The 57,671-nt window shown below is 71.2% G+C and carries 49 protein-coding genes, 2 tRNA genes and 1 pseudogene (2 of these 52 only partly in view); 29 read left to right on the top strand and 23 right to left on the bottom strand.

All coding sequences use genetic code 11. The annotated features are described in order from the left end of the window. Positions 1-130, bottom strand: partial view of a DUF5318 domain-containing protein gene (locus AB0C02_RS03625; protein WP_357540688.1) — the start only. The gene continues 335 nt to the left of window position 1, outside the view; 130 of the gene's 465 nt are visible here — the first part of the coding sequence; it begins with the start codon at positions 128-130; the stop codon falls past the left edge of the window. A gap of 174 nt (positions 131-304) precedes the next feature. On the opposite strand from AB0C02_RS03625, the gene AB0C02_RS03620 reads away from it, so the two are divergent. Both AB0C02_RS03620 and AB0C02_RS03615 read left to right on the top strand, forming a co-directional pair. After that, positions 305-943, top strand: coding sequence for a PadR family transcriptional regulator (locus AB0C02_RS03620; RefSeq protein WP_357540686.1), 639 nt, complete (start codon positions 305-307; stop codon positions 941-943). A gap of 24 nt (positions 944-967) precedes the next feature. Continuing rightward, positions 968-2,047 carry an inositol-3-phosphate synthase gene (locus AB0C02_RS03615; protein ID WP_357540684.1) on the top strand — a complete coding sequence of 360 codons (1,080 nt, stop codon included), beginning with the start codon at positions 968-970 and terminating at the stop codon, positions 2,045-2,047. A 113-nt stretch (positions 2,048-2,160) separates the two neighbouring features. On the opposite strand, the gene AB0C02_RS03610 is transcribed toward AB0C02_RS03615, so the two are convergent. After that, positions 2,161-2,649: a methylated-DNA--[protein]-cysteine S-methyltransferase gene (locus tag AB0C02_RS03610; RefSeq protein WP_357540682.1), complete on the bottom strand. Its 489-nt coding sequence runs from the start codon at positions 2,647-2,649 to the stop codon at positions 2,161-2,163. Positions 2,650-2,743: 94 nt separating this feature from the next. Here AB0C02_RS03610 and AB0C02_RS03605 point away from each other — a divergent pair, with 94 nt between their 5' ends. Next, the gene (locus AB0C02_RS03605) at positions 2,744-3,268 is read left to right on the top strand and encodes a hypothetical protein (protein WP_357540680.1); all 525 of its coding nucleotides are present in this window, start codon (positions 2,744-2,746) and stop codon (positions 3,266-3,268) included. A 23-nt stretch (positions 3,269-3,291) separates the two neighbouring features. Continuing rightward, on the top strand, positions 3,292-4,800 hold the full coding sequence (locus tag AB0C02_RS03600; RefSeq protein ID WP_357540678.1) for an SPFH domain-containing protein: 1,509 nt from the start codon (positions 3,292-3,294) through the stop codon (positions 4,798-4,800). 73 nt (positions 4,801-4,873) lie between these two features. Here the strand turns inward: AB0C02_RS03600 and AB0C02_RS03595 are convergent, their stop codons facing one another. Together AB0C02_RS03595 and AB0C02_RS03590 are read right to left on the bottom strand one after the other, a co-directional pair. Continuing rightward, positions 4,874-6,922 (bottom strand): S8 family serine peptidase, encoded by a 2,049-nt coding sequence (locus tag AB0C02_RS03595; RefSeq protein WP_357540676.1) that lies wholly within the window; start codon positions 6,920-6,922, stop codon positions 4,874-4,876. A gap of 183 nt (positions 6,923-7,105) precedes the next feature. Continuing rightward, the gene (locus tag AB0C02_RS03590; RefSeq protein WP_357540674.1) at positions 7,106-8,566 is read right to left on the bottom strand and encodes a CCA tRNA nucleotidyltransferase; all 1,461 of its coding nucleotides are present in this window, start codon (positions 8,564-8,566) and stop codon (positions 7,106-7,108) included. A 128-nt stretch (positions 8,567-8,694) separates the two neighbouring features. Here AB0C02_RS03590 and murJ point away from each other — a divergent pair, with 128 nt between their 5' ends. The 7 genes from murJ (at position 8,695) to AB0C02_RS03555 (ending at position 17,026) form a co-directional block, all read left to right on the top strand. Then, positions 8,695-10,449, top strand: coding sequence for a murein biosynthesis integral membrane protein MurJ (murJ, locus tag AB0C02_RS03585; protein ID WP_357540672.1), 1,755 nt, complete (start codon positions 8,695-8,697; stop codon positions 10,447-10,449). Between the two features lie 349 nt (positions 10,450-10,798). Further along, the gene (locus AB0C02_RS03580; protein WP_357540670.1) at positions 10,799-12,415 is read left to right on the top strand and encodes a protein kinase family protein; all 1,617 of its coding nucleotides are present in this window, start codon (positions 10,799-10,801) and stop codon (positions 12,413-12,415) included. Positions 12,416-12,461: 46 nt separating this feature from the next. Continuing rightward, on the top strand, positions 12,462-13,190 hold the full coding sequence (gene sigM, locus AB0C02_RS03575) for an RNA polymerase sigma factor SigM (protein ID WP_357541025.1): 729 nt from the start codon (positions 12,462-12,464) through the stop codon (positions 13,188-13,190). Continuing rightward, on the top strand, positions 13,187-14,164 hold the full coding sequence (locus AB0C02_RS03570; RefSeq protein WP_357540668.1) for a hypothetical protein: 978 nt from the start codon (positions 13,187-13,189) through the stop codon (positions 14,162-14,164). The genes sigM and AB0C02_RS03570 overlap by 4 nt, the downstream gene beginning before the upstream one ends. A 194-nt stretch (positions 14,165-14,358) precedes the next feature. Next, positions 14,359-15,312 (top strand): thioredoxin-disulfide reductase, encoded by a 954-nt coding sequence (trxB, locus tag AB0C02_RS03565; RefSeq protein ID WP_357540666.1) that lies wholly within the window; start codon positions 14,359-14,361, stop codon positions 15,310-15,312. A 33-nt stretch (positions 15,313-15,345) separates the two neighbouring features. Continuing rightward, positions 15,346-15,669 (top strand): thioredoxin, encoded by a 324-nt coding sequence (gene trxA / locus AB0C02_RS03560; RefSeq protein WP_357540664.1) that lies wholly within the window; start codon positions 15,346-15,348, stop codon positions 15,667-15,669. A 199-nt stretch (positions 15,670-15,868) separates the two neighbouring features. Then, complete coding sequence (locus AB0C02_RS03555) at positions 15,869-17,026, top strand: N-acetylmuramoyl-L-alanine amidase (protein ID WP_357540662.1); 1,158 nt, start codon at positions 15,869-15,871, stop codon at positions 17,024-17,026. Positions 17,027-17,054: 28 nt separating this feature from the next. Here the strand turns inward: AB0C02_RS03555 and AB0C02_RS03550 are convergent, their stop codons facing one another. Then, the gene (locus tag AB0C02_RS03550; protein WP_357540660.1) at positions 17,055-17,723 is read right to left on the bottom strand and encodes a GNAT family N-acetyltransferase; all 669 of its coding nucleotides are present in this window, start codon (positions 17,721-17,723) and stop codon (positions 17,055-17,057) included. 286 nt (positions 17,724-18,009) lie between these two features. On the opposite strand from AB0C02_RS03550, the gene AB0C02_RS03545 reads away from it, so the two are divergent. Next, the gene (locus AB0C02_RS03545; RefSeq protein WP_357540658.1) at positions 18,010-19,323 is read left to right on the top strand and encodes a PLP-dependent aminotransferase family protein; all 1,314 of its coding nucleotides are present in this window, start codon (positions 18,010-18,012) and stop codon (positions 19,321-19,323) included. A gap of 8 nt (positions 19,324-19,331) precedes the next feature. After that, positions 19,332-20,330, top strand: coding sequence for a D-alanine--D-alanine ligase (locus AB0C02_RS03540; RefSeq protein WP_357540656.1), 999 nt, complete (start codon positions 19,332-19,334; stop codon positions 20,328-20,330). Positions 20,331-20,495: 165 nt separating this feature from the next. Here AB0C02_RS03540 and AB0C02_RS03535 read toward each other — a convergent pair. The 9 genes and pseudogenes from AB0C02_RS03535 to rpmH all read right to left on the bottom strand — a co-directional run. Next, positions 20,496-21,119 (bottom strand): annotated as a pseudogene (locus tag AB0C02_RS03535) (hypothetical protein); the annotation flags it as partial. A gap of 597 nt (positions 21,120-21,716) precedes the next feature. After that, the gene (locus AB0C02_RS03530) at positions 21,717-22,760 is read right to left on the bottom strand and encodes a ParB/RepB/Spo0J family partition protein (RefSeq protein ID WP_357540654.1); all 1,044 of its coding nucleotides are present in this window, start codon (positions 22,758-22,760) and stop codon (positions 21,717-21,719) included. 27 nt (positions 22,761-22,787) lie between these two features. Continuing rightward, positions 22,788-24,113 (bottom strand): AAA family ATPase, encoded by a 1,326-nt coding sequence (locus tag AB0C02_RS03525; RefSeq protein ID WP_357540652.1) that lies wholly within the window; start codon positions 24,111-24,113, stop codon positions 22,788-22,790. Positions 24,114-24,361: 248 nt separating this feature from the next. Then, a complete protein-coding gene (gene rsmG, locus AB0C02_RS03520) occupies positions 24,362-25,099 on the bottom strand; it encodes a 16S rRNA (guanine(527)-N(7))-methyltransferase RsmG (protein WP_357541023.1) in 738 nt (245 codons plus the stop codon). A 457-nt stretch (positions 25,100-25,556) separates the two neighbouring features. Continuing rightward, the gene (locus AB0C02_RS03515) at positions 25,557-26,144 is read right to left on the bottom strand and encodes a R3H domain-containing nucleic acid-binding protein (protein WP_357540650.1); all 588 of its coding nucleotides are present in this window, start codon (positions 26,142-26,144) and stop codon (positions 25,557-25,559) included. 219 nt (positions 26,145-26,363) lie between these two features. After that, entirely contained in the window at positions 26,364-27,329 is a 966-nt protein-coding gene (gene yidC, locus AB0C02_RS03510) for a membrane protein insertase YidC (RefSeq protein WP_357540648.1), read from the bottom strand. 4 nt (positions 27,330-27,333) lie between these two features. After that, positions 27,334-27,573 carry a membrane protein insertion efficiency factor YidD gene (gene yidD, locus AB0C02_RS03505; RefSeq protein WP_357540646.1) on the bottom strand — a complete coding sequence of 80 codons (240 nt, stop codon included), beginning with the start codon at positions 27,571-27,573 and terminating at the stop codon, positions 27,334-27,336. Between the two features lie 44 nt (positions 27,574-27,617). Next, positions 27,618-28,031, bottom strand: coding sequence for a ribonuclease P protein component (gene rnpA, locus AB0C02_RS03500; RefSeq protein ID WP_357540644.1), 414 nt, complete (start codon positions 28,029-28,031; stop codon positions 27,618-27,620). A gap of 35 nt (positions 28,032-28,066) precedes the next feature. Beyond that, positions 28,067-28,204 (bottom strand): 50S ribosomal protein L34, encoded by a 138-nt coding sequence (gene rpmH, locus AB0C02_RS03495; protein ID WP_007073824.1) that lies wholly within the window; start codon positions 28,202-28,204, stop codon positions 28,067-28,069. A gap of 575 nt (positions 28,205-28,779) precedes the next feature. Between rpmH and dnaA the strand changes: the two genes are divergently transcribed. The 5 genes from dnaA to AB0C02_RS03470 all read left to right on the top strand — a co-directional run bounded on the left by dnaA (position 28,780) and on the right by AB0C02_RS03470 (position 35,241). Continuing rightward, positions 28,780-30,576, top strand: a complete 1,797-nt coding sequence (gene dnaA, locus AB0C02_RS03490) for a chromosomal replication initiator protein DnaA (protein WP_357540642.1) — start codon at positions 28,780-28,782, stop codon at positions 30,574-30,576. Between the two features lie 758 nt (positions 30,577-31,334). Next, positions 31,335-32,468, top strand: coding sequence for a DNA polymerase III subunit beta (gene dnaN / locus AB0C02_RS03485; protein WP_357540640.1), 1,134 nt, complete (start codon positions 31,335-31,337; stop codon positions 32,466-32,468). Between the two features lie 38 nt (positions 32,469-32,506). Continuing rightward, positions 32,507-33,379, top strand: a complete 873-nt coding sequence (gene gnd / locus AB0C02_RS03480; RefSeq protein WP_357540638.1) for a phosphogluconate dehydrogenase (NAD(+)-dependent, decarboxylating) — start codon at positions 32,507-32,509, stop codon at positions 33,377-33,379. A gap of 16 nt (positions 33,380-33,395) precedes the next feature. After that, positions 33,396-34,529, top strand: a complete 1,134-nt coding sequence (gene recF / locus AB0C02_RS03475) for a DNA replication/repair protein RecF (protein ID WP_357540636.1) — start codon at positions 33,396-33,398, stop codon at positions 34,527-34,529. Further along, positions 34,519-35,241: a DciA family protein gene (locus tag AB0C02_RS03470; protein WP_357540634.1), complete on the top strand. Its 723-nt coding sequence runs from the start codon at positions 34,519-34,521 to the stop codon at positions 35,239-35,241. Before recF ends, AB0C02_RS03470 begins: the two co-directional genes overlap by 11 nt. Before the next feature lie 132 nt (positions 35,242-35,373). On the opposite strand, the gene AB0C02_RS03465 is transcribed toward AB0C02_RS03470, so the two are convergent. After that, entirely contained in the window at positions 35,374-35,928 is a 555-nt protein-coding gene (locus AB0C02_RS03465) for a hypothetical protein (RefSeq protein WP_357540632.1), read from the bottom strand. Between the two features lie 638 nt (positions 35,929-36,566). On the opposite strand from AB0C02_RS03465, the gene gyrB reads away from it, so the two are divergent. The 6 genes from gyrB to AB0C02_RS03435 all read left to right on the top strand — a co-directional run bounded on the left by gyrB (position 36,567) and on the right by AB0C02_RS03435 (position 42,634). After that, a complete protein-coding gene (gyrB, locus tag AB0C02_RS03460) occupies positions 36,567-38,513 on the top strand; it encodes a DNA topoisomerase (ATP-hydrolyzing) subunit B (protein ID WP_357540630.1) in 1,947 nt (648 codons plus the stop codon). Positions 38,514-38,643: 130 nt separating this feature from the next. Then, positions 38,644-41,175: a DNA gyrase subunit A gene (gyrA, locus tag AB0C02_RS03455; RefSeq protein ID WP_357540628.1), complete on the top strand. Its 2,532-nt coding sequence runs from the start codon at positions 38,644-38,646 to the stop codon at positions 41,173-41,175. Positions 41,176-41,178: 3 nt separating this feature from the next. After that, entirely contained in the window at positions 41,179-42,123 is a 945-nt protein-coding gene (locus tag AB0C02_RS03450) for a DUF3566 domain-containing protein (RefSeq protein ID WP_357540626.1), read from the top strand. 148 nt (positions 42,124-42,271) lie between these two features. Continuing rightward, positions 42,272-42,345, top strand: a tRNA-Ile gene (locus AB0C02_RS03445). A gap of 42 nt (positions 42,346-42,387) precedes the next feature. Next, entirely contained in the window at positions 42,388-42,516 is a 129-nt protein-coding gene (locus tag AB0C02_RS03440) for a DLW-39 family protein (RefSeq protein ID WP_357540624.1), read from the top strand. A gap of 45 nt (positions 42,517-42,561) precedes the next feature. Then, a tRNA-Ala gene (locus tag AB0C02_RS03435) sits at positions 42,562-42,634 on the top strand. A gap of 486 nt (positions 42,635-43,120) precedes the next feature. Here AB0C02_RS03435 and AB0C02_RS03430 read toward each other — a convergent pair. Both AB0C02_RS03430 and AB0C02_RS03425 read right to left on the bottom strand, forming a co-directional pair. Continuing rightward, positions 43,121-44,233, bottom strand: coding sequence for a hypothetical protein (locus AB0C02_RS03430; RefSeq protein ID WP_357540622.1), 1,113 nt, complete (start codon positions 44,231-44,233; stop codon positions 43,121-43,123). A gap of 386 nt (positions 44,234-44,619) precedes the next feature. Further along, positions 44,620-45,009 (bottom strand): hypothetical protein, encoded by a 390-nt coding sequence (locus AB0C02_RS03425; protein ID WP_357540620.1) that lies wholly within the window; start codon positions 45,007-45,009, stop codon positions 44,620-44,622. 631 nt (positions 45,010-45,640) lie between these two features. Between AB0C02_RS03425 and AB0C02_RS03420 the strand changes: the two genes are divergently transcribed. After that, entirely contained in the window at positions 45,641-46,585 is a 945-nt protein-coding gene (locus AB0C02_RS03420; RefSeq protein ID WP_357541021.1) for an L-threonylcarbamoyladenylate synthase, read from the top strand. 4 nt (positions 46,586-46,589) lie between these two features. On the opposite strand, the gene AB0C02_RS03415 is transcribed toward AB0C02_RS03420, so the two are convergent. Further along, positions 46,590-51,083, bottom strand: a complete 4,494-nt coding sequence (locus tag AB0C02_RS03415; protein WP_357541018.1) for a cation-translocating P-type ATPase — start codon at positions 51,081-51,083, stop codon at positions 46,590-46,592. Positions 51,084-51,307: 224 nt separating this feature from the next. Between AB0C02_RS03415 and AB0C02_RS03410 the strand changes: the two genes are divergently transcribed. The 4 genes from AB0C02_RS03410 (at position 51,308) to AB0C02_RS03395 (ending at position 53,934) form a co-directional block, all read left to right on the top strand. Further along, positions 51,308-51,568 carry a hypothetical protein gene (locus AB0C02_RS03410; RefSeq protein ID WP_357540618.1) on the top strand — a complete coding sequence of 87 codons (261 nt, stop codon included), beginning with the start codon at positions 51,308-51,310 and terminating at the stop codon, positions 51,566-51,568. 84 nt (positions 51,569-51,652) lie between these two features. Beyond that, the gene (locus tag AB0C02_RS03405; RefSeq protein ID WP_357540616.1) at positions 51,653-53,038 is read left to right on the top strand and encodes an MFS transporter; all 1,386 of its coding nucleotides are present in this window, start codon (positions 51,653-51,655) and stop codon (positions 53,036-53,038) included. 69 nt (positions 53,039-53,107) lie between these two features. After that, a complete protein-coding gene (locus AB0C02_RS03400; RefSeq protein WP_357540614.1) occupies positions 53,108-53,302 on the top strand; it encodes a hypothetical protein in 195 nt (64 codons plus the stop codon). Between the two features lie 83 nt (positions 53,303-53,385). Continuing rightward, positions 53,386-53,934, top strand: a complete 549-nt coding sequence (locus AB0C02_RS03395) for a YbaK/EbsC family protein (protein ID WP_357540612.1) — start codon at positions 53,386-53,388, stop codon at positions 53,932-53,934. A gap of 40 nt (positions 53,935-53,974) precedes the next feature. Here the strand turns inward: AB0C02_RS03395 and AB0C02_RS03390 are convergent, their stop codons facing one another. The 5 genes in view from AB0C02_RS03390 to AB0C02_RS03370 are tightly spaced (at most 54 nt apart) and all read right to left on the bottom strand, a layout consistent with a single transcriptional unit that may run on beyond the window. After that, a complete protein-coding gene (locus AB0C02_RS03390) occupies positions 53,975-54,607 on the bottom strand; it encodes a DsbA family oxidoreductase (RefSeq protein ID WP_357540610.1) in 633 nt (210 codons plus the stop codon). Positions 54,608-54,627: 20 nt separating this feature from the next. After that, positions 54,628-55,053, bottom strand: a complete 426-nt coding sequence (locus AB0C02_RS03385; protein ID WP_357540608.1) for a SufE family protein — start codon at positions 55,051-55,053, stop codon at positions 54,628-54,630. 22 nt (positions 55,054-55,075) lie between these two features. Then, positions 55,076-55,441: a CBS domain-containing protein gene (locus AB0C02_RS03380; RefSeq protein ID WP_357540606.1), complete on the bottom strand. Its 366-nt coding sequence runs from the start codon at positions 55,439-55,441 to the stop codon at positions 55,076-55,078. A gap of 54 nt (positions 55,442-55,495) precedes the next feature. Further along, the gene (locus AB0C02_RS03375) at positions 55,496-57,265 is read right to left on the bottom strand and encodes a proline--tRNA ligase (RefSeq protein ID WP_357540604.1); all 1,770 of its coding nucleotides are present in this window, start codon (positions 57,263-57,265) and stop codon (positions 55,496-55,498) included. Between the two features lie 46 nt (positions 57,266-57,311). Continuing rightward, on the bottom strand, positions 57,312-57,671 hold the 3' end of the coding sequence (locus AB0C02_RS03370) for a hypothetical protein (RefSeq protein ID WP_357540602.1). 612 nt of this gene lie beyond the right edge of the window; 360 of the gene's 972 nt are visible here — the last part of the coding sequence; its start codon lies off the right edge, out of view; its stop codon occupies positions 57,312-57,314.

The raw sequence follows: 57,671 nt of genomic DNA, 5'->3' as shown, positions 1-57,671 counted from the left end.
ACCGAGCCGCGTTCTTCAGGTACGGGGAGGCGTCGCAGACGTCGTACCGGCCGATCCGGGCGGCGAGCAGATCACGCAGCACCGCTCGCTTCCGGAGCGAGTAGTCGACGACCTGGCGCTGCGTACGCATGCGGCAAAGGGTACGCGGTCCGGCCGGATGAGGCGACCACCGTCACGATCCGTAATCGCAAAACCGCATGTCGAATAGTTTGCCCTAATCATGGGTCTCCGCTAACGTGCGATGTATCGGTCCGATACATCGCGGCGGTTACGCCTCCACGCCAGGGGTAAGAAGGGGTGGCCCGTGCTCGAGCTCGCCATCCTCGGCCTCCTGCAGGAGGCTCCGATGCACGGCTACGAGCTGCGCAAGGAGTTGGCCGCCAAGCTCGGCGCCATCCGGGCGGCGATCAGCTACGGCTCGCTTTACCCGACCCTGCGCCGGCTGCAGGCGGCGGGATGGATCACCGAAGCCGCCGAGGCACCCGCGACCGCCGAGGAGGTTCCCGCGCTGACCAGCCGCCGTGGTCGGGTGGTCTACACCATTACCGCGGAGGGCAAGGAACGGTTCGCCCAGCTGATAGCGCAGGCTGGACCCGAGACGTACGACGACACGGGCTTTGGCGTGCACTTCGCGTTCTTCGCCCGGACCGACCAGGCCACCCGGCTTCGGATCCTGGAAGGTCGCCGCCGCAGGATCGAGGAACGTCGCGAAGGCCTTCGCGACGTGCTCGGCCGGGCCGCCGAGCGACTCGACGCGTACACCCTGGAGCTGCAGCGCCACGGCCTAGATGCCTGTGAGCGCGAGGTCCGCTGGCTGGAGGAGCTCATCGCCAACGAGCGCTCCGGCCGAGCCCCGACGGTCCCGGAACCCGGGACGGCCGGCGGTCGACGAGAAAACGAAAGCCCGCCCCCGCCTGGAGAGTCCAGGACAGAGCGGCCGTGATGAAAGAAGAAGGAGGCAGACGCTATGGGCTCCGTCCGCGTCGCCATCGTCGGTGTGGGTAACTGCGCCTCGTCCCTCGTACAGGGTGTGGAGTACTACCGGAACGCCGACCCGACCGACCGCGTCCCGGGTCTCATGCACGTCACCTTCGGCGACTACCACGTCTCCGACGTGAAGTTCGTCGCGGCGTTCGACGTGGACGCCAAGAAGGTGGGCATGGACCTCGCCGAGGCGATCGTCGCCAGCGAGAACAACACCATCAAGCTCTGTGACGTGCCGCCGACCGGCGTGACCGTGCAGCGCGGCCCGACCTTCGACGGTCTCGGGCAGTACTACCGCGAGATCATCGAGGAGTCGGACGTCGAGCCGGTCGACGTGGCCCAGGCGCTGCGCGACGCCCAGGTCGACGTGGTCGTCTCCTACCTGCCGGTCGGCTCCGAGCAGGCCGACAAGTTCTACGCCCAGGCCGCGATCGACGCCGGCTGCGCGTTCGTGAACGCCCTGCCGGTCTTCATCGCCTCCGACCCGGAGTGGGCCAAGAAGTTCGAGGACGCCGGCCTGCCGATCGTCGGTGACGACATCAAGAGCCAGGTGGGCGCCACCATCGTGCACCGCGCCCTCGCCAAGCTCTTCGAGGACCGCGGGGTCGAGCTGCTGCGCACGTACCAGCTCAACTTCGGCGGCAACATGGACTTCATGAACATGCTGGAGCGCAACCGCCTGGTCTCGAAGAAGATCTCGAAGACCCAGTCGGTGACCTCCCAGATCCCGCACGAGATGGCCAAGAGCGACGTGCACATCGGCCCGTCGGACCACGTGCCGTGGCTCGACGACCGCAAGTGGGCGTACATCCGCCTGGAGGGCCGTTCCTTCGGTGACACCCCGCTCAACGCCGAGCTCAAGCTCGAGGTGTGGGACTCGCCGAACTCGGCCGGTGTCATCATCGACGCCGTCCGGGCCGCGAAGATCGCGCTGGACCGGAAGATCGGTGGCCCGATCCTCTCCGCCTCCTCGTACTTCATGAAGTCCCCGCCCGTGCAGTACGCCGACCACGACGCGCACGCCGCCGTCGAGGCGTTCATCGCCGGCGAGATCGAGCGCTGACGATCTGACCGTCGAGGGCCGGGTCCACACGGACCCGGCCTTCAACGTCATTGGGGGCCGAAATCCACCAAGATCTTCGCCTATCCGGCTAAGCGGGACACGCTTCTCGGCGCTCAGCAGCCGGGTGACCAGGCCCGTTCCAGGGCCACCCGGGCCTCCAACTCCAGCAGGGTCACCTTGCGCGGCAGGCCGCCGCCGAAGCCGACCAGCTTGCCGCCCGCGCCGACGATCCGGTGGCAGGGCACGATCACCGGGATCGGGTTCCGGTTGCAGGCCACCCCGACCGCCCGGGCCGCACCCGGGTCACCCACCGCCTTCGCCACCTCGCCGTAGGTCTTCGTCTCCCCGTACGGGATGCGGGTCATCTCCCGCCACACCGCCCGCTCGAACTCCGACCCCCGGGGCGGCACCACCGGAACGGTGAACTCGGTCAGCTCACCGGCGAAGTACGCACGCAGCTCGGCCAGCGCGCGAGCGGCCACCTCGTCGCCGGGCTGCTCGACCGCCGACTCCACCCAGCCGAAGTGCGCCCCGCGGACGGCCTCGCCGTCGGTGCCGACGGAGAACTCTCCGATCGGCGAGTCGAGCACGGTCCAACCCATGCGGCCATTCTGCCCCGCGCCCGCCGCGCCATCCGCATCCCGTCCAAGATCGTGCTGAGTGGTCGCGCAGCCGGGCGGCTTGCCCGGTGTCGATATGGTGCAGGTCGTGGCCACCGGGACGCTCATCTTTCTGATCATTGGCGGGGTCGGGGCCGGCGTGTTGGCGCTCGCCCTGCTCGGCGCCGACCTGTTCAGCTTCGGCCATCCGGACGTCGACGGTCCGGTGTCGCTGGAGGCGGTCGCCGGGTTCACCGGGGCGTTCGGCTTCGGCGCCGCCATCGTCAACGAGCTGATCGGCGGGCGTACCCCCGGGATGATCGCGGCGGCGGTGGCCGGTGGCGTATTCGCCGCCGTGCCCACCGGCTGGCTGGCGGCCCGGCTCACCCGCGCGGCGCGGAACATGCGTACGGACGCCACGCCGACCCGGGACCATCTGGTCGGCGCGGTCGGCCTGGTGGTGACCCCGGTCCCCGCCGATGGCTACGGCGAGGTCCGGGTACGCCTCGCCGGCCAGCCGGTCAAGCTCAACGCCCGCGCCGACCGCGCGATCCCGGTCGGCGCCCAGATCTTCGTGGTCGAGGCGCTCAGCGAGACCAGCGTGCACGTCGAAACCTACTGATCCCCAGCAGAGACGGAACTGCCATGACACCCCTGCTCGTCGCCATCGGCGGCGCGGTCCTCCTCGCCGTCCTACTCGTCCTCTTCGTGCTCTCCCGGATCAAGGTGGCCGGCCCGAACGAGGCGTTCATCGTCACCGGCCGCAAGGGCCGGACCACCCAGACCGCCGACGGTGGGCGCTCCACCGACATGTCCGGCCAGAAGGTCGTCATGGGGGCGTCGGTCTTCGTCCTGCCGATCGTGCAGAAGCTGCAGTCCCTCGACCTGTCCAGCCGGCGGATCCACGTCGAGATCCAGGGCGCGGTGAGCAAGCAGGGCATCCGCGCCAACCTGCAGGGTGTCGCGATCGTGAAGGTCGGCGGCACCGAAGACGCGATCCGCGCCGCCGCCCAGCGCTTCCTGCACCAGCAGAACGAGATCGAGGAGTTCACCCGCGAGGTGCTGGCCGGCGCGCTGCGCTCGATCGTCGGCCGGCTCACCATCGAGGAGATCATCCGGGACCGCGCCGCCTTCGCCAGCGCGGTGGCCGAGGAGGCCGAGCACTCGATGACCAACCAGGGCCTGGTGCTGGACACCTTCCAGCTCCAGGACATCCTGGCCGAAGGGTCGTACCTGGCCGACCTGGGCCGGCCGGAGGCCGCCCGGGTGCTCAAGGACGCCTCCATCGCCGAGGCCCGCGCCCGGCAGGCCGCCGAGCAGGAGCGGCTGCTCGCCGAGGAGGCGATCGCCGAGGCAAACCGAAACCTCTCCCTCAAGCAGGCGGCCATCCAGGCGGAGATCGACGCGGCCAAGGCCAAGTCGGCGGCGGCCGGGCCGCTCGCCCAGGCCGAGCGGGACCAGGCCATCCTCTCCGAGCAGCAGAAGGTGGCCGAGCGGAACGCCGAGCTGAAGCAGCGCCAGCTCGACACCGAGGTGCGCAAGCCGGCCGACGCGGCCCGGTACAAGGTCGAGCAGGAGGCCGAGGCGTCCCGCAACGCGGCGGTGCTGCAGGCCGACGCCGAGCGGCAGGCCACCATCGCCGCCGCCCAGGCCGCCGCCGAGCAGGCCCGGCTGATCGGTGAGGGCGAGCGGGCCCGCCGGGCCGCGCTGGCCGAGGCGAACGCGATCGAGGGCGCCAAGGAGGGTGAGGCGGAGCAGCGCCGGCGCTCCGCGATCGCCGAGGCGGTCGAGCGCGAGGGCCAGGCCGAGGCCGCGGCTATCCTGGCCAAGGGGCAGGCCGAGGCCGACGCGATGGCCCGCAAGGCCGACGCGTTCGCCACGTACGGCGAGGCCGCGGTGCTGGACCTGCTGGTCAAGGTGCTGCCGCAGGTGGTCGGGGCGGCCAGCGCGCCGATCGGCGCGATCGACAAGATGACCGTCATCTCCACCGACGGCGCGTCGTCGCTGACCAAGTCGGTGGCCGACAACGTGGCCCAGGGCCTGCAGCTCGGCAGCGACCTCACCGGCATCGACCTGGCCGGGCTGCTCGCCAAGCTGGGCGGCGCGCAGATGAACGGCAAGACGACGGTGGACGGCACCGCGGTCGAGCACTGAGCACCACCGGAAACGAAGGCGCCCGCCGGGCCCCCTCTCGGGGAACTCCGGCGGGCGCCGCCGTTATCAGGGCTTACAGGACGACGAAGAAGAACTTCTCACCGTTGCCGAGGCCCAAGGTCTCGCTCTCCCAGTTGATGTTCCGGCTGGCCTTCAGCTGGCTGGTGCCGCTGCCGCCGGCCGTGACCACCTTGTAGTTGGCGAACGCGAACAGGTAGACCGAGCCGTCGACGTTGTAGTCCAGGAAGGCGAACTTCTCCTCCCAGCTACCGAGCGACTTGCTCTTGGCGATCAGCGGCTTGGCGCCCGCGCTCGGCGCGGTCACGTACTTGCCGTTGCCCTTGGCGCGCAGGCCGATGATGCCGTCCTTGACGTTGACGATCTCGAACTTCTCCCAGGTGCCGGCGGTCTTGGCCTTCGCGATCAGCGGCTTGGTGCCCTTGCTGTCCGCGGTCACGTACTTGCCGTTGGCCTTCGACTTGATGCCGACCACCGGATCCGGCGCGGCGAAGTCGAACTTCTCCCAGGCACCGATCGACTTGCTCTTGGCGATCAGCGGCTTGGCACCCTTGCTGGGCGTGGTGACGTACTTGCCGTTGGCGTTCGCCTTCAGGCTCACCGTGCCGTCGGTGTTGTCGATGATCTTGAACTTCTCCCAGCCGCCGATCTTCTTAGCCTTGGCGATCAGCGACTTGGTGCCCTTCTTGTCCGCCGTCACGTACTTGCCGTTGGCCTTCGCCCGCAGGGCCACGAAACCCTTGCCGGCGTCGACGACGTCGTACTTCTCCCAACCGCCGAGCGACTTGCTCTTGGCGATCAGCGACTTGGTGCCCTTCTGATCCGCGACCACGAACTTGCCGTTGGACCGCGCCTTCAGGCCGTACGAGCTACGGGCGAGCTTCACCGCGCCGACGTGCAGGAACCGGTTGGTCGACCCCATCGGGTCGTGCACGGCACCACCGATACCGGTGGTGACGATGTTGTCGCGCACCTGCTTCGGGCTCCAGGTCGGGTGTGCCTGAAGCAGCAGCGCCGCGGCGCCGGCCACGTGCGGAGACGCCATCGAGGTGCCGTCCATCACCGCGGTCTTGTTGCCCGGCGCCGTGGAGGTGATGTTGACGCCGGGGGCGAAGGTGTCCACGCAGCGGCCGTAGTTGGAGAACCAGGCCCGGAAGTCCACCCGGTCCGTCGCGCCGACGGTGATGGCCGTCGACACGGCGGCCGGCGAGGTCTTGCACGCGTCCATGTCCTCATTGCCCGCCGCGACGGCGTACGTGACGCCGGAGGCGATCGAGCGGGCGACCGCGTCGTTGACGGCCCTGTCGATCTCGTCAGTGCCGAGGCTCATGTTCGCCACGGCGGGCTTGACCCCGTTCTCGGTCACGTCCTGGGTCACCCAGTCGATGCCGGCGACGACCCCCTCGGTGGTGCCCGAGCCTTCGCAGTCCAGCACCTTCACCGCGACGAGCTTGACGCCCTTGGCCACGCCGTACTTGGTGCCGCCGACGGTGCCGGCGACGTGGGTGCCGTGGCCGTCGCAGTCGGTGTCGTTTTCGTCGGCGGTGGTGTTGGTGCCCCAGCTGGCCCGCCCGCCGAAGTCCGGGTGACTGATGTCGATGCCGGTGTCCACGATGTACGCGGTGACACCGGCCCCGGTGGACGGGTAGTTGTAGGAGCCGCTGAGCTTGGCCGTGGTCTGGTCGATCCGGTCCAGGTTCCACGGCGCGTTGGGCTGAGTGCCGGTGGCCCGGTAACGCCGGACCTGCTCGACGTAGGCCACGTCGGGGTCGGCGGCCAGCCGTTCCGCCTGCCGCCAGTTCATGCTGGCGGAGTAGCCGTTGAGGGCCTTGGTGAACACCTGGCGGACCGAGCCACCGTGTGCGCTGGCGAGCGCCGAGGCGCGGGACCGCACCTTGGCGGGGCTGGCCTTACGGTCCTTGAGCACGACGATGTACCGGTCAGGTACGGCGTCGGTGGTGCCGGCGCCCCGAACCGGTGCCCGGTGCGGGTCGGCGGGGGCGGCCATCGCGCCGCCAGCGGTAGCGGCACAGACGATGGAGGTCACGGAGGCGAGAGCGATCCCCGCCAGCGTGGAGCGGCGCAGTGCGCCAGATTGAGTCACTAGAACTCCCCGTGTTCCGGCGAACCGTCCGGATCGGACGGGTGGACAACCGCTCGGCACAGCCTCACGGCAGACAGGCCGGGAGACTGGTAGCGGTCCCATCATCATCCACGATGGTCACCATCGATCGCGTCCACCGTTCGGTCGATACGCTGGCGTACCGTCGTCACGCGGGCACCGGGATCAGTCGACGACGCCCTGCTCCCGGGCCCAGCGCAGCAGCTCCGCCTCGGCCTCGTCCCGATCCAGCGGGCCACGCTCCAGCCGCAGCTCCTTGAGGTGCTGCCACGCCTTTCCCACCACCGGACCCGGCGGCACGCCGAGCAGCTCCATGATCGCGTTGCCGTCCAGGTCGGGCCGGACCCGGGCCAGATCCTCCTCGGCGGCGATCCGGGCGACCCGCTCCTCCAGCGCGTCGTAGTCGGCCGCGAGCTGGGCCGCCTTGCGCCGGTTGCGGGTGGTGCAGTCGGAACGGGTGAGCTTGTGCAGGCGGGACAGCAGGTCACCGGCGTCGGTGACGTAGCGGCGCACCGCCGAGTCGGTCCACTCGCCCCGGCCGTACCCGTAGAAGCGCAGGTGCAGGCCGACCAGCTTGACCACCTGGGAGGTGACGTCCTTGGGGTAACGCAGCGCCTTCATCCGGGCCTTGGTCAGCCGGGCGCCGACCACCTCGTGGTGGTGGAAGCTGACCCGACCGTCCGGGCCGACCGCCTTGGTGGCCGGTTTGCCGGCGTCGTGCATCAGCGCGGCCATCCGGAGCACGAAGTCGCAGCCGTCCTCTTCCATGGACATCGCGTTGCTGACCACGGTCAGGGTGTGCTCGTAGACGTCCTTGTGCTGGGCGTGCTCGTCGATCTCCAGCTTGAGCCCGGTCAGCTCGGGGAGGAAGCGCTCGGCCAGCCCGGTGTCGACCAACAGCCGCAGCCCGGTGATCGGGTCCGCGCCGCAGAGCAGCTTGGTGAACTCGTCCCGGATCCGCTCGGCGGTGATCCGGTCCAGGTCGGCGGCCATCCGGACCATTGCCGCGCGCACGTCCGGGTGCACCGTGAACCGGAGTTGGGCGGCGAACCGGGCCGCGCGCAGCATCCGCAGCGGGTCGTCGCCGAACGACTCCCGAGGCGTGCCCGGGGTACGGATGACCTTGGCGGCCAGGTCGGCCAGGCCACCGTACGGGTCGGTGAACCGATGCTCGGGGACACTGACCGCCATCGCGTTGACGGTGAAGTCCCGGCGCTTCAGGTCGTCGATCAGGTTGGTCCCGTATTCGACGATCGGGTTCCGACTGACCTGGTCGTACGCCTCGGCCCGGAAGGTGGTGATCTCCAGCCGCAGCCCGTCGCGCTGGCAGCCGATGGTGCCGAACTCCCGCCCGGTCTCCCAGATCGACTCCGCCCAACCCCGGACGATCCCGATGGTCTGATCCGGGTGGGCGTCGGTGCAGAAGTCGAGGTCCTCACCGAGGCGGCCGAGCAGCGCGTCGCGTACCGATCCGCCCACCAGGTGCAGTTCGTGGCCGGCCCGGGCGAAGCGCCGGCCCAGCTCGTCGGCGACCGGCGAGACGCGGAGCAGTTCGGCGACGGCGTTGCGCTGCGCTGCGGTCAGCTCGCGACGGTCGGCGGCGTGGGAGGCGGAAGCTTCGGACATGGGATCGCCAGCCTATCGGGCCGGGGTGCGATCTATTGCGCCGGGCGTGGGTAAGCCCCCGAGGTTGACTAAGGTCTTGGGCGTGCGGGCCCGGAGGTCCGGCTCCGACGTACCCCTGGAGGCTGGAGATGAGCGGCGGGCTCTACCGCAGCGCGAACGCGCACGGCGGCGAGCCGCCGCCGTACGACGGCGCCACCTTCATCTCCGCCGAGCCGCTGAACATGCCGGGCGTCGAGGCCACCGCGCCGCCGCAGGAGGTGGTCGCGGAGACCAGCGCCGCGGCGAACAGCATGGTGATGGCGGTCGGCAGCCTGGTGAGCCGGGGTACGGGGTTCATCCGCACCCTGATGATCGGCGCCACCCTCGGCAACACGGTCGGCAACGTGTACACCACGGCCCAGTTCCTGCCGAACCAGGTGTACGAGTTCCTGCTCGGCGGCGTGCTCACCAGCGTGCTGATCCCGGTGCTGGTCCGGCGCCGCAAGATCGATCCGGACCGGGGCGAGGCGTACGCCCAGCGGCTGCTGACCCTGGCGGTGCTCACGTTGGCCGCCGCCGCGCTGCTGGCGGTGGTCTCGGCACCGGTGCTCACCGCGATCTACGCCGGCGGCGAGGACGCCGCGTACAAGGGACTGGTCAACAACCTGTCCTACCTGATGCTGCCAATGCTCTTTTTCACCGGGGTGAGCGCGCTGATCGCCGCCGTGTTGAACACCCGGGGGCACTTCGCCGCGCCGATGTGGGCGCCGATCCTGAACAACCTGGTGGTGATCGGCGTCCTCGGCCTGTACATCGGCGTCTACGGCGCCAAGGCGCTGAAGCCGGGGGAGATGACCCCCGGTCGGATTCTGCTGGTCGGCGGCGGCACCCTGCTCGGCGTGGCGGTGCAGGCCGCCGGCCTGCTGCCGGCGCTGCGCCGGGTCGGCTTCCGGTGGAAGTGGCGGTTCGACTTCCGCGAGCTGGGCCTGGGCGAGCTGGCCCGGCTCGGGGCCTGGATGTTCTGCTACGTCGGGGTCAACCAGCTCGGCCTGTTCGTGGTGGTCAACCTGCTCACCCGGGCCGCCGGTGCGGACAGCAAGGGCGAGACCAAGGCCGGCCTGCTGATCTACAACAACGTCTTTCTGCTGCTGATGATGGCGCACGGCATCATCGCCGTCTCGATCATCACCGCGCTGATGCCCCGGATGAGCGCCGCCGCCGGCGAGGGGCGGTTCCGCGACGTCACCGCCGACCTGTCCCGGGGCACCCGGATGGTCACCGCCGTCCTCGCTCCGGTCGCGGTCTGCTACGCGGTACTGGCCGGCCCGATCTCGGTCGTGCTCTTCCGGCACGGCGCCTTCACCGGCAACAACGCGGTGGCCACCTCGACCGTGCTGCTGGTGGCGGCGGCCGGCCTGGTGCCCTTCGCGATCAGCCAGCTCTTCACCTTCGCCTTCTACGCGCTGCCGGACACCAAGACCCCGGCCCTGGTCAACATCCCGGTGGTGGCGCTGCGGGTGCTCCTCCAGATCGGCCTCTTCCTCGGCTTCTCGGCCACCTTCGCGGCAGCCGGCATGATGCTCGGCAACGCCATCTCGTACGTGGCGGCGGCGGTGATCTCGGCGATCCTGCTGCGTCCACGGGTGGGCCGGATCGGGCTGGGCGAGATCATGCGGACCATGGGCCGGGTGCTCGCCGCCGCGCTGGGCGCGGCCCTGGTCGGCCTGCTCGTGGTCAACCTGCTGCCCGGCGACCCGGCGGACCTGGGCTGGCTGGCCGCCGCGGTCCGGCTGCTGGTCGGCGGCGCGGTGATCGGCGCGACGTACCTGGGGCTGGCCATGGTGCTGCGGATCGGCGAGATCACCGAGGTGGTCGGCATGGTGCGGCGGCGGCTCGGCCGCTGACCCGGCTGCGGTGACGGACGGTGAACGAGGATCACCAGCCTGGGGATACGGCTGTGGATAACTCGGAGTTTCGCGGCTGGATGGGCCTCTCGGCCTGTGGACAACCAACCGTAAGGACGAGGATGGCCGGCCGAACCGGGGGAATGCGTCGAGGGACCCCGAGGCCGCCACACCGGGCACGCCCCTGCGTCGACTACTTGCCGTCAACCTCTAGATTGGCTAGTGCATGCGCCGGCAGGGAAGATGACATGTCGGAGAACCGGGCATCCCGGGTAAGGTCGCTCTCGACGGGTACGGCAGGTGCCGACGCGGGCGTGCCGGTTCCTTCGAAGGCAGAGCGGAAAGCCACATGCCCAGCAGCACGGGTCCATCGATCGACACGATCACCGAGGGAGGACTGGTGACCCAGGTCGGCGAGGGTCAGGAGGCGGAGGAGACCGCCCCTCCGGTCATGACCTTCGGTGCTCCCACGGCCGGTGAACTCCTTGCCGATCGGTACGAGCTGGTCGAGCACATCAACAACGACAGCGCGGGCCGGCTGGTCTGGCGTGGGGTCGACGTCGTGCTGCGCCGTCCCGTCGCGGTGGTCCTCCGCTACCCGGGTGGCGACTCCGCCACCGAAATGCTCCAGGCCGCCGTCGCGGCGAGCCGGGTGATCCATCCCAACCTGGTCGGCGTCTACGACGCGATCGACGAGGCCAACCGGGCGTACGTCGTCCGCGAGTGGGTGGACGGACGGTCCCTGCGCGAGCTGGTCACCACCGACGGGCCGCTCGATCCGGCCCGGTCGACCGCCATCGGCAGCGCCGTCGCGAGCGCTCTGGCCGCGGTGCACGCCACCGGCATGGTGCACGGCAACGTCCACCCCGGCACCGTGATGATCAGCGACGACGGTCGGGTGGTGTTGGCCGACGCGCGCACCGACGGCGAGGACAGCCAGGAGAACGACGTCCGGGCGGTCGGTGGGGTCCTCTACTTCGCCCTGACCGGCCACTGGCCGCACGGCGAGGCCCCGCTGCACGGCGCCACCGCCGGGCACGGCCGCGCCGCGATCCCGGACGCGGTACGCGACGCCGGCGGAGCGATCGCCGCTCCCCGCCAGGTACGCGCCGGGGTGCCGGCATACCTCGACGACCTCACCATGGACCTGCTCGATCCAGAGATCGCCCCGCCGTCGTCGGACGTGCTGGCGGCCGAGCTGAACCGCCTCGACGTCCCCGCCGAGGAGCACTTCCTGGAGCCGGCCGGCCCGCTGCGCTTCGCCGCCGACACCGGCGAGGAGCCCACGCCGCTGGCCACCACGGGCGGTCGCAAGGTCGCGCTGGGCATCGCCGGGCTGCTGGCGGTGGCCCTGGTCGGGCTGCTCGTCGGGATCAGCGTGCTCGGTGGCGACGACAAGAAGGGCGCGGTGGCCGAGGAGCTGCCTACCGCGCCCACCACCGCGCCCGCCACGACCCCGGCCGCCGCGCCGGTTCACAAGCTCAACATCCAGGACGTCCGGATCATCGACCCGGACAGCAGCGACCGCGCCGAGGTGCGCAACGCCGAGAAGGTTATCGACGGCGACGACGACCAGGGCTGGGAGACCGCCACCTATCGGAACAATGGCAAGTTCGGCGGTCTGAAGCGGGGCATGGGGATCTGGATCGACCTGGGCTCCCCGCACACCGTCAAGTCGCTGCAGGCCGTCCTGTCGTCCCCCGGCGCCTCGGCCCAGCTGCTCGTCGGCAAGGACGAGTTCCCGTCCAGCTCGTCCGGCGACAAGAAACTCTTCGCCAGCTACAAGACCCAGATCGGCCAGCCGTTCGTGAAGCACGACGGCACGAAGATGATTTTCGACGGGTTCGACCCGGAGCAGCAATACCGCTACCTGCTCTTCTGGATCACCGAGCTGCCGAAGAAGGACAGCGGGGACGGCTGGAAGCTGGGGGTCCAGGAGATCACGGTCACGGGCACGAGCTCGTGAGCCGTCCGCCGCGACCGCCGCACCGCCTCCCCTGGACGTGGTGACGATGGGTCGCGGCGGGCGGACGATCCGGCCGGCGACCGGGGACGACCTGCCGGCCGAGGCGTCCGACCTCGAGCTGCTCCGGGCCCACGTCGACGGCGACCGGCACGCCTTCACCGAGCTGTTCCACCGGCACCGGGACCGGCTCTGGGCGGTGGCCCTGCGTACCCTCGGCGACCGTGAGGAGGCCGCCGACGCGCTCCAGGACGCCCTGCTGTCGGCGCACCGGGCGGCGGCCCGGTTTCGCGGCGATTCGGCGGTGACCACCTGGCTGCACCGGATCGTGGTGAACGCCTGCCTGGACCGGATCCGGCGGCGTCAGACACACGCCACGGTGCCGCTGCCGGACGGGGTGCACACCGACGGGGAGCCCGGCCGGCACACCGGCGGGGTGGAGCCGGCGGCTCCGGCCCGCGACCACGAAACGGCGCTGGTGGTCCGGCAGGCCCTCGCCGAACTGCCGGCCGAGCAGCGCGCCGCGCTGGTCCTGGTGGACGTGCAGGGCTACCCGGTGGCCGAGGTGGCCCGAATCCTCGGCGTGGCCGAGGGGACGGTCAAGAGCCGCTGCGCCCGTGGGCGGGCCCGGCTGGCCGTGCTCCTCGGGCACCTGCGTACCGGTTCCGACGCGACGACGGACGTGCCCCGCGTCACCGGAGGGAACCGCCGGCCGCCCGAGGGCGTCGGATCGACGTCGGGGCGGTCCCGGCGGGACGCCAGCCAGGAGGAGTCGTGACTTCCGGGGAGTTCAGCGGGGTCGACCACGACCTGCTCGCCGACTACGTCGGCGGGGTGTTGGACGGCACCCCGGAGCAGACGTCCGTCGCTCGACTGATCGAGGATGACCCGGCCTGGGGCACCGCGTACGCCGGGCTGGCCCGAGCGGTGGACCTGGTCCACGCCGACCTGGCCGACTGGGCCGCCGCTCCCGCGCCGCAGATTCCGCCGGCCGTGACAGACCGGATCTCGGCGGCGCTCGCCGACGCCGGACCGGCTCCGGTCGACGCAGACGGGACCCTCGACCAGGCGGATCGGAAGTCCGGCGAGCCACGGCCCACGGGGCGACCGATGACCGCCGTGCCGGCGCAGCGGGCCGGTGGGCCGGCCCGGCAAGCCGAGGGTTCGGGCCGCAACACGGGCCCGGGCCGGCGTGCTCGGCGCTGGGCCCGGATCGCCGGGCCGGTCGCCCTGGCGGCCGCCTCGGTCACCGCGGTCGGCTTCGCGTTCAGCAACCTGACCGACGCGGGCCGCGGCGACACGGCCGTGACTGCCAACGGTGGCACGGTCGCCGATTCGGCCTCGGGCGGTGCCGTCCCGCAGGGCGCCGCGCCCTTCCGGACCACCGGCCCGGCCCGGCACAGCGGCACCGACTACGGCCCGGAGCAGCTGTCCGGCACTCGGCGCCCGCTCGCCGCCGCCGAGGGCTGGAAGGCGAGCGAAGTGGCCCCACCGCGGTTTTCGGCGGCCGACGGTCTGGACCGGCTCGCCCGGCCCGAGGCACTGCAGTCCTGCCTCCGCGCGATCGGCGCCGAACACGCGGCCGGCCCGCTCACCGTCGAGCTGATCGACTACGCGTCGTTCGAGGGGCGTCCGGCACTGGTTGTCACCTTCCTCGACGCGCACGGCGAACGCTGGGCGTGGGCGAGCGGGCCGGAGTGCGGGGTGCCCGGGTCCGGCGCGGACACCCGCTTCCGTACGCGGGTAGGGTGAGGTCGCGGTCGCCGGGGCTGTCCCGCCGCGTGACGTGACCCACCGGATGGCCGGCTCGGGAATCGTCGCTTCGTACGATGACGTTCTGCAAGTCAGGCGCCGACGCCACCGAGCCGTCGGCACTCGGGATCGGCATCGTCCCCGGCGGCAGATCAGCCGGAGTAGATGACGAACACACACATCGGGAGACGGCAGTGGACGAGGTCCGCAACCTGATCATCATCGGCTCCGGGCCGGCCGGCTACACGGCGGCGGTCTACGCCGCGCGCGCCAACCTCAAGCCGCTCGTCATCGAGGGCGTGCAGTCCGGTGGCGCGCTGATGACCACGACCGAGGTGGAAAACTTCCCCGGTTTCGCGGACGGCATCCTCGGCCCCGAGCTGATGGACAACATGCGCAAGCAGGCCGAGCGGTTCGGCGCCGAGTTCCTGACCGACGACGTGACCCGGGTCGAGCTCAAGGACACCGGCGAGGTCGGCTCGAACACGGTCAGCACGGTGTGGGTGGGCGAGACCGCCTACCGGGCCAAGGCCGTTATCCTCTCGACCGGCTCCGCGTGGCGTCCGCTCGGCGTGCCAGGCGAGCAGGAATACCTGGGCCACGGTGTGTCGTCCTGCGCCACCTGCGACGGCTTCTTCTTCCGCAACCAGCACATCGTGGTGGTCGGCGGCGGCGACTCGGCGATGGAGGAGGCGAGCTTCCTCACCCGGTTCGCCGAGTCGGTGACGATCATCCACCGCCGGGACTCGTTCCGGGCCAGCAAGATCATGGCGGAGCGCGCCCTCACCAACGACAAGATCAAGGTCGAGTGGAACACCGTCATCGAGGAGATCCTCGGCGACGACGGCAAGGTCAGCGGCGTCCGGGTCCGCAACGTGCACACCGGTGAGGCCAAGCTGCTCGACGTCACCGGCGTCTTCGTGGCGATCGGTCACGACCCGCGCAGTGAGCTCTTCCGCGACCAGGTGGAACTCGACGGCGAGGGGTACGTGAAGGTGCAGGCGCCGAGCACCCGGACCAACATCCCGGGCGTCTTCGCCGCCGGCGACGTGGTCGACCACACCTATCGGCAGGCGATCACGGCGGCCGGTACGGGCTGTGCCGCCGCGCTGGACGCCGAGCGGTTCATCGCCACCCTGCAAGACTGAAAATTTTCAAAAGGTCCCGGAGGAGGGGTCATAGTGGGAGCAACCAAGGCGGTCACCGACGCGAGCTTCGCGAGCGACGTGCTGAAGTCCGACAAGCCGGTCCTGGTCGACTTCTGGGCAGAGTGGTGCGGGCCGTGCCGCAAGGTGTCGCCGCTGCTCGAGGAGATCGCGGGCGAGATGGGTGACCAGGTCACCATCGTCAAGCTCAACATCGACGAGAACCCCGAGACCGCCCGCACCTACCGGGTGATGTCGGTGCCGACCCTCACCGTCTTCAAGAACGGCGAGCCGGTGCAGTCCATCGCCGGCGCCAAGCCCAAGGGCGAGCTGGTCAAGCTCATCGAATCCGCGCTCTGAGCCGGCGTTCTGCCCGCGAAACCCCCGTCGCCCGCATCCCGGGCACGGGGGTTTCCGCATTCCCCACCGGAACGACCCCTGACCTGGACAAACCCGGGAGCCGGCTGGTGATCGGCACGGTACGCTCCGTAGGCATCCCCGGCGAGGGGCAGCACCTCCGTCGGAATACCCGGCCAGCGTCCGTGCAGAGGGGGTCGTCGTGCGTCCCATCCGACCCGGTGACCGGGGAGCCGCGGTGGCCGAGATCCGTACCGTGCTCACCGGCCTCGATCTGCTTCCGTCCGACGGGCGGGACGAGTTCGACGCCGAGACCGAACGCGCGGTCCGGGCGTTCCAGCAGTCCCGCGGGCTGAGCGTGGACGGGCGGGTCGGCGCGGAGACCTGGCGGGCGCTCGATGCGGCCCGCTGGCGGCTCGGCGCCCGCACGCTGTACCACGCCGTGCCGGAGCCGCTGATCGGCGAGGACGTCCGGTCGCTGCAGGAACGCCTGCTGGAGATGGGGTACGACGCGGGCCGCGCCGATGCCATCTACGGAATCCGCACCGCACGGGCGGTCGCGCAGTTCCAGCGGGAGATGGGGCTGACGCCGGACGGCGCCTGCGGTCCGCACACCATGAACACGCTGCGCCGCCTGGGCCGGAAGGTGGTCGGTGGGCGCCCGCAGTGGCTCCGCGAGTCCGACGCCATTCGCCAGGCCGGGCCGGCCCTGGTCGGGCGGACCGTGGTGATCGACCCGGGACACGGCGGCACCGACCCCGGCGAGGTGGTGCCCGACGGCCCGCTGCGCTGGACCGAAGCGGACGTCGTGCACGACCTGGCCAGCCGGCTGGAGGGGCGGCTGGCCGCAGCCGGCGTACGGGTCCAGCTCACCCGCGGCCCGTCGCCGGAGAGCTGCCTGCCGGACGCCGACCGCGCCCAGCTCGCCAACGCCCTCGGCGCGGACGTGTTCATCTCGCTGCACACCGACGGGCACGCCAACCCGGCGGCCAACGGGGTGGCCACCTACCACTACGGCACCGACAACGGCGTCACCTCTGCCACCGGCGAGCGGCTGGCCGGCCTGGTGCAGCGCGAGATCGTCGCCCGAACCGGGCTGCGGGACTGCCGTACCCACGCCAAGGCGTGGGACCTGCTGCGGCTGACGAAGATGCCGGCGGTCCGGGTCGAGGTGGGCTACCTGACCTCGCCCGAGGACCGGGGTCGATTGGTCGACCCCCGGTTTCGGGACAGGATCGTCGAGGCGATCGTGGCCGCGGTGCAACGGATGTACTTCCCGATCGAGCGGGACGTCCCCACCGGCTCGATCGACGTGAGCGAGCTGCGGGCGATCGTCGCCGCCGGCACCGTGGCCGACTGAGGCACCCGGCTCGGCGGGCCGCGCCGGCTCAGCCCAGGGCGCGGGTGGCCGGGGCCGGGCGTACCGGGCGCAACAGCGTCTCCGGGCTCATCGAGCCGAGCAGCTTCTCCAACGCGTACTCGACGTCGGACTTCCAGCTCAGCGCGGTGCGCAACTCTAGCCGCAGGCGCGGGTAGCGGGGGTGCGGGCGGACCGTCTTGAAACCCACCGAGAGGAAGAAGTCCGCCGGTGCCAGGCAGGCCCGGCTCGGGTCGTCCACCCCGTCGTCACCGAACTTCGCGTCGCCGAACGCCTCGATCGCCTTGATGCCCCGCTTGGTGAGATCCCGGGCCACCCCCTGGACCAGCATCCGGCCCAGGCCGCCGCCGGCGAAGGCGGGCACCACGTTGGCGGTCATCAGCAGCGCGGCGTCCGCGGAGACCGGCGAGGTGGGAAAGGCCATCGAGCGCGGAACGTACGCCGGCGGGGCGTACATGACGAAACCGGCGGGCATGCCGTCGACGTACGCGAGTTTTCCGCAGGAGCCCCACTCCAGCAGCGTCTGGGAGACCCAGGCCTCCTTTTCCAGCCCGGGGTCACCGGCGGCGCACGCCCGGTCGGCCGAAACCGGATCCAGCTCCCAGTAGACGCAGCGCCGGCAGCTGCGGGGCAGATCCTCGAGGGTGTCGAGGGTCAGACTGACCAGACGTCGCGACATCAGCGCATCCCCACCATCGGCTCGAAAGCTGCAACCAGCGCGGTTCTCACGCCGCCGCCTTCCCTGCCCCCGACGAGCGATCGTACGCCCCCAGCCGACCGTACGGGAAAGGACGCGCGAACGCCCACCCGAGCGGTCCGGGATGTGGACGACCACCACCGGGCGGGGTCAACCTCGACCAACGCGGACTACGATCGAGCGAACGGCGTCCCGCGCCGCCATGGTTGCCGGCAATGCGGGTACGACACCGGGCGGCAGCCCCGCCGAACCCGATCGAGGTGATGTCATGACCGGCACGACGCTCGACGACTACACCGACCGGTACGCCCGCCGGGTCCGGGGGATGACGGCCTCCGAGATCCGAGCGCTCTTCGCGGTGGCCAGCCGGCCGGAGGTGGTCTCGCTCGCCGGTGGCGCCCCCTACATCGCGGCGCTGCCCCTCGACGCGGTCGGTCAGATGCTCGGCCGGCTCGGCGGCGAGCAGGGCGTCACCACCCTCCAGTACGGCATCGGGCAGGGCACCCTGGAGCTGCGCGAGCGGATCTGCGAGGTGATGGCCCTCTCCGGGATCGACGCGTCGTGCGGCGCCTCGCCGGAGGACGTGGTGGTCACCGTCGGCGGTCAGCAGGCGCTCGACCTGGTGGCCCGGCTCTTCCTGGACCCGGGCGACGTGGTGCTCGCCGAGGGCCCGACGTACGTCGGCGCGCTCGGGGTGTTCCAGGCCGCCCAGGCCCAGGTCGCACACGTGCCGATGGACGCCGACGGTCTGATCCCCGAGGCGCTGGAGGCGGCGATCGCCGACCTGGCCCGAGCCGGCCGCCGGGTCAAGTTCCTCTACACCATCCCCACCTACCAGAACCCGACCGGCGTGACGCTCAGCGAGGAACGGCGCGAGCGGGTGCTCGACATCTGCGAGCGCGCCGGCCTGCTGGTGGTCGAGGACGACCCGTACGGCCAGCTCGGCTTCGAGGGTGAGGCGCCCGCGCCGCTGCGGGCCCGCCGGCGCGAGGGCGTCTTCTACCTGAGCACCTTCTCCAAGACCTTCGCGCCCGGCCTGCGGGTGGGCTGGATCCTCGCCCCGCACGCCGTACGCGACAAGCTGGTCATCGCCAGCGAGGCGCAGATTCTCTGCCCCAGCGGGTACGCGCAGGCCGCCGTCTCGACCTACCTCGGCACCATGCCGTGGCGCGAGCAGCTCAAGGTCTACCGGGAGGTCTACCGGGAACGCCGGGACGCCATGCTCGACGCGCTGGCGGACCTGATGCCGGCCGGCACCACCTGGACCACCCCCGGCGGCGGCCTGTTCGTCTGGGCGACCCTGCCCGACGGCCTGGACGCCAAGGCGATGATGCCCCGCGCCATCACCGCCCGGGTCGCCTACGTCCCCGGCACCGGCTTCTACGCGGACGGCACCGGGGCCGGCAACATGCGGCTCAACTTCTCCTTCCCGCCGCCGGAGCGGATCCGGGAGGGCGTCCGCCGGCTGGCCGGCGTGATGGAGCAGGAGATCGCCATGCGCAAGGTCTTCGGCGCGGTCGGCGGCTCGGGGCCGCGGCGTCGGCAGGGTGGCTCGGACGCGCCCGGCCCCGACTTGGCATGATGCCCCGCATGGTCGTCAGCTCCGCCCCCCACACCTCCGTGACCGATCTCGCCGGCATCGATGAGTTGCACGTGCTGGTGCTCGCCGGCGGTCTCTCCTACGAACGGGACGTCTCGCTCCGGTCCGGCCGACGAGTGCTCGACGCGCTGCGAACGGTCGGTGTGCAGGCCGAGCTGCGGGACGCCGACGTTGCCCTGTTGCCCGCATTGGCCGCCGATCCGCCGGATGCCGTGGTGATCGCCCTGCACGGCGCCACCGGCGAGGACGGCTCGCTGCGCGGGGTGCTCGACCTCTGCGACGTGCCCTACGTCGGCTGCGACGCCCGCGCCTCCCGACTCGCCTGGGACAAGCCGTCCGCCAAGGCGGTGCTACGCGAGGCGGGCATCTCCACACCCGACTGGGTGGCCCTGCCGCACGACCGCTTCTCCGAGTTGGGCGCGGTGGCCGTGCTGGACCGGATCGTCGACCGGCTCGACCTGCCGTTGATGGTCAAGCCGGCGCAGGGCGGCTCCGGACTGGGCGCCGCGGTGGTCCGGGAGGCTGGGTCACTGCCGGCCGCGATGGTCGGTTGTTTCGCGTACGACCAGACGGCGCTGGTGGAACGCTACGTGCCGGGCATGGACGTGGCGGTGTCGGTGATCGACCTGGGCGAGGGGCCGCACGCCCTGCCCCCGGTCGAGATCGTGCCCCGCAACGGCGTGTACGACTACGCTGCCCGGTACACCGCCGGCCGCACCACCTGGCATGCGCCCGCCCGCCTCGATCCGGAGACCACCGAGCGGGTGGCCGAGGTGGCGCTCGCCGCGCACAGCGCGCTCGGCCTTCGTGATCTCTCCCGGGTCGATCTGATCGTCGACTCGGCCGGAGAACCGCACGTACTGGAGATCAACGTCTCCCCGGGGATGACCGAGACCTCGCTGCTGCCGCTGGCCGTCCAGGCGGCCGGGCTGGACTTCGGGCGGCTGCTCGGCTCACTGGTCAGCCGAGCCGCGGCCCGCCGTTCCTAGGCCCCGTTCCTAGGCCCCGTTCCTAGGCCCCGTTCCTAGGCCCCGTTCCTAGGCCCCGTCCTCCGGCCGGGTTTCTGAGGCCGGCCGCTGCTCGGTCGTCGTGTCGTTCGCCGGCTCCGGGATCTCCTCGGCGGCTTCGATCACCGAGACCGTCTCCTCGTCGGCCTCGTCCGCGTCGGTGTCGACCGAGGCGGTGAGGCTCGACGGCGCCTGCCACTGGATCCGCGGCGGCTCGGCGAGCGGGCGGCCGCCGAACTCGGCCAGCCAGGCGGCGACCAGGGCCAGGTTCTCCCGCCACTGCGTCTCGGAGATCGGGGGCAGGATCGAGTCCCACAGGGACAGGAACGTGCCGCGCAGTTGCAGCTGCCCGTACGGCCGCGCCAGGAACCACAGGTGCAGGTGCGCGGAGCCGTCGCCCCAGCGGCTGACGTGCACCCGGGCGACGCCGTCCAGGGAGCGGATGGCGCGTTCCAGGCGGACGGTCATCACGCCCAGTTCGGCCGCGAGCAGGTTCGGCAGATCGCCGAGATCGAGATGGGAGCGGGACTCCAGGATCAGCACCATCGGTAGGCCGGTGGGCCGATCCATCGCCCGTACCCGCCACCGCTCACCGACCCAGATGTACGCCTCGTCCGGAGCGCTGCAGGCGGTGCATTCCCGGCTGCCCTCGCCCCGGCGGGGCGGTTCGACCGGTACCGGATCGTCGAGCTGCTTGATACGGAGGTCGCCCTCGAAGGGAAAGGAGGGCCACTGGGTGAAGTCCGGAGCTGAGGGAGGGGTGTCCTGCACGAGGCTGACCCTAGCCCAGTTGACGACCCCTGTCCCTACCCGATTTCACCGCCGACAGAGTGCCTCCACTCGATCGACGCTGAGGTTATCCACCGCGTTGTCCACAGGCCGCTGAGAGTAGCGCCACACCACGCCATCCACAGCTCAGTAAGGGTTTCGCCGCGTTGTTTCACGTGAAACGAGGACAGCCTGTGGAAAACAACTGTGGATAACCGGGGCGTCGTCGAGCCGGGTTTTCCACCGATCCCGGTCCCTCTCTCCCAACGATCGAATCGGTGATCGGTACCGGCCGCCGGCCGATCTTCTCGTCGCCCGGCCTGCGGGGTTCAAGCCATGGCTCTCCCCGCCAGCGCGTCTACACCGTTGAGCCGCCCGAACGGCGTGACCGCCCAGCTTCGCGGACGGGCGTCACCATGGCGGGTCCTGTTTCACGTGAAACGTGGTAGGCCCTCGGTCCGACCAACCGGCCAACCGGCCAACCGGCCAACCGACCGACCGGCCGACCGGCCGACCGACCGGGAGGCGCGCGGCCCGGCCCGAAGACGACTCGACCGCGCGGCCCGAACAGGGACCACGCGGTCGATCAGACGAGCTGACTCACTCCTCGGGCTGGTCCTCCTGACCCACGCCGATGATGCCGACGATTCGCTCCAGGTCGTCGACAGTCGCGAACTCAATGGTGATCTTGCCCTTGCTGCGGCCGATGTCGACCTTCACCCGGGTGTCAAACCGGTCGGAGAGCCGGTCGGCGAGATCCGTCAACGCCGGCGCGTGCGGCTTAGCGCGCCGCTTGGCCGCCGCGGTCTTCGCCGGCCCGTCGGCGAGTGCCAGCGCCACCAGCTCCTCGGTGGCGCGTACCGAGATGCCCTCGGCAACGATCCGCTTGGCGAGCTGCTCCTGAGCCTCGGCGTCCTCCAGGCTGAGAAGCGCCCGGGCGTGACCGGCGGAGAGCACCCCGGCGGCGACCCGACGCTGGACCTGGGCGGGCAGGTTCATCAGACGGATAGTGTTCGAGATCTGCGGCCGGCTGCGCCCGATACGGCGAGCCAGCTCCTCATGGGTGGCTCCGAACTCCTCCAGGAGCTGCTGGTAGGCGGCCGCCTCCTCCAGCGGGTTCAGGTTGGCCCGGTGGATGTTCTCCAGCAGGGCGTCCCGGAGCATCGCGTCGTCCTTGGTGTCCCGCACGATCGCGGGGATGTTCTCCCGGCCGACCGCCTGGGCCGCCCGCCAGCGCCGCTCGCCCATCACGAGCTCGTACTTCTCGCCGTCGAGCTGCCGTACGACGATCGGCTGGAGGAAGCCGACCTCCTGGATCGAGACCTTCAGCTCCTCCAGCGCCTCCTCGTCGAAGACCTGCCGGGGCTGCTTCGGGTTCGGCACGATGGAGTCGACCGGGATCTCTGCGAAGCGAGCTCCCGGCACCGGGCTCAGCTGTGGCTCAGGCTCTACCGCCGGGACGGCGTCCGCCCCAACCCCGCTGCCCGCCCCGATCACGGCAGCCGCGCCGGCTACGGGTGGGGTCGGAACGGCCGCCGCACCGCTGTCCGGCTCGGCGCCCGCCGGGGCGCTGCCCGGCACCGGCCCGGTCGGAATGAGGGCACCGAGCCCCCGGCCCAGACCGCCACGAGGACGGTTCTTCATGCGACGCCTCCCAGCGACATCTCCGCACTACGCATTCCGGCTCACCGGCTCCTTGACCCCTCGTTCCGCGATTTCCTGGGCGGCCTCGAAGTAGCTCGTCGCCCCCCGCGAACCGGGATCGTAGGTCACGACCGACTGCCCGTAGCTCGGCGCCTCGGAAACCCGTACGTTCCGGGGGATCACAGCCTGGAGCACCTTGTCCCCGAAGTGGTTCCGGACATCCTGCTCCACGGCGTCGGCCAGCCGGGTACGCCGGTCGTACATCGTGAGCAGGATGGTGGAGACCTCCAGCTTCGGGTTGAGGTGCTGGCGAACCAGGTTGATGTTGTTGATCAGCTGGTTGAGGCCCTCCAGCGCGTAGTACTCGCACTGGATGGGGATGAGCACCTCCTGCGCCGCGACCAACGCGTTGACGGTCAGCAGGCCGAGCGAGGGTGGGCAGTCGATGAAGACGTAGTCGAAGTGCCCGGGGTAGGCGTCGATGGCACGGGCCAGCCGGGACTCCCGGGCGACCACCGAGACCAGCTCGATCTCAGCACCGGCGAGATCGATGGTGGCCGGCACGCACCACAGGTTCGGGATGCCCTCGACCGCCTGCGCCACCTCTTCCAGCGGGACGCTGTCGATCAGACAGTCGTACACGTCGGGTACGCCGGTGTGGTGCGGGACGTTCAGCCCGGTGGAGGCGTTGCCCTGCGGGTCCAGGTCGACCACCAGGACCCGGTTGCCGTGCAGGGCGAGCGCCACCGCCAGGTTCACCGTGGTCGTGGTCTTGCCCACGCCGCCCTTCTGGTTCGCGACGCACATCACCCGGGTCCGTGCGGGCCGAGGCATGCTCACCTCGCCACTGGGATTAAGGATCTGCACGGCGCGCATCGCCTCCATAGCCAAGGGTGGGTCATCCTCTTCGCGCGGGGTTTCACGTGAAACGTACGTGCTGGCGGTGGCTTCGGGAGCGAAGCCGGTAGCCGGTGGCGTGTCGGACGGCGTCCCCGTCTCAGTCGCCATGTCCGGGGCAACCTGCTGCGGCAGGGCCGGCCCCGGCGGCTGCGGCTCGTAACGTCCGGGGACCGCCGCATTGCCGCGGACCGGGACCGGACGCGGGCTGGGGGCGTTCGCCGGCCGGCCGGCCGGTTCGTGTGGCTCACGTGCTGGCGGTACGTTCGTCGGCCCGGATGCGGCCGACCGCACGCCGCCCGCGCCGGATACGTCCCGGTGGACAGCCTGCGGGGTCGCGGCTGGGTCGGGGGAGTCATCGCCCACCGGCCAGCCCTGGTAGTCGGTTTCACGTGAAACGGGGTCGGCTCCTGGCCTCGTCACCCGTGGGTCGTCGTACCTGCCGTCGTCATGCACCTGTCATCCCTGCCCGCTCCGGATGGTCGGCCCGCACCCCGTCGATCAGACCCCGCGCTCCCGGCGCGGCGTACGGCCCGGCGGAAAACGGGTCGGGTTCGAGTGCCACCCGGCACCGCCGCTCCACACTATCGACGCGCGGCCAGCCTACGGCGCACAGGCGCAGCGGGTCCATGTCGGGTTCTGATCGATGGGCTGGATCGCACCGAGTTCCCGACCGTACCGACACCGCGGGAACCCTTGTGGCGTCATCGATCCCGCCTGTTTCCGCCGCGGTTGCGGCCGCCACGCGACCGCTTCGGTCCCTTCTTCCGTGCCGGGCCGACCACCCGCTCCCGGACCACCTCGATCACGGTGGCCGGCGGATCGATGACCCCGACTCCACACCGGTGCAGCTCCGGCTCGCCCCCACCCAGCCGGGACACCGCCTCGGCGTGCTCGGCGATCTCCTCGGCGGCCGAGGCGCCCTTGAGTGCCACCAGTCGCCCGCCGGGCACCGCGAGGGGAAGGCACCAGGCGGCGAGCCGGTCCAGCGCGGCGACCGCCCGCGCGGTCACGACGTCGGCGCTGAGTGGCGCACTGTCGCGCGTGCCGGCCGCCGCCTCCTCCGCCCGTCCCCGGAACACCCGGACCGTGCGCGTCAGGCCGAGCTGCTGCACCGCCTCGATGAGGAAGGCGGTCCGCCGGGCGAGCGGTTCGACCAGGGTGACCGTGAGGTCGGGCCGGGCGATAGCCAGGACCAGGCCGGGCAGCCCGGCACCGGAGCCGACGTCGAGCACGCTCGCGCCATCAGGAATCCGCTCAGCCATCGCCGCGCAGTTGAGCAGGTGCCGTTCCCAGATGCGGGGGGCCTCGCGGGGGCCGATCAGGCCGCGGACCACGCCGTCCGTCGCCAGCAGTTCGGCGTACGCGGCGGCCAGGTCGAGGCGTTCGCCGAACAACGTACGGGCGGCCTGCGCCAGCTCGGGCGGCAGCGTCGCCTGCATCGGAGTCGGCTGGTCCGTCCGCTGCTCGACCGGCCGGGCAGCACCGTCCACGAGGGACGGATCGGCCGGCTCGGCGCTGGCGGCCGGCTCGGCGGCGGCAGCAGGCTCGGCTGCGGCCGGCTCGGCGAACGCCGGTTCCACAGCACCGGCCGGCTCGGCCAGGGTCGCCGACGCCTCCACGTCCGTCGCCGGCCCGGTCGACGCCGCCCGCTCGGCGGAGAAGGTCGGGGTCACCTCGCCCGAGGGGTGCGCCGGTTCCGGAGCGGCGGGCTGCCCGGGCGCGGAGAAGCTCGGGTCGGCCGGGGCCGCCGGTGTACCGGGAACGGATGGCTCGGCCGCATCCGCCTCGGAGAAGACCGGGTCAACGGTCGGGTCGTGCCGGACAGGCGACGGCCCGGGTGGCATGCCACCCGGGCCAGGCACGGCAGCCGCCGTAGTCTCGTCCTGGGTCACCCGGTCAGTCCACCGGCCGGACGACGATACGGCGGCTCGGCTCGACGCCCTCGGACTCGCTCTCCACGCCGCTCATCGCGTTCACCACGTCGTGCACGCACTTGCGCTCGAACGCGGACATCGGCTCCAGGCGGACCGGCTCGCCGTGCTCCTTGACCTTCTCCACCGCGTTCTTGGCGACGGCGGACAGCTCCTTGCGCCGGGTGGCCCGGTAGCCGCCGACATCGAGCAGCAGGCGGCTCGGCGAGCCGGTCTGCCGGAACACCGCCAGTCGGGCCAGTTCCTGGAGGGCCTCCAGGGTGGCGCCGCGCTGGCCGACCAGGCTCTGCAGGCGGCCGCCGACCACCTCGACGACCGGACGGCCGCCGGAGACCAGCTCGTCGATGTCGCCGTCGTAGTCGAGGATGTCGAGCAGGCCCTCGATGTAGTCGGCGGCGATCTCGCTCTGCCGGAACAGGTCGCTGTCGGCCGGAGCCTTCTTCTCCCGGGCCTCCGGCTCGGGCTCGGTCTCCTCCGCCTCCTCGACGGCAACGGCAGACGTGGTCTCCTCGTCCAGGGACTGCTCGGCGCTGGGGATGCTGGTGTCGGTCACGGGCTCATCTCCGTACTCGGTCGGCCGGACCGTCGGGTCCGCTGGTCGCCCGGGGCCGGCGGGAGGTTCGCCGGTGCCTCGGTCACGTCTGTACGGGCAGTTTCGCCCGTGACCGCGCTTCCGCGCGGCGGTTCCGGCCCGGCGCCGACCGTACGGTGGCAGCTCGGGGGCCGGACGGGCCGCCGCCGATCCCGGCGGCGGCCCGGAGGCTCAGCCCTGTCACTTGGTGGGCCGGCCGCCCTTCTTCGGGTTGGTCGGCTTGGCGCCGGGCTTCGGGCCGGCCACCTTCGGAGCGGTCGCCGGGGCCTTCGCGGCCGGCTCGGCGGCCTTGCGACCCAGCAGGCCGCCGGTCTTGGCCGGCTGAGCGGTCCGCGCCGGGACGGCCTTCTTGGGCGGCACCAGCGGCGGGAACTTCCGCAGCACCCACTGCTGCTGGCCGAGGGTGAACAGGTTGTTGGTGACCCAGTAGATGATCACACCGATCGGGAAGATCGAGCCGGAGACCAGCAGGGAGACCGGGATGCCGTAGAGCATCAGCCGCTGCACCATGCGCTGCTGCGGATCCTCCGCCCAGCCGGTCTTGAGGATCATCTGACGGCTGGTCAGGTACGTCGTGGCGATCATGATGACCACCAGCACACCGGCGACGGTCTTGACCGTCCCGCTGCTCGCTCCGAGGCTGGCCAACTCGTCGGCCGTCGAGCCGAACCGGCCGGAGAGCGGAGCGGTGAAGAGCTTGGCGTGCGACGCGCTCTCGAACTGGTCGGCCGTCCAGCCGTACAGCTCCTTCAGGGGGTTGTCCGGCTTGAGCCGCTTCAGGGTGTGGAACAGGCCGAGGAAGACCGGAATCTGGAGAAACATCGGAAGGCAGCCCATCAGCGGGTTGGCCTTTTCCTTCCGGTAGAGCTCCATCATCTCCTTCTGGAGCGTCTCCCGGTCGCCCTTGTGCTTCTCCTGGAGCTCCTTGACCTTGGGCTGGAGCGCCTGCATCGCCCGCTGCGACTTGATCTGCTTGACGAAGACCGGGAAGAGGATGACGCGAACCGTCACCACCAGGAAGACGATGGCGAGGATCCAGGACCAGTTCGTCCCGAGCAGCGCCCCGCTCGACACGATGGCGTCCCAAGCCGAGTGCCAGGTCAGCAGGATCCACGAGATCGCGTAGTAGACCCAGTCAAGACTCAATTTCTCAGGCTCCAGTCACGTCGGCGCGGCGGCCCTCGCCCGGCTCTGGCACCGGGTCGTGTCCACCTGGGTGAAAGGGGTGGCAGCGCGACAGCCGCCGGACCGTCAGCCAGGCTCCCCGCAGCGCGCCGTGCCGGGAGACTGCCTCCACGGCGTAGGCACTGCACGACGGGTAGAAGCGGCAGCGGGCCGGCAGTGCCGGACTTATCCACCGACGGTACGCGATGATGGGCGCCAACAGCATGCGGGCACCGGTAGTCGTCGGCCGCGACGCGGCGTTCTCCCCGCTCACCGGGACCGCCGCCCCCGCGGGGTTCGCGCGGCGGCGACTGCGTCGTCCAGGTCGGCCCCCAGGCGAGCGTACGACGCCTCGGCGGCCTGCGGCAGCGCCCGGACCACCAGGGTGCTGCCGGCAGGCAGCACGCCGAGGCGCTCGCGGACCAGGTGTCGGAGCCGGCGGCGGACCTTGTTCCGGACCACGGCGTTGCCGACCGCCTTGGACACGACGAAGCCGGCGCGGCTCGGTGCGGGGGTCTCCGCACCGGCGGTCCACGCCGGCTTCGGCAGGTCTGTCGCGGGGTGTCCGGTCTGTTCGGGAAGGGTCAGGTGCACCACGACGGTGCCTCGGCCGACGCGTCGGCCACCCCGGACCGCTGCGGCGAAGTCGCTACTGCGCCGCAGTCGCTGCGCGGCGGCCAGCACGACTGCCCCCGTCCCCTGGACCGGACCGGTCGGCCTCAGGCCGACAGGCGGGCGCGGCCCTTGGCGCGACGGGTCGAAAGAATGGCGCGGCCGGCACGGGTGCGCATGCGCAGCCGGAAGCCGTGGGTCTTCGCGCGCCGGCGGTTGTTCGGCTGGTAGGTGCGCTTGCTCACGTCAGGCTCTCCGTTGTCCTACGCCCCGCGCGGCGGATCGCCCGGGGTCGTGTGGTGGTCCAGGCCACCCTCGCCGGTGGCCTCCGATCGGTGCTGCCCGAGACGCGACACCTCGGCGATGCGGGGCAGCGACCACGGACAGCAAGCACCCATCACCCTAGCAGAGGGCGACAGAGCAGCCTGTCCACCCTACGCAGGGGGGCAATGACCGTCAAACATCACACTCGGAGGCCCAGCCGTGCCGGGAAAGCAACCTAAGGGGCGGTTTTCACTGATGTTGAGAAGGCTGCCACGGTGTCGACGGTTGATGGCGGAGGGTCCGCACTGTTAGCGTGCGCGATTGCGGTCAGCGTCGGGGGTCCGGGTTGTCGTGACCGGCAAGACCGGACAAGGTTGTTAATCGTTCGGCACGGTGAACCCGCTTCCAACGCCTCCGGAACCAGGGGGGTAGATCCGACCCGCGTCCGGCGGGCGGTCACAATCGGTCGGTACACACAGGCTGTGGATAACTTGTGGATGACGACCGGTCAGCCGTCCGGGCGGGCGTGGAGCAGAGGCGAAGGGGTGCCACGACGGTGACCGGAACGACGGACCTGGCCGCGGTGTGGTCGGCGGCGACGGACGAACTCGCCGACGAGATCATCTCCGCGCAGCAGCGGGCGTACCTCCGACTCACCCGGCTGCGGGCGATCGTCGAGGACACCGCCCTGCTCTCGGTGCCGGACGCCTTCACCCGCGACGTGATCGAATCGCGGCTCCGCCCGGCCATCACCGAGGCGCTGAGCCGGCGACTCGGCCGGCCGATCCAGGTCGCCGTCACCGTACGCGTCGCCGAGGACGGCGGGGTCCGCCCGGCCGGCACCGTCTACCGGGGCGGCCCGGAGGCTGCGGAGCGGGAATCGTCGCCGGACCTGCTCGCCGGCCTGGCCCAGCCCGACCCGTCGGCCAGGGTGCCCGGCTTCCCCGAGCTCGGCTATCCGGCCCGGCCCGAGCCCCCGGCGTACGTCGGTGATCGCCCGCAGCCGCCGGAGGAGCCGGCCCCACGGCAGCGGATCCCCGACGGCGGCCCGCCGCCGCTCATCCCGACCAGCCGCGCCGGCCAGGACACCCTGTTCAGCGCCGCCTTCGCCGAGCCGCTGCACCCCGCCGACGAGCGCCGGGCCTTCGACCAGCCGCTCCCGGACGCCGGTGGCTACGAGCCCCGATACCGCGACACCCCCGACGCGTCGTTGCGTGGCCTGTCGCGCAACGACGCCCCGGACAGCGGCCCGGGGCGCGGTGGCCCGGATCACCGGCCCGGTGGCCCGGCCGACCGGCGGCTCCCGGGCGGGGCGGAGACCGGTGGCAACCGGCTCAACCCGAAGTACATGTTCGAGACGTTCGTCATCGGCTCCTCGAACCGCTTCGCGCACGCGGCGAGCGTCGCGGTTGCCGAGTCGCCCGCGAAGGCGTACAACCCGCTGTTCATCTACGGCAGCTCCGGCCTGGGCAAGACCCACCTGCTGCACGCCATCGGGCACTACGCCACCACGCTGGGCAACGCCCGCTCGGTCCGGTACGTCTCGACCGAGGAGTTCACCAACGACTTCATCAACTCGCTGCGCGACGACAAGACCAGCGCGTTCCAGCGCCGCTACCGGGACGTGGACATCCTCCTGATCGACGACATCCAGTTCCTGGAGAACCGGGAGCGGACCCAGGAGGAGTTCTTCCACACCTTCAACACCCTGCACAACGCCAACAAGCAGATCGTGATCACCTCCGACCGGTCGCCGAAGCAGCTGGCCACGCTGGAGGACCGGCTCCGTACCCGGTTCGAGTGGGGGCTGCTCGCCGACATCCAGCCACCGGACCTGGAGACCCGGATCGCGATCCTGCAGAAGAAGGCGGCGCAGGAGCGCCTGTTCGCTCCGCCGGACGTGCTGGAGTTCATCGCCTCCCGGGTATCGAACTCGATCCGGGAACTGGAGGGCGCACTGATCCGGGTCACCGCCTTCGCCAGCCTCACCCGCTCGTCGGTGGAGCTGTCGCTGGCCGAGGAGGTGCTGCGGGACTTCATCCCCGACGGTGCCGGCCCGGAGATCACCGCCGACCAGATCATGGTCTCCACCGCCGATTACTTCGGGGTGAGCCTGGAAGATCTGCGCGGCCACTCCCGGTCCCGGGTGCTGGTCAACGCCCGGCAGGTGGCCATGTATCTATGCCGAGAGCTGACCGACCTGTCGCTGCCCCGGATCGGGCAGGCCTTCGGCGGCCGGGATCACACCACCGTCATGCACGCCGACCGGAAGATCCGCCAGCAGATGGCAGAGCGGCGCTCGCTCTACAACCAGATCGCCGAGCTGACCAACCGGATCAAGCAGACCACCTGAGCGACAGCGGTGCAGCGCCCGGCCGGAGCCTCCGGCCGGGCTTTTTCGTACCTGTGGAAGCCCGGAGCTTGACCCTCGACCCGGTTGAGGGCGCACGATCGGTGTCGTGTTCGTCCACAGGTCGACCCGGTTGTCCACACCCCCTGTGTCACATGCGGTGGATAACCACGTTCGGTTCCGGTCCGGTTACCCACAGACTGTGGACAACTCCTGGGGAAGGAGCTGTGGATACCTGGGGATGACGGGGCGGTTGTCCACCGACGACGGTCGACCTGTGGGCTGCCTGTTGAAGGTTCTGGGGACAACGTCGATCGAACGCGCCCGGCCTGTCCACAGCGCTGGGGAGAAACCCGGTGGATTAGCGGTGGAAAACCTGGGGACAGCGGTGGAAAACCTGGGGGTCGGCGGCGGGTGTGGACAGGAACACGAGTTGTACCCCTGGTTCTCCACAGCTAAACCACCGGTGGATACCCTGTCCGACCTGCGCAGACGCCGGTTCTCCACAGTTTGCACAGGTGCGATGAAGACGATGAGTTATCTCTTCTAAACAACAAAAACCAATCATCACCGTTGGACTTCCTGTGGATCGGGCCGAAGCACCGCCGTCGGCGGTCGCCCCGGCACCTGGATCCACGGGGTCGGGCGCACAGCCGATGCCCGCGCGCCCTAAGGTGCGATGGGTACCCGCACGGTCGGGCGGGACGGGTGGCAGCGGTCGGCATGAGAGAGTTGTCGCTGACGTCGACGCGGAGGCATTGATGAAGTTCCGAGTGGAGCGCGACGCGCTCGCCGAGGCGGTCGCCTGGACCGCCAAGAGCCTGCCCAACCGACCCTCCGTGCCGGTGCTGGCCGGGGTGATGCTCCGGGTGACCGACGGCAACCTTCAGGTCTCCGGCTTCGACTACGAGGTCTCCAGCCAGGTCACCGTCGAGGTGCAGGGTGACGCCGACGGCGCCGCCCTCGTCTCCGGCCGCCTGCTCGCCGAGATCACCAAGGCCCTCCCGGCCAAGCCGGTGGACATCGCCGCCGTCGGCGCCCACCTGGAACTGGTCTGCGGTAGCGCCCGCTTCACCCTGCCGACCATGCCGGTGGAGGACTACCCGTCGCTGCCAGAGATGCCGGAGAGCGCCGGTACCGTCGACGCCGCCGCCTTCGCCGCCGCCGTAGCCCAGGTCGCCGTTGCCGCCGGCCGGGACGAGACGCTGCCGATGATGACCGGCGTACGCCTCGAGCTGTCCGGCCGTGCCCTGGCGATGCTCGCCACCGACCGCTACCGGCTCGCGCTGCGCGAGATGGAGTGGAACCCGGAAGACCCCGAGATCAGCCTCAACGCGCTGGTGCCGGCCCGGACGCTGCACGACACCGCCAAGGCCCTCGGCCCGCTCGGCGGCCAGGTGACCATGGCGCTCTCTCAGGGTGGCGCCGGCGAAGGCATGATCGGCTTCTCCGGCGGCACCCGGCGGACCACCAGCCGGCTGCTCGACGGGGCCAACTACCCGCCGGTCCGCTCGCTCTTCCCCGCCAGCCACAACGCCGAGGCCCAGGTCTCGGTCAGCACCCTGATCGAGGTGGTCAAGCGCGTCGCCCTGGTCGCCGAGCGGACCACCCCGGTGCTGCTGAGCTTCAGCTCGGACGGCCTGGTCGTCGAGGCCGGCGGCACCGAGGAGGCCCGGGCCAGCGAGGCCATGGACGCGACCTTCACCGGCGAGCCGCTGACCATCGGCTTCAACCCGCAGTACCTGATCGACGGCCTGGCCAACCTGGGCACCCAGCACGCTGTGCTGAGGTTCGTCGACGCCTTCAAGCCTGCGGTGATTTCGCCCGCCGGCGAGGATGGCGAGGTTGTCCCGGGGTACCGGTACCTCATCATGCCGATCCGCGTGTCCCGCTGATCGCGTAGCAAGACCCGCACGTACGGAGGTAGGAGCAGATGCAGCTCGGCCTGGTAGGACTCGGCCGGATGGGCGGCAACATGCGCGAGCGATTGCGCGCCGCCGGGCACGAGGTGGTCGGCTACGACCGAAACGCGGAGCTGAGCGACGTCGCGAGCCTCGCGGAGCTGGCCGAGAAGCTGGAGTCGCCCCGCGCGATCTGGGTGATGGTCCCGGCCGGGGTCACCGACGCCACCATCGACGAGCTCGCCGGCGTGCTCGGCGAGGGCGACCTCATCATCGATGGCGGCAACTCCCGGTTCAGCGACGACGCCCCGCGCGCCGAGCGCCTGAACGAGCAGGGCATCGGCTACCTCGACGTCGGCGTCTCCGGCGGCGTCTGGGGCAAGCAGAACGGGTACGCACTGATGGTCGGCGGCGCGCAGGAGCACGTCGACCGGCTCATGCCGATCTTCGAGGCGCTCAAGCCGGCGGGCGAGTTCGGCTTCGTGCACGCCGGCCCGGTCGGCGCCGGCCACTACGCCAAGATGGTGCACAACGGCATCGAGTACGGCCTGATGCACGCGTACGCCGAGGGCTACGAGCTGCTGGCCAAGTCCGAGCTGGTGACCAACGTGCCGGGCGTGTTCAAGTCCTGGCGCGAGGGGACCGTGGTCCGGTCCTGGCTGCTCGACCTGCTCGACCGCGCGCTGGACGAGGACCCGGAGCTGGCCGAGCTGAGCGGCTACACCGAGGACACCGGCGAGGGCCGCTGGACCGTCGACGAGGCGGTTCGGCTCGCCGTGCCGCTGAACGTCATCACCGCCTCGTTGTTCGCCCGGTTCGCCTCCCGGCAGGACGACTCGCCCGCGATGAAGGCCGTCGCCGCGCTGCGCCAGCAGTTCGGCGGTCACGCCGTCCGCAAGCACTGACCGGCGCCACGCACCTGTGTACGTCCGCCGGCTCGAACTGGTCGACTTCCGCTCGTACGAGCGGGTCGGCGTCGATCTGGAGCCGGGTCCGAACGTCCTGACCGGCGCCAACGGCGTCGGCAAGACCAATCTGGTCGAGGCGCTGGGCTACGTGGCGACCCTGGACTCGCACCGGGTCGCCACGGACGCCCCGCTGGTCAGGTTGGGCGCCTCCTCGGCAGTGATCCGCTGTGCGGTGGCGCACGAGGGCCGGGAGCTACTGGTCGAGCTGGAGATCATCCCCGGCAAGGCTAACCGGGCCCGGCTGGGCCGATCCCCGGCCCGCCGCGCCCGGGACGTGCTCGGTGCGCTGCGGCTGGTGCTGTTCGCCCCGGAGGACCTGGAACTGGTCCGCGGGGACCCGGCCGAGCGCCGCCGCTACCTCGACGACCTGCTGGTCACCCGTCAGCCCCGGTACGCCGGGGTGCGCGCCGACTACGAGCGGGTGGTCAAGCAACGCAACGCCCTGCTGCGCACGGCGTACCTGGCCCGCAAGACCGGCGGGACGCGCGGCGGGGACCTGTCCACCCTCGCGGTCTGGGACACCCACCTGGCGCACCACGGCGCCGAGCTGCTCGCCGGCCGGCTGGAGCTGATCGCCGCGCTCGCCCCGCACGTCGCCAAGGCGTACGACGCGGTGGCGGCGGGCCGGGGCGCGGCGGGGATCGCGTACCGGCCGTCGGTGGAGCTGGCCGAACCGACCACCGACCGGGCGGTGCTGACCGAGACGCTGCGCGCCGCGCTGACGGAGCAACGGTCGGCGGAGATCGAACGCGGCACCACCCTGGTCGGCCCCCACCGCGACGATCTCGCCCTCACCCTCGGCCCGCTCCCCGCCAAGGGGTACGCCAGCCACGGCGAGTCCTGGTCGTTCGCCCTGGCCCTGCGGCTGGCCGGCTACGACCTGCTGCGCGCCGACGGCATCGAGCCGGTGCTGGTCCTCGACGACGTCTTCGCCGAGCTGGACGCCGGCCGCAGGGAGCGGCTGGCCGAGTTGGTCGGCGGCGCCAGCCAGCTCCTGGTGACCTGCGCGGTCGACGACGACGTGCCGGCGACCCTGCGCGGCACCCGGTACGCGGTGGGCGAGGGGACGGTACGCCGTGTCGGATGAGGTTCAGTTGCCCCCGGCCCGGCTGGGGCCGGCACGCGGGGGGCGTACCCCGGAGAACGGCCGGGCGGGCGACGGCGCCGATCCGGCCGGGAACGGTCAGGACGGTGCAGCAGGGGGCCGTCGACGCGGTGGCGCCAGCACCGGCGGCGCGAGCAGCCCTGCGGCGGGTGCGAGCGGCCCCGCGGCGGGTGCCGCGGCTGAGCTGCCCGCCGGGGCGTCCGGGCCGGAGCTGGCCCGGGCGGTGCTGGACGCGGCGAAGGCCCGCCGGCAGGCAGCCGCCGGCACCCGGCGCCGCAGCGCGGTACGCGGCGACGGCGAGCCGCGGCTGCGCGGCTACTCCGGTCCCGGGCCGGACCCCCGCGACCCGCAGCCGCTCGGCGCGGTGCTGGCGAAGCTGGTCAAGTCGCGCGGCTGGCAGCAGCCGGCGGCCGAGGCGACGGTCTTCGGCGCCTGGGAACGGGTGGTCGGGCCGGAGGTGGCGCAGCACAGCCGCCCGGTCAAGCTGGAGAACGGGGAGCTGACCGTGGAGGCGCGCTCGACGGCGTGGGCGACCCAGCTCCGGCTGCTCGCCGGCTCGCTGCTCAAGCAGATCGCCCGCGAGGTGGGCCACAACGTGGTGCGCAAGCTGCACATTCACGGTCCGGCCGCGCCGTCCTGGTCGCGTGGCCCGCGCCGGGTCCGCGGCCGCGGACCCCGCGACACCTACGGCTGACGCGGCCCGCCTCCTCACCCGGCCTGCCCGCTTCAGCGCTCCGCGTCGCACTGATCAACTCCATGTGCGGCAAAGTGTGGTCTCGTCCTCGGTTTTGACCACAACTTGCCGCATCTCGAGTTGATTTTGAGGTCACGCGTCGGCGTAGACGGCGAAGCCCCGATCGGCGCAGCGCCGGTAGAAGGCAGCCAGCACGCTCACCTCCGCGCTGGTGAAGGTCCACTGCGGCGGATCGCCGTTCTCGTCGCGCAGCCTGTCGAGCCGGCTGTCCAGCCAGCGCAGCTGCTGGTCGGCCAGCCGGCCGTCGCCCAGCAGCGACCGCAGCACCTCGCTCACCGACTCGAAGGTCACCGCCTCGCCGATCGGCCGGTGTCGGGCGACGAACTTCTCCAGCCCGTCGGCGATCCAGGAACACCCGTCGGGGTCAATCACCGGATCCTCGTCCTCGGCCGCGTTCTCCGTGGCGTAGAGCACATTTTCCAGGCCGAGGATCAGGTCGACCAGCTCGGTGTACGCGGTCGCGCGTACCGTGCCGGTCTTGGCGATCAGCTCGGCGAGTGCCGCGGTGGGGGCGGAGATGCGCGGCAGGTCCACGATCTCCCCGAAGTCGACGAACTCGGCCGGTGCGACCGGGTCGTAGAAGCGGCCGGTTCGCGGCCAGTGCACCGCGACGTTGTCCAGCCCCATCGGGCGTCACCTCTTGTCAGCGCGTTGTTGGACCGATCGGGTCGATCGTCCCGGTTTCCGCCCGGAAAGATCAAGACCACTGTGGCGCCGCCGCAAAGGTACGGCACGGCGCGCGCCACCGCGACCCCCGGTCGGTCACGCGCCGATACCGATACGAGCGGTCGGACGACTGCTCCGGGCCGCAGCGTGGCGTCAGACATCGCCGAGCGCGCGAGTGGTCGGACGACTGCTCCGGATCGTGGCGTGGCGTCAGACAGCGCCGAGCCGGAGTGGTCGGAAGTGCCGCCGATTTTGCCCAAGCGTGTAGGGGGAGTCGCGGACAGCGCGATTCGGCCGGCTACGGAGTTCTCAGCCGTCGCGCAGGGGTGCCGAGTGGCGGTTTGGTCGGCCGCGCGGAGTAAGATTGATGGCGAGACGAAAGACCCGACACGGAGCGACGGACAGGGGCCGCAGGGCCCTTGATCATTGTCCCGGATCGGGTCGAGCCGATCGCGATCCGCGGGCGACCGCGGCGCCCGGCGTACACGATCCGTGGCCTGGACATCCGGGGACCGGTCCGTGCGCGCCGACGTCGTGTTATGTCCCGCCGAACCCGCGCCCCGCGCCCTGGCGCGGCCGGTGCGAGAAAGTGGCCGAGGGTGGCAGCGGAGGACAACAAGAAGTACGGCGCCGAGTCGATCACCGTTCTCGAGGGGCTGGAGGCGGTCCGGAAGCGGCCCGGTATGTACATCGGGTCCACCGGTGAACGCGGTCTGCACCACCTCGTGTGGGAGGTCGTCAACAACTCGGTGGACGAGGCGCTGGCCGGCTTCTGCGACATCATCGACGTGGTGCTGCTGGCGGACGGCGGCGTACGCGTCACCGACAACGGGCGTGGCTTCCCGGTCGACCTCCACCCGAAGCTGAAGAAGCCGGGTGTCGAGGTCGCGCTCACCGTGCTGCACGCCGGTGGCAAGTTCGACGGCAAGGCGTACGCGGTTTCCGGCGGTCTGCACGGTGTCGGCGTTTCCGTCGTGAACGCCCTCTCCACGAAGATGGCGGTGGAGATCCAGAAGGACGGCTTCTTCTGGCGGCAGCAGTACCACCACGCCAAGCCGACCCCGCTGGAAAAGGGCGAGCCGACCGACGGGACCGGCTCGGCGGTCTCCTTCTGGCCCGACCCGGACGTCTTCGAGACCGTCGACTTCGACTTCCAGACCATCTACCGGCGCCTGCAGGAGATGGCCTTCCTCACCCGTGGCCTCACCATTCACCTGCTCGACGAGCGGGTCGCGGAGAACGAGGAGGGCAAGCCGCGCGAGGTGACCTTCCACTACGAGGGCGGCATCGCCGACTTCGTCCGGCACCTCAACGCCTCGAAGAACCCGATCCACCGGACGGTGGTCGAGTTCGACGCCGAGGAGGAGGGCATGTCGGTCGAGATCGCCATGCAGTGGAACGAGTCGTACGGCGAGTCGGTCTACACCTTCGCCAACAACATCAACACGCACGAGGGCGGCACCCACGAGGAGGGCTTCCGGGCCGCGCTGACCACCGTCGTCAACCGGTACGGCGCGGAGAAGAAGCTGCTCAAGGGCGATGAGAGGCTCTCCGGCGACGACATTCGCGAGGGCCTGGCCGCGATCATCTCGGTCAAGCTGACCAACCCGCAGTTCGAGGGCCAGACGAAGACCAAGCTGGGCAACACCCCGGTGAAGAGCTTCGTGCAGCGGGTCTGCAACGAGTCGCTGGTCGACTGGTTCGACCGGAACCCGGCCGAGGCCAAGATCATCATCACCAAGGCGTCCCAGGCCGCCCGGGCCCGGATCGCCGCCCAGCAGGCGCGGAAGCTGGCCCGGCGCAAGTCGCTGCTGGAGTCCGGCTCGATGCCGGGCAAGCTGGCCGACTGCCAGTCCACCGACCCGCGTGAGTCCGAGGTCTTCATCGTCGAGGGTGACTCGGCGGGCGGCTCGGCCAAGCAGGGCCGCGACCCGCGTACGCAGGCGATCCTGCCGATCCGCGGCAAGATCCTGAACGTGGAGAAGGCCCGGATCGACCGGGTGCTGAAGAACAACGAGGTCCAGGCGCTGATCACCGCGCTGGGCACCGGCATCCACGACGACTTCGACATGGAGAAGCTGCGCTACCACAAGGTCGTGCTGATGGCCGACGCGGACGTGGACGGCCAGCACATCCAGACGCTGCTGCTCACCCTGCTGTTCCGGTTCATGCGTCCGCTGGTCGAGCTGGGGCACGTCTACCTGGCCGCCCCGCCGCTCTACAAGATCAAGTGGAACAAGAAGGGCGACGACGCCCAGTACGCGTACTCGGACCGGGAGCGGGACGGGCTGATCGCGCTGCGCCAGCAGAAGAAGCCCAACGCCAAGCCGGACGACATCCAGCGGTTCAAGGGTCTCGGCGAGATGAACTACCCCGAGCTGTGGGAGACCACGATGAACCCGGCCACCCGCACGCTGCGCCAGGTGACGCTCGACGATGCCGCAACCGCCGACGAGCTGTTCAGCGTCCTGATGGGTGAGGACGTCGAGGCACGCCGTTCGTTCATCCAGCGCAACGCCAAGGACGTGCGGTTCCTCGACATCTGACGGATCGTGCCGGGCCGAGCGGAGTTCCACCGACCGGCCCGGCGATCCACAGAGTTATCCACAGTCCGGCCGGTATCCACAGCGGTTATCCACAGCGCGAACGCGACTTTGAGTCTGATAAGGGTTAACAGTGACCGATACTCCCGAGTCCACCCCACACGAGCCGGAGACCCCGGAGACACCGGCCGCGGTCGTCCAGCACGACCGCATCGAGCCGGTCGGCCTCGAGGTCGAGATGCAGCGCTCGTACCTCGACTACGCGATGAGCGTCATCGTGGGGCGGGCCCTGCCGGACGTCCGGGACGGGCTCAAGCCGGTCCACCGCAAGATCCTCTACGCCATGTTCGACTCCGGCTACCGGCCGGACCGCGGCTACGTGAAGTGCTCCCGGGTCGTCGGCGACGTGATGGGTCAGTTCCACCCGCACGGCGACTCGGCCATCTACGACGCGCTGGTCCGGATGGCGCAGCCCTGGTCGCTGCGCTACCCGCTGGTCGACGGCAACGGCAACTTCGGCTCGCCGGGTAATGATCCGGCTGCCGCGATGCGCTACACCGAGTGCAAGCTCGACCCGCTGGCCATGGAGATGCTGCGGGACATCGACGAGGACACCGTCGACCTGCAGGACAACTACGACGGCCGGGCCAAGGAGCCCACCATCCTGCCGTCCCGGATTCCCAACCTGCTGATCAACGGCTCCGAGGGCATCGCGGTCGGCATGGCCACCAAGATCCCGCCGCACAACCTGCGGGAGATCGGCGCGGCCGTGCAGTGGTGTCTGGAGAACCCGGAGGCCGACGAGGCCACCACCCTCGAGGCGCTGCTGGAGATCGTCAAGGGTCCGGACTTCCCGACCCACGGTCTGATCGTCGGCCAGGCCGGTATTCAGGACGCGTACCGGACCGGGCGTGGCTCGATCCGGATGCGGGCCGTGGTCGAGGTCGAGGAGGACAAGCGGGGCCGCCCGGCGCTGGTGGTCAGCGAGCTGCCGTACCAGGTCAACCCGGACAACCTCGCCGAGCGGATCGCCGAGCTGATCAAGGAGGGCAAGCTCGCCGGCATCGCCGACATCCGGGACGAGTCGTCCGGGCGTACCGGCATGCGGATCGTGCTCGTGCTCAAGCGCGACGCGGTCGCCAAGGTGGTGCTGAACAACCTCTACAAGCACACCCAGCTCCAGGAGACGTTCGGCGCCAACATGCTGGCGCTGGTCGACGGGGTGCCGCGCACGCTCAACCTGGCCCAGTTCATCCGCTACTACGTCGAGCACCAGATCGAGGTCATCCGCCGGCGGACCGCGTTCCGGCTGCGCAAGGCGGAGGAGCGGGCGCACATCCTGCGCGGTCTGTCCAAGGCCCTCGACGCGCTCGACGAGGTAATCGCCCTGATCCGGCGTTCGCCCACCGTCGAGGACGCCCGGCAGGGCCTGATCCGACTGCTGGAGATCGACGAGGTCCAGGCGACCGCGATCCTCGACATGCAGCTGCGCCGGCTGGCCGCTCTCGAACGGCAGCGGATCCTCGACGACCTGGCCAAGCTCGAGCTGGAGATCGCCGACCTCAAGGACATCCTCGCCAAGCCGGAGCGGCAGCGGAGGATCGTCTCCGAGGAGCTGGGCGAGATCGTCGCGAAGTGGGGCGACGACCGGCGTACGCAGATCGTGCCGTTCGACGGCGAGGTCTCGATGGAGGACCTGATCGCCCGCGAGGACGTCGTGGTCACCATCACCCGTACCGGGTACGCCAAGCGCACCAAGGTTGACCTCTACCGGTCGCAGCGACGGGGCGGAAAGGGCGTCAGCGGGGCCACCCTCCGTCAGGACGACATTGTCAGCCATTTCTTCGTATGCTCTACGCACGACTGGATCCTGTTCTTCACCAACAAGGGTCGGGTCTACCGGGCCAAGGCGTACGAGCTTCCGGAAGCCAGTAGGGTGGCCAAGGGCCAGCACGTGGCCAACCTGCTCGCGTTCCAAGCGGATGAGCAGATCGCGCAGATCATCGAAATTCCGAACTACCAGGTGGCGCCCTACCTGGTACTGGCCACGAAGAACGGCCTGGTGAAGAAGACGCGGCTCGAGGAGTTCGACTCCAACCGTTCCGGCGGCATCATCGCGATCAACCTGCGCGATGAGGACGAGCTGGTCGGTGCTGCCCTCAGCGGTCCGGAAGATGATCTTCTGCTGGTCTCCAAGAACGCCCAGGCCATCCGCTTCAACGCCACGGACGAGACGCTGCGCCCGATGGGCCGGGCCACCTCCGGCGTCATCGGCATGCGGTTCAGCGAGGACGACGTCCTGCTCGCCATGGAGGTCATCCGCACCGAGGGCATGGAAGCGATGGACGTGCTGGTCGCGACGAACGGGGGATACGCGAAACGTACCCCGATCGAGGAATACCCGGTGCAGGGCCGGGGAGGTAAGGGCGTGCTGACCGCGAAGATCACTGAGCGACGTGGTGGTCTGGTCGGCGCGGTGGTGATCAGCCCGGAGGACGAGCTGTTCGCGATCACCAGCAACGGTGGTGTCATCCGGACTCCGGTGAAGCCTGTACGCCGTACGCGTGACCGGAACACAATGGGGGTCAAGCTGATGGACCTCCCGGACGGCGTGACTATCGTGGCGATTGCTCGCAATGCCGACGAGCCTGACGAACAGGACTAGTTGATGACGGAGACACAGGCGAAGTCGGGGAACAAGGGGACCTCGGCCAACCCGGTCGACGAGGAGGCCGCAAAGGGCGGTACACCAGCGACCGGCCGCGCGGCCGTGGGCCGGGCCACGGTCCCCGCCGACGCGCCTGCCCCGAAGTTCACCCGGGCACCCGGCATGACCCCGCCGCCGGACAAGCCCGCGGAGGACTCGGAGACGAGCGAGCAGGCTGACCAGACCATGGTCGACGCCCCGACCTCCACCGACGGCGCCGCCCGAGCGGCCGCCGCGCCGCCGCCCGCCGCGACCCAGCCGATCAAGCCGACGGGTACGACCCGGCCGTCGAGCGGCACGACCGGCCTCCAGCCGCGCGTCGGTGCAGGTCCCGGCGCGGCTGCCAAGCCCGGTTCGGACGGTGCCCGTGCCGGCGCGCCGGGCCGGGCCGTCAACGGCGGTGGCCTGCCCCCGGGCGTCGGCGGCGCGTCGGCCGTCGGTGGGGCGTCGGCCGTCGGTGGGGCGTCGGCCGTCGGAGCCGCCCGGGTGGGTGAGGCGGTACGCGCCGCGCGTACCTCGGTCAGCTCGGCCGCCTCGCGCGGGCCGCGTCGGGCCCGGCTGAACCTCAAGCGGATCGACCCGTGGTCCGTGATGAAGTTCGCGTTCGCGGTCTCGGTGGTGCTCTTCATCGTGGTGGTCGTCGCCACCTCGGTGCTCTACCTGGCCTTGGACGCGATGGGCGTGTTCAAGGAGGTCAACGCGAGCCTGACCGACCTGGTCAACGCCAGCAACAGCTCGGGCGGCGGCTTCCAGATCACCGCCAAGGGCGTGATCATGAGCTCCGCGCTGATTGGCCTGGTCAACGTGGTGCTCTTCACCGCGCTCGCCACCCTCGGCGCCTTCGTCTACAACGTCTGCGCCGACCTGGTCGGCGGGGTCGAGCTGACCCTCGCCGAGCGGGACTGACCCGACGACGACGCCGGGGCATCGCGTAAAGCGGTCGCCCCGGCGTCGCGTATCCGGGTAGGTTCTTCCCAGGCGCGGGTGAGGGCCGCCACGGACCCCCGATTTGGGTGCGGAGGCGGCGATGGGTTAACCTTGGCCGTCGCTACGCGGGGCTATAGCTCAGTCGGTTAGAGCGCAGAGCTGATAACTCTGAGGTCGCTGGTTCGATTCCAGCTAGCCCCACCGCACGTCGTCCGACGGTAGTCGAGCGTGAGGGGTTGCCCCATGTTCAAGAAGCTCCTGATCCTGGCCGGCATCGTCGGCGTGGCCGCCGTCGTGGCCAGGAAGGTGAAGGCCGCGAACGACGAGCGTGCCCTGTGGCACGAGGCGACGACCGCGCCTGACCTGCGCTGAGCGGTCGCTCCGGCTGCCAGCACACCGGGCGGGTCCGCCCGACTCGGGGCCCTAGCTCAACTGGCAGAGCACTGCCTTTGCAAGGCAGGGGTTAGGGGTTCAAGTCCCCTGGGCTCCACTTCTCATCCTCCTCACCAGCGGTTTCGCTGTTTGCTTGACCGGCTAGTACAACGTCAGTACAGATCAGGCTTGATCTTGGGACGAGAGCGCCGACCGTAGGACGCTCCCGACGATCCCGCGAGGCCGGCCCCGCTTCGGCCACCAGTGCACGTACGTCTCCGACGTGATGCGCAGCGTCTTGTGCCGGAGCATCCGTTGCACCTCCCGCGGCTCAGCGGGATTCGGCAGACGGGATGACAGTCAAGCCGCTAGCTAGCCGCCCGCTTTGACGGACATCCGAGATCAGGGGCGTGCCCTCCAGAGAGGTCGGCGGCGCAGCCCGAGTGGGCTGGGCAAAGCTCTGCACCTCGTGCCTTGGACTAGCGGCGGTCCTGATCAGGGTCAGGGATGCGGGCAAAGGTGCCGCAGGGCGTCCGCGAACTCGGTCGGAAGACCGTCGGTGGCAGAGCGAGCGGGCTCCGCCACCGACGGTGGCTGTCAAGGGTCAGGCTGCGGACCGGCGGCGACGCGCAATCAGGACGAGGCCCGCTCCCAGCGCCAGTAGCACGGCGCCGACCGCGGCGAACATGCCCACCGGCGCGCCGGTGACCGCAAGGCCGCCGGAATGGGGCGAGGCGGACGGTTGCCCGGCCGGCGAGGACGGCTGCGGTGCCGACACGCTGGGCGTCGCGCAGGCCTTGGCGGAATCGCGGACGATGAACGCCGCCGCCGGGCTGTCGCCGCCGGACGTGTCCCACATCTGCTCCCACAGAAGCATGACGACACCGTCACGCGGGATGGTCACGTCCTTGACCAGCTTCTCCCCGGCGGCCACGTCGACCTTCACCGCCTCGAAGCCAATCGTCTGCTCCCTCGGGTAGCTGATGACGAGCTTGCTCGCCTTCTGCGTGTTGACGGTCTCGATGTGGATGCCCTCGCAGGTCTGGCTCACCGTGGCCGGCGGCGTCTGGCCGCACTTCGGGTGCTCGCGATAGCGGTAGCGGTCCCACTCCACGAGTTCAAGCTGCCCCGACAGGCTCTTGCGCATCAGGCTAACCCGATCACCGGGATTCAGGCCGGAGTGCACCTGGTAACGCGACTGGCGTGGTTCGAGAGCGAAGAGCCCGGTCGGCTTCCCGTTCTGGGCGAACGCCAGGCCTCCCACCGTGGTCGTAGTGCCGTTCATGACCCCGAACACCGCATTGCCCGAACAGTCCAGCTGCAAGAACACCTCCGGGTTGCTCCACCCGCAGGCGCCGTTGTCGTCGAACTCGTACGTGACCGGTGCGGCGAGCACGCTGCTGGTGGCGACGATCGTGTGCCCGTACTCGGACTGCCAGCGGTGCTCCCGGGTGCTGTTGGCGGCGACGGTGAACGACAGCGAGTCCAGCGTTTCGTTCAGCCGCCAGGTCTTCCGGGCGAGCTGGTAGTCCACGGCCTCGTTGGTGTGGTTGGTGACCGTGATGGTCGCGCTCTTGCAGTAATCGTCGGCGAAGGCGAACTCGATCGGGGCGGGTTCGGCGGCCACAGCCGGCTGGGCGGCCAAGGTCGCCGCAGCGCAGGCCACGAGCAGGCCGATACCGCCCCGCACTACGCGGCCGAGGACTCGTAGGTGCATATTGGATCTCCAGGTAGGGGTGAGCGAGGAGCATCGTACGGAGGCGGCTCCGACGCGGGACCATGAGCCTTGAGCAGGGACGATCGCGATGGTCACGGCGTGCTCTGCGACGCGTCGGCCTGACGGACCGTTTCGGCGTTCTCCGACAGGCCGTCACCGTAATCGGCGGTGTTGCCCTCATCTCGATCGGTGCCTGGGGTTGTCCTACGCCGTAGGCCCAATAAGAGCAGCCGATCCTGAAGAGCGAAGCCGGGGAGGACTTTGTTGACGTTCGCACCTCAAGCCTCAAGCCGAGGTACACCTTCTAGTCTTTCGCCAACGACATCAACTTCTAGATGGCGTTCCCTGACGCGGTGTGCCAGCCGGAGGGTGAGGACCCATCGCGGCTATTCCGCGACGCGCAGTACCAGGGATCCTGTCCCGCTGGTTCGCGTCGCATTGATCGTCCAGCAACCAGCGGTGGGAAAGACCCAGCCGGTGCCCCACTCGTCGCCCGGCCGTTCCCAGTTGCTGCGGCCATGCGGCTCGGGACCCCAGACGGGCTTGACCACGTTTCCGTCGGGGCCTGTGGCGCTGATTGCGAAGTCGCCGCTGCCGGTCATGCGCCAGGCCACCTTGAGCTCCTTGCCGGCCGCCAGCACAGGCTCCGTGGGAAACGGCAACGCCCACAGCGTTGCGCCGTCACCGGTGCCCTGAAGGTCCGGGGGTGTGCCGGGCCCGGCCAACTGGGCGGTCGGCGGACAAGTCGAGGCGGTCGGTGCAGGCGGCTCAGCCACCTGGCGTTGTCCAGAGGCGGACGCGGGGGGCGAGGGCTCGGATGGGGTCTCGGGTGTGGAGTCGCATCCGGTCATCACGACCAAAGAGATCAGACCCGAGCACCAGATTCGGATGGGAGGGAAACCCGAAGCCATGGGCAACTGTAGCGCGGATCTGCGGAGAGCGTGGTTCCCATATGCCTGCCGAACCCGCAACTGGGCAGCAGAAAAGGGCGGCCCCTCACGGCGATCCGCCCCTTCCCTGTGCAGGCCTCGTTGCCCGCTCCTACACCAACGACGTAGTCGAGCGGAAGGCACCACAAAGGACGATTTAGTTCGTAATTTTGTGCGACGCTTTCCGTCCTTTCAAGAACACTTCGTTGCATACCGCAAGAGAGTGATCTTGGCTGGACGGCCAAACCCCTCACCGTCGTCACCCGCAGTGGGATTCGCTGGGGGCAAGCCCCTCGCGAGCATCATGCCTCTCGGGCATATTCATGACTCTCAGGCATATCGCTTACAAGGCATACCGTCGCCCGAGTCCGGTGCTGACGCGATCTCTCAGAACCGCGGCGCGACTGCACCGACCCGTCGTACCGACCGTACGCCGGCAGGCTAGCGTCGAGACGTGAGTTCCGGATCCCCGCGCGTCCTGCCGGCGGTCAGCGGCATCGCCGAGGCGGCCGCCGTCCTGCGTACCGGCGGGCTGGTCGCCTTCCCCACCGAGACGGTCTACGGGCTGGGCGCGAACGCGCTCGACGCCCGGGCGGCGGCCCGAATCTTCGAGGCGAAGGCCCGACCCAGCTTCGACCCGTTGATCACCCACTTGGCCGACGCCGCCGACCTGCCTCACCTGGTCGGCACGGTGCCATCCGCGGTCGCCGCCCTGGTCGAGCGCTTCTGGCCCGGCCCGCTCACGCTGATCGTGGACCGGCCGGCGGTGATCCCGCCGATCGTCACCTCAGGACTGGACACCATGGCGGTCCGGGTGCCGGACGAGCCGTCCGCCCGGGCGCTGATCGCCGCGGCCGGGGTGCCGGTGGCCGCCCCCAGCGCCAACCGGTTCGGGCAGCTCAGCCCGACCAGGGCCGAGCACGTGGTGGCCGGGCTGGGCGGCGCGGTGGACGTGGTGCTCGACGGCGGCCCGACCCGGTGCGGCATCGAGTCGACCATCGTGGACGCCCGGGGCGAGCGGCCGGTGGTGCTCCGGCTGGGCGCGCTGCCGGTGGAGGCGCTGATCGAGGCGGTCGGGCCGGTTGACGTACGACCGGGCAGTTCCGGCCAGCCGGTGGCGCCCGGGACCCTCGCCGCGCACTACGCCCCGCGTACGCCGTTGCGGGTGGGGTCGGCGACCGGCGACGGTGGCCGGTGCGGATTCCTGGCCTTCCGGGAGCCGCCGGTGGCCGGTGCCTGGGCGGCCGTGGAGGTGCTGTCGCCCGAGGGTGACCTGACCGCGGCGGCCGCGCGGCTGTTCGACGCCCTGCACAGGCTCGACGCGGCCGGGGTGACCGAGATCGTCGCCGAGCCGGTCCCGGACGTCGGGGTGGGGCGGGCGATCAACGACCGGTTGCGGCGGGCCGCCGCCACCTGGCACTGACCGCTCAGCGCTGCGGGAGGCGGTCGACGAGTCGGGTGAGCGCGCCGTTGGCGAAGGTCGCGCCGAGCGCGGAGCCGGCGGCGATCGTCCAGCCCACCGGGCCGAGCGGCGTGCAGCCGAAGAACTGGCTGAGCCCCGGCGTCTGCACCACCCCGACCAGTACGCCGATCGAGGCGGCGGTGGAGGCGAGCACGGTGGGGCTGGTGCCGCCGGCCAGCACGGTCTGGCCGAGCTGGGTGCCGACCAGCGAGGCGAGCGCGACCGTCCCGGCCCGGCGGTCCCTACCGGTCCACCGGGCCACCGTCCAGCCGGCGGTGGCGCCCAGCGTGGTGGCGCCCGCCCGCAGCGCGATCTCTCGGGTCATTGTCCCGCCGAGGGTGTTCGGGCCCTCCCGCAGCAGGTGGTCGGCCCGGTCGGAGGCGGGCGGGCGGACCGCGATGGCCAGCGCCGGCGCCAGGTCGGTGAGCAGGTTGACCAGGAGCAGCTGCCGTCCGGTCAGCGCGGACCGGCCGGTGGCGGCGGCGGTCAGCACGCTGAACGCGATCTCGCCGAGGTTGCCGCCGACCAGGATGCTCAGCGCGTGGCGGACCGACGACCACATCGCCCGTCCCTCGACCAGGGTGGCGATGATCGTCTCCAGCCGGTCGTCGGTGACCACCAGGTCGGCGGCGGCGCGGGCCGCCGGGGTGCCGCGCTGACCGAGCGCGATACCCACGTCGGCCAGCCGGATCGCCGGGGCGTCGTTGGCGCCGTCGCCGGTCATCGCCACCGTACGGCCGAGCCGTTGCAGCGCCTGGATGATGCGGACCTTGTGGGCCGGGGTGCAGCGGGCCACCACGTCGGTCGCCATGAGCCGTTCGGCCAGCGCCTCGTCGTCGAGCAGGTCCAGGTCGGTCGCGGTGGCCACCCGCTGCTCCCCGTGGTCGGGACTGATGGTCGCGGCGATCGCCTCGGCGGTGGCCGGGTGGTCTCCGGTGATCATGATGGTGTGCACACCGGCCTGCCGGATGCGGCGCACGGCGGGTCGGGCGCTCTCCCGTACCCCGTCGGCGAGGGCCAGGAAGCCGATGAAGACCAGGCCGTTGACCTGGTCGTCGGTCACCGTCTCCTCGGGTACGCGGCGCTCGGCGACGGCGAGGATCCGGTGCCCGGCCCGGGCCCGCTCGGCCAGCATCGCGTGCAGGGCGTTCCGGCCCGCCTCGTCGAGCGGCTCATCGCGCCGGCACCGAAGGGTCGTGCAGCGGGGCAGCACCGACTCGGGTGCGCCCTTCACGCTGAGCAGCAGTCCGTCGGCGGTCCGCCCGACGGTGGCGTGGTAGCCGCGTGACGGTTCGAACGGCAGCCCGCCCACCGCCACCCAGTCGGCGGCACCGATCTGCTCCGTCACCTCGGCGTTTCCCGCACCTCGGCGTACCGCCCGGTCGGTCTGCTGGGGCAGTTCCTCGGGGTCGGCCGCCATCGGGGTGGCGCGCAGCGCCGCGGCCAGGGTCAGCCGCAGTGTCTCGTCCAGCCGGTCCGGCGGGGCATAGTGGTCGTCGCCGTCGCCCACCCCGGCCAGCAGCAGCTTGCCCTCGGTGAGGGTGCCGGTCTTGTCGAAGCAGAGTACGTCCACCCGGCCCAGCGCCTCGATGGTGCGCGGGTTGCGGACCAGCGCGCCGTGCTCGGCTAGGCGCCGCGCCGCCGCCAGCTGTGCGGCGCTGACCAGGAACGGTAGCCCCTCCGGCACCGAGGCGACGGCCAGGTTCGCGGCGGTTGCCGCCGTCTCCGCCAGGGGTACGCCCCGGAGCAGGCCCGCCCCGGCCACCGCGATCGCCGAGCCGGCCGCCAGCGGTACGGCGGAGCTGGTCAGCTTCCCGAGCCGCGCCTCCACACCGCTGGCCGGCGGGGCCTGCCGGGCCATGGCGAGGCTCCGTCCCGCCTCGGTCTCCTCGCCGGTCGCCACCACGACGGCGGTGCCGTGACCGGCGGCGACGGTGGTGCCCTCGTACACCATGGAGTGTCGTTCGGCGACGGCCGCCGCCACCACCGGTTCGGGGCTCTTGCGCACCGGCAGGGACTCGCCGGTCAGCGACGACTCGTCGGCCTCCAGCCCGTCGGCGGTGAGCACCCGGCAGTCCGCCGGGATCGCGTCGCCGGGGCCCACCGTGATGACGTCCCCCCGGACCAGATCCTCGGCGGGCACCACCTGTTCGGCGCCGTCCCGGAGGACCCGGGCGGTCACCGCCGAGCGGGACAGCAGCTCGGCCAGGGACCGTTCGGTGTTGCGCTGGTGCACCGCGCCGACCAGGGCCGAGCCGCCGACCACCCCGCCGACCAGGGCCGCGTCGACCAGCGAGCCGAACGTGGCGGAGAGCACCGCCCCGGCGGCGAGCACCGGGGTGAGCGGGTTTGCCAGCTCGTCCGCGAACACGCGCAGCAGCCCGGCCGGGCCGCCGCCGTCGCCGGTCGCGGCCCGGCAGCGGCGTTGCGCCTCCTCGCTGGTCAACCCGGCCGGGTCGGTGTCGAGCTGGTCCAGCACGGTTTCCACCGGCATCAGGTGCCAGGCGGTCAGCGCGGGCACCGGCGAGCGGGTCCGGTCCGGCAGCCGGCGGGCCCGCCACACGCCGTGCGCGAAGGCGATCGCACCGGCGCCGTTCACCGCGGCGAGGGTCCGACCGGGCAACTGCTCGGGGGCGGCGGTGAACGCGTTCAACGCCCCCAGGCCGCTGCCGGCCATCGCGATCCGGATGTTCTGCCGGGTCATCCGGCGGGCCACGCCGGTGGCATCGATCAGCTGGGCGGGAATCCGCAGGTCGTCGCCGACCAGCAGATGCGCGCCCCAGGGTGGAAGGTCGTCCGGGGCGGCCACGCCGAGCCCGCAGTCGGCGGCGCCGAGCGCGGCGCGGTCACCGGATACGACCATGACGACCGCACCGTCGCGTTGCAGGGCGCGTACCGACTCGGCGAGGCGGGGGCCGCCGGGCAGCACGAGGTCGGCGAAGCCGTACCGCTCGTCGTCGTCGCTTGCGATCACGAGCCGCAGGCCGGCCTGGCGGGTGGCGGTGGGCAGGAGGTCCACGCCGGGCGCCGGCTCCGGCTCGACCCGCAGCAGGGCGGCCAGGGCGTCGCCGGCCGCGAGGCCGAGCAGCGGGCTTCCGCTCTCCCGGAGGCGGCGGCTGTCCGGGGTGTCCCCGGGATTGGTGGCGTCGACTCGGTCCAGCGGCCCGAGCCGCCAGCCGTCCGCCTCGTGCAGCGCGTTGGGGGTGGCCGGGTCGAAGAGGGCGAAGGCCTGGGCGGCGACCTGTGCGGTGTCCGCCCCGGGCAGGGGCGCCAGGTCGGCCAGCACGCCCCGGTCGGAGCCGAGGATGGCGCTGTCCAGCACCACCGTGTCGATCCGGTCCAGTTGCCGCAGCACGCTGCGGTCCATTGCAATGACACCGCGCCGGGCCAGCATCCGGCCGAGCTGTGCGGCGTAACCCTCTCGCCCGTTCCCCGGCGCCTTCGGCAGCGAGGAGATGGCCAGCGCCGCAGACCGTTTGCCCCCGGCCACCGGCAGCGCGCCGGCACCGGCCGCCGCCCCGGCGGCGAGTACCCGGGTCACGTACCGCTCCGCCGGGCCGTCCGGCACCGGGCACGGGCGTTGCCCCTTCGGTACGCGGGCCACCGCGCGGTCCGGGTCCCCGGTCAGCCGCGGCTCCGCCTTGGTCCAAGCGGAGAGTTGGGCGCGGGCTTCGCCCCACTGCACCACCCGCTGCGCGCCGTCCAGCACTATCCCGGCCCAGCCGCCGGTCAGGCCCTGCACGACCGCCTCGGCGAGTGGGAAGAACAGATCGGCGCGCGGGTCCGCGCGAATCCCCCGGTCGGCCAGCGCGTGCAGCTTCGGATGCAGGTCGATCGCCGCGAGGAAGCCGGACACCTCACCGGGGACCGGAGTGAACGGCAGGACCCGGGTGGCCGCCGAGATGGTCAGGCCGAGCGCGTCCGAGGCCAGCGCGCCCAGCGTCCGGGGTGTGCGCGGGCCCTCCTCGGGCGGGTGCGGCGGCGGGATCTCCGAATCCGGCTCGTACGGGCACACCCGCTCGACCCGCGCGATGGTGGCGATCAGCTCGCGCATCCTCGGGGTGGGCTCCTCGACCGCCACGACCACCCGGCCGGAGGGCGCGTTGACCCGGGCCCAGGCCACCCCGGGCATCTGTTCCAGCGCCTCCTCGACCTGCCGGGCCAGCCGGTCCCCGCCGTTCTGGCAGACCCCGTGCACTTCGATGTGGTGCCGGCCGTCCTTCGACCAGACCCGCCGCCGGGTCAGCCCGACGAGCCGGGCCAGCCGGGTCGCCGCCGTACCGACGCTCTCCGCGGCCTCGGTGACGCTGTGCGGCACGGCGCCCTTCACGGCGTCGCCGAGGCCCGCCCGGGAAGCGCCGGGCACCCCGGTGACGGCGGCACGGGCGACCCGTGCGACGGCGAACGGCACGGCCACCGGCGCCAGCAGGAGGCCGGCGTACCGGCCCAACGAGGTCATCGAGGTGTACGGCCGAGCCGCCGGCCCCGCTCCCCGGTGCTCCAGTCGCCGCACCCGCCGTATGCCATCTCGCCTCCCGTGTCCGTCTCGGCCGGCGACTTCCCGGCGTCGCGTCCGTTATGCCCTTCGAGCGGGGGAAGTTTCCGCGCTACCCGTGGCATGGACGGGGTCGGCGGTGGAATGCCGCCTCGGAGGGATGTCACCAAAAACCTGGGGAGGGCGGGATGAGCACGCTGACGCGGCAACTTAACGGTGCGCACGAGATGATCAGCACGTACAGCCGGCGGGTGGAGATTCCGGTGTTGGGCGAGGTGGCGGTGCCCCCGCCGGACAAGCTGGCCTACTACGCGGGGTTGGGCCTGCTCGCCGCGTTCCAGGTGATCGAGTGGCCGCTGGCCCTGGTGATCACCGCCGGTCACCTGCTGGGCGACCAGCACCTCTCCGGCGTGGTTCGGGGCCTGGGCGAGGCGCTGCAGTCGGCCTGACGAGACCAGGCTCACCGTTGACCTGAATCCGGGTTGAGGTCCCAAGCTTGAGCCCATGCCGACCGCACGTACGCCGGACCGCCGGTGACCGCCACCGCCGCGCCTGCGGCTTCACCAGCGAAGCTGTACTCGCCGCGCCTGCGCGCGATGACCGTGGGCAGCGTCGCCCTGGTCTCGTTGCTGGCGTTCGAGGCCCTCGCCGTGGGCACCGCGATGCCCACGGTCGCCCGCAGCCTGGACGGGTTGGCCCTGTACGCGCTCGCCTTCGGCGGTCCGTTCGCCGTCGGCGTGGTGGGCATGGTCGTCTCCGGCATCTGGTGCGACGCGCGGGGACCCCGCCCGCCGATGTGGCACGGGGTCGCCTGGTTCGTGGTGGGGCTGGTCGTCGCGGGTGCCGCCCCGACGATGGGCGTGCTGGTCGCCGGCCGCGTGGTGCAGGGCTTCGGGTCGGGTCTGCTCTCCGTCGCGCTGTACGTGATCGTCGGGAAGGCGTACCCCGAGGAGTTACGGCGGAAGGTCTTCGCCGCGTTCGCGGCGGCCTGGGTCGTACCGTCGCTGGTCGGTCCGGCGCTGGCCGGCCTGATCGTCGAGCACCTGGGCTGGCGCTGGGTGTTCCTGGCGGTGCCGGTGGTCGCGGTGCCGGCGGTGCTGTTGATTCAGCCCGGGCTGCGGGCGCTGGGTGCGGCGGTGCCGACCCGACCGCCGGCCGGCGCGCTGGCCCGGATCGGCTGGGCCTGCGGGGCGGGGGCGAGCGCCGCAGTGCTGCACCACGGGGGGCAGCAGCGTGGCGTGTTCGCCGCCGCGCTGGTGGCGGTGGCGTTGGCCGGGCTGCTGGCCTGCGCCCCGCGCCTGCTGCCGGCCGGTTTCCTGCGGGCCGGGCGGGGGCTGCCCACGGTGGTCGGCCTGCGCGGCCTCGCCTCGGCGGCGTTCGCCGGGGCGGAGGTGGTGATCCCGCTGATGCTCTCCCGGGAACGCGGCCTCTCGCCGACCGCGGCCGGCCTGGTGTTGACCGTCGGCGCGCTCGCCTGGTCGGCGGGCTCGTGGATCCAGGGCCGGCTGGCCTCGCCGCGTTCCGCCGCCACCCTGCCCCGGGCCGGGCTGATCTGCATCACCGCGGGCACGGCCGGCGTGGCGCTGGCCGTGCTGCAGGACGTGCCGGTGGCCCTGGTGGTCCTCGCGTGGGCCGTGGCCGGCCTCGGCATGGGATTGCTCTATCCGTCGCTGTCGGTGCTCACCCTGGCCCTCTCCGCGCCGGACGAGCAGGGCCGCAACAGTTCGGCGCTGCAGCTGGGCGACTCGCTCGCCGCCGCCACCGTGCTGGCGCTGACCGGCGCCGTGTTGGCGGCGGGATCGGCTCCCGGTCCGGCGAGCTACGCGGTGACCCTGGCCGTGGCGGCCGGCTGCGGGCTGGTCGGCGTGCTGCTCGCCGGCCGGGTGGTGGTGCGCCCGGCAGGTTCATCCGCTCGATGAGAGACACGTACGGGGGACCCGACCGAAGATGAAAGCTTCGGCGGCTCGCATTCGCTTTACCGTGACCGCATGCTGGTTTTCGTCACCACGGTGATCCTCTACGTGTTCGGTTTCGTCTTCCTCTACGGCGTGATCCGGATCGGCGTCCGGCACGGCCTCGAGGATGTCGAGGCGCACCGCGCCCAGGTGGCCCGCGAGGAGCAGCTCGCGGCCTACCAGGACAGGACCTTCGCCCGCGAGAACGCCTTCCTCACCGGCAGCTGACCTCCGGCCGGGGCGACCGGTGGGTGGTCGGCCGGAGGGTCGGTGGGCGGAATCCGTTGCCGGGTGCGAGGATCGCACCCGTGATGGGGACGCTGAAGACCGAACCTGCCCGCACCCGGCTGGACCTGCTGGCCCCGCCGGTCGCCGCCGCGATGCAGCGGTGGCCCGGCGGGGCGCCTGTCGACGTTGACGACGTGCTGGTCGCCCCGATCGACGCCGAGCTGGCCGACACGGCCGCGTTCTGCGCCGCGTACGAGGTGGGGCTGGACGAGTCGGCGAACTGCGTGGTGGTGGCCGGCAAGCGGGGCGGCGAGACCCGGTACGCGGCCTGCGTCGTGCTCGCCACCACCCGGGCCGACGTCAACGGAGTGGTTCGCCGAATGCTGGACGTGCGCAAGGCGAGCTTCGCGCCGATGACCGACGCGGTCGAGCTGACCGGGATGGAGTACGGCGGGATCACTCCGATCGGGCTGCCGGCGGAGTGGTCGATCCTGGTCGACTCGCGGGTGGTCGCCACCCCGCACGTGATCATCGGGTCCGGCGTACGGCACAGCAAGATCGCGCTGCCCGGGTCGGCGCTCGGCGCGCTGCCCGGGGCGACGGTGGTGGAGGACCTGGCCAAGCCCGCCTAGGCAGCCAGCATCATCGATCTTGTTTCACGTGGAACCGTAGTCACTCGGTCGATTCGCGCTGCTCGACCTCGCGGAGAGCGGCGAGCAGGGTTTCCGGCTCCTGGGCGCCGGTGACGGCGTACTTCCCGGCCAGCACGAAGGTCGGCACGCTGGAAACGCCGAGCTGGTGCGCCGTGGCCAGGTCGGCGGCCACCTCGCGCCGGCCGAGGTTCGACTCCAGGTAGTCCCGGGTCTCGGCCTCGTCCAGGCCGACCTCGGCGGCCAGCTTGACCAGCGCGTCCGTCGAGCCGACGTCCACACCGTCGTGGAAGTGCGCCCGATAGAGGGCCTCGACCAGTTCGGCGGCCCGGCCCCGCTCGGCGGCGTACCGGACCAGCCGGTGCGCCTCGAAGGTGTTGGCCTGCACCGCGCGGTCGAAACGCAGGTCGAGCCCCACGCCGGCGGCGACCTGGGTCACATGCGCGAACATCCCCTCGGCCCGCTCCCGGCCGCCGAACTTGGCGGCCATCGCCTCGACCAGCGGCTTCGGCTCGGTCACCGGCGTCGGGTCGAGCTGGAAGGGCCGGAACCGGACGGTCACGTCACCGTCGTACGACTCCAGCGCCTGCTCCAGCCGGCGCTTGCCGATCCAACACCAGGGACACACGACGTCGGCGTAGATCTCGATCTCCATGATCGGAGACAACCCGTCGATCAGGAGATCTGTTCCCGGACCTGGCGCTTGAGCCGGGCCAGGATCGCGTTGCCGCCGCGTACCCGCAATGGGCTGATCGCCTGGGCCAGCCCCATTCGCTGGTAGAGGTCGTCCGGGACGGTCAGTACCTCCTCGGCGCTCGCCCCCGCCAGCCCTTCGGCGAGGATGCCGGCGAAGGCGCGCGTGGTCGGCGCCTCCGGCGGACAGTCGAAGACCGTACGCACCGTCCGGTCCGGCTCGACCTCGGCGCGCAGGAAGAAGGCGGTCTGGCACTCGGGGACCTGTTCCAGCGCCGCCCGGTCCAGCTCCGCCGGCAGGGGCGGCACGACGTCGGCGTACTCGAGGAGCATCTCCAGCACCACGTCGCGGGGCGCGGCGGCGAACTCGTCGACGATCTCGGCCAGCTTGCTCGGCATCTCGGGCATCCCCTGAGGCTATCCGCTTTGTTCAGATGGCCAGGTCGCCGAGGGAGACGATGCCGACTAGCTTGCGCTCGCCGTCGCAGACCAGCACCCGCCGGATGTTGCGCGTACGCATCAGGGCGGCCGCCTCGCTCGCAGTGGCGTGCTGCTCGATCATCACCACCTCCCGAGTGATGATCGAGCCGATCGTGGTGGCCGCCGGGTCGGCCCGCTCGGCGACCGCCCGGACGACAATGTCGCGGTCGGTCAGCATGCCGGCGAGCGTCGCCCCGTCGGTGACCACCACGTCGCCGATGTCGGACTCCCGCATCACCCTGGCCGCCTCGTCCAGGGTGGTCTCTGCCGACAGGTAGACGACCTGCTTGGTCATCACGTCGCTGACCCGGTGCATGCGCCCTCCGAAACACGTCGATCGATCCGACAGCGGTACCCCGTGGCGCGTCCGCTACACCCCGGCGCGGTGCGCCCCGCGTACCTGATCGAGCAGGCGCTCGACCAGTTCGTCCACCGGCAGCTCGACCCGCTCGCCGGAGGCCCGGTCGCGCAGCTCGACGTACCCCTCGGCGAGACGGCGGCCGACCACGACGGCGCGCGGGATGCCGACCAGCTCGGCATCGGTGAACTTCACCCCGGCCGACACGTGGGTGCGATCGTCGACCAGCACCCGCAGGCCGGCGGCGGAGAGGTGCCCGCCGAGCTCCAGCGCCGCGTCGAGCTGCGGCCCCTTCCCGGCCGCCACCAGGTGTACGTCGCACGGCGCGACCGCCGCCGGCCAGACCAGCCCCCGGTCGTCGTGGTGCTGCTCGGCGACGGCGGCCACCGCCCGGGAGACCCCGATGCCGTAGCAGCCCATGGTGGGCCGGACCGGCTTGCCCTCCGGGCCGAGCACGTCGACCGTGAACGCGTCGGTGAAGCGGCGGCCGAGCTGGAAGATGTGCCCGACTTCAACGCCCCGCCGCATGGCCAGCTCGCCGGTCTCGCAGGCCGGGCAGGGGTCGCCGGGACGCACCTCGGCGGCCTCGATCGTGCCGTCCGGGACGAAGTCCCGCCCGGAGACCACGTCGACCGCGTGCCGGCCCGGCTCATTCGCCCCGGTCAGCCAGGCGGTGCCGGGGACCACGCGTGGGTCGACCAGGTAGCGGATGCCGTGCTTGGCGAGGATCTGCGGCCCGATGTAGCCGCGGACCAGCTCGGGATTGTCCGCCCAGTCCTCGAAGACCGCCACGGTGGCCGGGTGCAGCGCGGCCTCGACCCGCTTGAGGTCCACCTCGCGGTCGCCCGGCAGGCCGATCACCAGCAGCTCGCCGGTCTCCGCGCCCGGCCGGCGTACGGTCAGCACCACGTTCTTCAAGGTGTCGGCGGCGGTCCAGCCGGTCCGACCGCCGAGGGCGCGGGCGTTCGCCAGCTCGACAAGCGAGGCGATGGTCCGCGTCTCCGGGGTGTCGTGCACCTCCGTCACCGGGTGCGCGTCGGGGTCACCGGCGGCCGGGGCGCGGGTCACCACCGCCTCGGTGTTGGCCGCGTAGTCGCAGGCGGTGCAGCCGACGAAGGTGTCCTCGCCGACCGGGGTCGTGGCCAGGAACTCCTCCGACGCGGAGCCGCCCATCGCTCCGGACATCGCGTGCACCACCGTGAAGTCCAGCCCGAGCCGGTTGAAGATGTTCTCGTAGGCCGTCCGGTGCCGTTCATAGGCTTGTTGGAGCCCCGCCTCGTCCAGGTCGAACGAGTACGCGTCCTTCATCAGGAACTCGCGCCCGCGCAGCAGGCCGGCCCGGGGCCGGGCCTCGTCCCGGAACTTCGTCTGGATCTGGAACAGCGTCACCGGAAAGTCCCGGTACGAGGTGAAGAGGTCCTTCACCAGCAGCGCGGCCATCTCCTCGTGGGTCGGAGCGAGCAGGTGCTCGGCGCCCTTCCGGTCGGCCAGGGTGAAGATGTCGTCGCCGTACTCCGTCCACCGCCCGCTGGTCCGGTAGGGGTCGGCCGGCAGTAGCGCCGGGAAGTGCACCTCCTGGTCGCCGATCGCCGCCATCTCCGACCGGACAATCTCGGTGACCCGGTCCAGCACCAGCTTGCCGAGCGGCAGCCAGGTGTAGCCGCCCGGGGCGGCGCGGCGGATGTAGCCGGCGCGGAGCAGGAGCCGGTGGCTCGGCACCTCGGCGTCGGCCGGGTCCTCGCGCAGGGTCCGGAGCAGCAGGGTCGACATGCGCAGCAGCATTGCCGCAGCGTACGGCGGGCGCGGCCGGGCCGCGATCCTTTTCGGGTCACGCATCCTGGCCGACGCGGAAGCGCCGCGAGTTCGGGCGCGTATGGCTGTAGACACCATCGAGATAGGTGCTGAATACGGCCGTCTGCTTGGCGTGCATCGCGCGCCACCGTTGCAGATCTCGCGGCGCGACCGGCTGATCCAACAGCTTCGCCAGGTGTGCGCTGAGCACCTGGTCATCGTCGGTCGGCTCGAACCTGACAACCCGGTCGGACACCTCGAACTTGCGCAACAGGTCAAGCCGGAAAGCCTGGTACCAAAACGAGTTGACGCCGAAACGGTAGGACTCGGGCATCTCCCGGCCGGCGGATTGCGGCCCGTGGTACCAGGACAGGTAGACGGCGTCGTCGCACATCGC

Origin of the sequence: Micromonospora sp. NPDC048999 (assembly GCF_040649295.1) — a bacterium.
Lineage (GTDB): Bacteria > Actinomycetota > Actinomycetes > Mycobacteriales > Micromonosporaceae > Micromonospora.
The sequence above is the reverse complement of the archived record's forward strand: the minus strand, read 5'-3'. Positions and strand labels throughout refer to the sequence as shown.

Excerpts from the sequence above, each read along its gene's own strand:
- AB0C02_RS03615 (WP_357540684.1), top strand. The coding sequence starts at position 968 with ATGGGCTCCGTCCGCGTCGCCATCGTCGGTGTGGGTAACTGCGCCTCG.
- AB0C02_RS03610 (WP_357540682.1), bottom strand. The coding sequence starts at position 2,649 with ATGGGTTGGACCGTGCTCGACTCGCCGATCGGAGAGTTCTCCGTCGGC.
- AB0C02_RS03605 (WP_357540680.1), top strand. The coding sequence starts at position 2,744 with ATGGTGCAGGTCGTGGCCACCGGGACGCTCATCTTTCTGATCATTGGC.
- AB0C02_RS03600 (WP_357540678.1), top strand. The coding sequence starts at position 3,292 with ATGACACCCCTGCTCGTCGCCATCGGCGGCGCGGTCCTCCTCGCCGTC.
- AB0C02_RS03590 (WP_357540674.1), bottom strand. The coding sequence starts at position 8,566 with ATGTCCGAAGCTTCCGCCTCCCACGCCGCCGACCGTCGCGAGCTGACC.
- murJ (WP_357540672.1), top strand. The coding sequence starts at position 8,695 with ATGAGCGGCGGGCTCTACCGCAGCGCGAACGCGCACGGCGGCGAGCCG.
- AB0C02_RS03580 (WP_357540670.1), top strand. The coding sequence starts at position 10,799 with ATGCCCAGCAGCACGGGTCCATCGATCGACACGATCACCGAGGGAGGA.
- sigM (WP_357541025.1), top strand. The coding sequence starts at position 12,462 with ATGGGTCGCGGCGGGCGGACGATCCGGCCGGCGACCGGGGACGACCTG.
- AB0C02_RS03550 (WP_357540660.1), bottom strand. The coding sequence starts at position 17,723 with ATGTCGCGACGTCTGGTCAGTCTGACCCTCGACACCCTCGAGGATCTG.
- AB0C02_RS03545 (WP_357540658.1), top strand. The coding sequence starts at position 18,010 with ATGACCGGCACGACGCTCGACGACTACACCGACCGGTACGCCCGCCGG.
- AB0C02_RS03540 (WP_357540656.1), top strand. The coding sequence starts at position 19,332 with ATGGTCGTCAGCTCCGCCCCCCACACCTCCGTGACCGATCTCGCCGGC.
- AB0C02_RS03530 (WP_357540654.1), bottom strand. The coding sequence starts at position 22,760 with ATGAAGAACCGTCCTCGTGGCGGTCTGGGCCGGGGGCTCGGTGCCCTC.
- rsmG (WP_357541023.1), bottom strand. The coding sequence starts at position 25,099 with ATGCAGGCGACGCTGCCGCCCGAGCTGGCGCAGGCCGCCCGTACGTTG.
- yidD (WP_357540646.1), bottom strand. The coding sequence starts at position 27,573 with ATGCTGTTGGCGCCCATCATCGCGTACCGTCGGTGGATAAGTCCGGCA.
- dnaN (WP_357540640.1), top strand. The coding sequence starts at position 31,335 with ATGAAGTTCCGAGTGGAGCGCGACGCGCTCGCCGAGGCGGTCGCCTGG.
- gnd (WP_357540638.1), top strand. The coding sequence starts at position 32,507 with ATGCAGCTCGGCCTGGTAGGACTCGGCCGGATGGGCGGCAACATGCGC.
- AB0C02_RS03465 (WP_357540632.1), bottom strand. The coding sequence starts at position 35,928 with ATGGGGCTGGACAACGTCGCGGTGCACTGGCCGCGAACCGGCCGCTTC.
- AB0C02_RS03450 (WP_357540626.1), top strand. The coding sequence starts at position 41,179 with ATGACGGAGACACAGGCGAAGTCGGGGAACAAGGGGACCTCGGCCAAC.
- AB0C02_RS03440 (WP_357540624.1), top strand. The coding sequence starts at position 42,388 with ATGTTCAAGAAGCTCCTGATCCTGGCCGGCATCGTCGGCGTGGCCGCC.
- AB0C02_RS03430 (WP_357540622.1), bottom strand. The coding sequence starts at position 44,233 with ATGCACCTACGAGTCCTCGGCCGCGTAGTGCGGGGCGGTATCGGCCTG.
- AB0C02_RS03415 (WP_357541018.1), bottom strand. The coding sequence starts at position 51,083 with ATGACCTCGTTGGGCCGGTACGCCGGCCTCCTGCTGGCGCCGGTGGCC.
- AB0C02_RS03410 (WP_357540618.1), top strand. The coding sequence starts at position 51,308 with ATGAGCACGCTGACGCGGCAACTTAACGGTGCGCACGAGATGATCAGC.
- AB0C02_RS03400 (WP_357540614.1), top strand. The coding sequence starts at position 53,108 with ATGCTGGTTTTCGTCACCACGGTGATCCTCTACGTGTTCGGTTTCGTC.
- AB0C02_RS03395 (WP_357540612.1), top strand. The coding sequence starts at position 53,386 with ATGGGGACGCTGAAGACCGAACCTGCCCGCACCCGGCTGGACCTGCTG.
- AB0C02_RS03390 (WP_357540610.1), bottom strand. The coding sequence starts at position 54,607 with ATGGAGATCGAGATCTACGCCGACGTCGTGTGTCCCTGGTGTTGGATC.
- AB0C02_RS03385 (WP_357540608.1), bottom strand. The coding sequence starts at position 55,053 with ATGCCCGAGATGCCGAGCAAGCTGGCCGAGATCGTCGACGAGTTCGCC.
- AB0C02_RS03380 (WP_357540606.1), bottom strand. The coding sequence starts at position 55,441 with ATGCACCGGGTCAGCGACGTGATGACCAAGCAGGTCGTCTACCTGTCG.
- AB0C02_RS03375 (WP_357540604.1), bottom strand. The coding sequence starts at position 57,265 with ATGCTGCTGCGCATGTCGACCCTGCTGCTCCGGACCCTGCGCGAGGAC.